Origin of the sequence: Pseudomonas sp. WS 5410 (assembly GCF_012985645.1) — a bacterium.
GTDB lineage: Bacteria > Pseudomonadota > Gammaproteobacteria > Pseudomonadales > Pseudomonadaceae > Aquipseudomonas > Aquipseudomonas shahriarae.
This window is the reverse complement of the sequence record NZ_JAAQWS010000001.1, coordinates 516,712-573,593: the sequence shown is the minus strand read 5'-3', so window position 1 is coordinate 573,593 and position 56,882 is coordinate 516,712. Positions and strand designations below refer to the sequence as shown.

Annotated in this window: 52 protein-coding genes (2 of these 52 only partly in view); 33 read left to right on the top strand and 19 right to left on the bottom strand. The window is 62.3% G+C overall.

Annotated elements, in window-relative coordinates; genetic code table 11:
• The 9 genes from tssH to HBO24_RS02370 form a co-directional block, all read left to right on the top strand.
• On the top strand, nucleotides 1–1,176 hold the end of the coding sequence (gene tssH / locus HBO24_RS02405; RefSeq protein WP_170059310.1) for a type VI secretion system ATPase TssH. The gene continues 1,398 nt to the left of window position 1, outside the view; only the last 1,176 of its 2,574 coding nucleotides appear in the window; its start codon lies off the left edge, out of view; its stop codon occupies nucleotides 1,174–1,176.
• Nucleotides 1,176–2,702: a sigma 54-interacting transcriptional regulator gene (locus HBO24_RS02400; RefSeq protein WP_170059243.1), complete on the top strand. Its 1,527-nt coding sequence runs from the start codon at nucleotides 1,176–1,178 to the stop codon at nucleotides 2,700–2,702. The genes tssH and HBO24_RS02400 overlap by 1 nt, the downstream gene beginning before the upstream one ends.
• A gap of 67 nt (nucleotides 2,703–2,769) precedes the next feature.
• Nucleotides 2,770–2,907, top strand: coding sequence for a type VI secretion protein TagU (locus HBO24_RS29460; protein ID WP_115128353.1), 138 nt, complete (start codon nucleotides 2,770–2,772; stop codon nucleotides 2,905–2,907).
• Nucleotides 2,908–2,922: 15 nt separating this feature from the next.
• Nucleotides 2,923–3,990, top strand: a complete 1,068-nt coding sequence (gene tagH / locus HBO24_RS02395; protein ID WP_170059242.1) for a type VI secretion system-associated FHA domain protein TagH — start codon at nucleotides 2,923–2,925, stop codon at nucleotides 3,988–3,990.
• Nucleotides 3,991–4,046: 56 nt separating this feature from the next.
• Entirely contained in the window at nucleotides 4,047–4,547 is a 501-nt protein-coding gene (gene tssJ, locus HBO24_RS02390) for a type VI secretion system lipoprotein TssJ (RefSeq protein ID WP_057436897.1), read from the top strand.
• Nucleotides 4,534–5,865 carry a type VI secretion system baseplate subunit TssK gene (tssK, locus tag HBO24_RS02385; RefSeq protein ID WP_057436895.1) on the top strand — a complete coding sequence of 444 codons (1,332 nt, stop codon included), beginning with the start codon at nucleotides 4,534–4,536 and terminating at the stop codon, nucleotides 5,863–5,865. Before tssJ ends, tssK begins: the two co-directional genes overlap by 14 nt.
• 4 nt (nucleotides 5,866–5,869) lie before the next feature.
• On the top strand, nucleotides 5,870–6,736 hold the full coding sequence (gene icmH / locus HBO24_RS02380) for a type IVB secretion system protein IcmH/DotU (RefSeq protein ID WP_057436893.1): 867 nt from the start codon (nucleotides 5,870–5,872) through the stop codon (nucleotides 6,734–6,736).
• A 15-nt stretch (nucleotides 6,737–6,751) separates the two neighbouring features.
• Entirely contained in the window at nucleotides 6,752–10,138 is a 3,387-nt protein-coding gene (gene tssM / locus HBO24_RS02375) for a type VI secretion system membrane subunit TssM (RefSeq protein WP_170059241.1), read from the top strand.
• 141 nt (nucleotides 10,139–10,279) lie between these two features.
• A complete protein-coding gene (locus HBO24_RS02370) occupies nucleotides 10,280–11,161 on the top strand; it encodes a serine/threonine-protein kinase (protein ID WP_262152841.1) in 882 nt (293 codons plus the stop codon).
• Here the strand turns inward: HBO24_RS02370 and HBO24_RS02365 are convergent.
• Nucleotides 11,158–11,496: a DUF6388 family protein gene (locus tag HBO24_RS02365; protein WP_057959356.1), complete on the bottom strand. Its 339-nt coding sequence runs from the start codon at nucleotides 11,494–11,496 to the stop codon at nucleotides 11,158–11,160. The two genes, HBO24_RS02370 and HBO24_RS02365, sit on opposite strands and share 4 nt — an antisense overlap.
• Before the next feature lie 32 nt (nucleotides 11,497–11,528).
• A complete protein-coding gene (locus HBO24_RS02360; RefSeq protein ID WP_232544788.1) occupies nucleotides 11,529–11,708 on the bottom strand; it encodes a hypothetical protein in 180 nt (59 codons plus the stop codon).
• A 447-nt stretch (nucleotides 11,709–12,155) separates the two neighbouring features.
• On the opposite strand from HBO24_RS02360, the gene HBO24_RS02355 reads away from it, so the two are divergent.
• The 3 genes from HBO24_RS02355 to HBO24_RS02345 all read left to right on the top strand — a co-directional run bounded on the left by HBO24_RS02355 (nucleotide 12,156) and on the right by HBO24_RS02345 (nucleotide 17,129).
• Nucleotides 12,156–14,258 (top strand): EAL domain-containing protein, encoded by a 2,103-nt coding sequence (locus HBO24_RS02355; protein ID WP_170059239.1) that lies wholly within the window; start codon nucleotides 12,156–12,158, stop codon nucleotides 14,256–14,258.
• Nucleotides 14,259–15,076: 818 nt separating this feature from the next.
• Nucleotides 15,077–15,586: an alkane oxidation protein activator PraB gene (gene praB / locus HBO24_RS02350; protein ID WP_057436883.1), complete on the top strand. Its 510-nt coding sequence runs from the start codon at nucleotides 15,077–15,079 to the stop codon at nucleotides 15,584–15,586.
• A gap of 100 nt (nucleotides 15,587–15,686) precedes the next feature.
• A complete protein-coding gene (locus HBO24_RS02345) occupies nucleotides 15,687–17,129 on the top strand; it encodes an outer membrane protein transport protein (protein WP_115128346.1) in 1,443 nt (480 codons plus the stop codon).
• 100 nt (nucleotides 17,130–17,229) lie between these two features.
• Here HBO24_RS02345 and HBO24_RS02340 read toward each other — a convergent pair whose 3' ends face one another.
• The 11 genes from HBO24_RS02340 to nirS all read right to left on the bottom strand — a co-directional run bounded on the left by HBO24_RS02340 (nucleotide 17,230) and on the right by nirS (nucleotide 26,156).
• Nucleotides 17,230–18,690: a cytochrome D1 domain-containing protein gene (locus HBO24_RS02340; RefSeq protein WP_057436878.1), complete on the bottom strand. Its 1,461-nt coding sequence runs from the start codon at nucleotides 18,688–18,690 to the stop codon at nucleotides 17,230–17,232.
• Entirely contained in the window at nucleotides 18,687–19,520 is an 834-nt protein-coding gene (gene cobA, locus HBO24_RS02335) for a uroporphyrinogen-III C-methyltransferase (protein WP_170059238.1), read from the bottom strand. The genes HBO24_RS02340 and cobA overlap by 4 nt, the downstream gene beginning before the upstream one ends.
• 67 nt (nucleotides 19,521–19,587) lie before the next feature.
• Nucleotides 19,588–20,766 carry a heme d1 biosynthesis radical SAM protein NirJ gene (gene nirJ, locus HBO24_RS02330; protein ID WP_170059237.1) on the bottom strand — a complete coding sequence of 393 codons (1,179 nt, stop codon included), beginning with the start codon at nucleotides 20,764–20,766 and terminating at the stop codon, nucleotides 19,588–19,590.
• 57 nt (nucleotides 20,767–20,823) lie between these two features.
• Nucleotides 20,824–21,354 carry an Lrp/AsnC family transcriptional regulator gene (locus HBO24_RS02325; RefSeq protein ID WP_169960662.1) on the bottom strand — a complete coding sequence of 177 codons (531 nt, stop codon included), beginning with the start codon at nucleotides 21,352–21,354 and terminating at the stop codon, nucleotides 20,824–20,826.
• Entirely contained in the window at nucleotides 21,329–21,772 is a 444-nt protein-coding gene (locus HBO24_RS02320) for an AsnC family transcriptional regulator (protein WP_170059236.1), read from the bottom strand. The genes HBO24_RS02325 and HBO24_RS02320 overlap by 26 nt, the downstream gene beginning before the upstream one ends.
• Entirely contained in the window at nucleotides 21,765–22,280 is a 516-nt protein-coding gene (locus HBO24_RS02315; protein WP_057436868.1) for an Lrp/AsnC family transcriptional regulator, read from the bottom strand. Before HBO24_RS02315 ends, HBO24_RS02320 begins: the two co-directional genes overlap by 8 nt.
• Entirely contained in the window at nucleotides 22,277–22,735 is a 459-nt protein-coding gene (locus HBO24_RS02310) for an Lrp/AsnC family transcriptional regulator (protein WP_057959364.1), read from the bottom strand. The genes HBO24_RS02315 and HBO24_RS02310 overlap by 4 nt, the downstream gene beginning before the upstream one ends.
• A 1-nt stretch (nucleotide 22,736) precedes the next feature.
• Nucleotides 22,737–23,909: a cytochrome D1 domain-containing protein gene (locus HBO24_RS02305; RefSeq protein WP_170059235.1), complete on the bottom strand. Its 1,173-nt coding sequence runs from the start codon at nucleotides 23,907–23,909 to the stop codon at nucleotides 22,737–22,739.
• On the bottom strand, nucleotides 23,906–24,232 hold the full coding sequence (locus tag HBO24_RS02300; protein ID WP_170059234.1) for a cytochrome c: 327 nt from the start codon (nucleotides 24,230–24,232) through the stop codon (nucleotides 23,906–23,908). Before HBO24_RS02300 ends, HBO24_RS02305 begins: the two co-directional genes overlap by 4 nt.
• 16 nt (nucleotides 24,233–24,248) lie before the next feature.
• Nucleotides 24,249–24,563, bottom strand: coding sequence for a c-type cytochrome (locus tag HBO24_RS02295; RefSeq protein WP_057436867.1), 315 nt, complete (start codon nucleotides 24,561–24,563; stop codon nucleotides 24,249–24,251).
• A gap of 24 nt (nucleotides 24,564–24,587) precedes the next feature.
• Nucleotides 24,588–26,156, bottom strand: a complete 1,569-nt coding sequence (nirS, locus tag HBO24_RS02290; RefSeq protein WP_232544800.1) for a nitrite reductase — start codon at nucleotides 26,154–26,156, stop codon at nucleotides 24,588–24,590.
• Between the two features lie 302 nt (nucleotides 26,157–26,458).
• Here nirS and HBO24_RS02285 point away from each other — a divergent pair, with 302 nt between their 5' ends.
• The 7 genes from HBO24_RS02285 (at nucleotide 26,459) to HBO24_RS02255 (ending at nucleotide 32,477) form a co-directional block, all read left to right on the top strand.
• Entirely contained in the window at nucleotides 26,459–27,235 is a 777-nt protein-coding gene (locus tag HBO24_RS02285) for a CbbQ/NirQ/NorQ/GpvN family protein (protein WP_057436862.1), read from the top strand.
• Entirely contained in the window at nucleotides 27,219–27,785 is a 567-nt protein-coding gene (locus HBO24_RS02280; RefSeq protein WP_170059232.1) for a cytochrome c oxidase subunit 3, read from the top strand. Before HBO24_RS02285 ends, HBO24_RS02280 begins: the two co-directional genes overlap by 17 nt.
• Complete coding sequence (locus HBO24_RS02275; protein WP_057959367.1) at nucleotides 27,782–28,003, top strand: cytochrome C oxidase subunit IV family protein; 222 nt, start codon at nucleotides 27,782–27,784, stop codon at nucleotides 28,001–28,003. Before HBO24_RS02280 ends, HBO24_RS02275 begins: the two co-directional genes overlap by 4 nt.
• Nucleotides 28,004–28,141: 138 nt before the next feature.
• Nucleotides 28,142–28,660: a sigma-70 family RNA polymerase sigma factor gene (locus HBO24_RS02270; protein WP_057436856.1), complete on the top strand. Its 519-nt coding sequence runs from the start codon at nucleotides 28,142–28,144 to the stop codon at nucleotides 28,658–28,660.
• The gene (locus tag HBO24_RS02265) at nucleotides 28,657–29,592 is read left to right on the top strand and encodes a FecR domain-containing protein (protein ID WP_170059231.1); all 936 of its coding nucleotides are present in this window, start codon (nucleotides 28,657–28,659) and stop codon (nucleotides 29,590–29,592) included. The genes HBO24_RS02270 and HBO24_RS02265 overlap by 4 nt, the downstream gene beginning before the upstream one ends.
• A 161-nt stretch (nucleotides 29,593–29,753) precedes the next feature.
• A complete protein-coding gene (locus HBO24_RS02260; RefSeq protein ID WP_120733269.1) occupies nucleotides 29,754–32,144 on the top strand; it encodes a TonB-dependent receptor in 2,391 nt (796 codons plus the stop codon).
• Between the two features lie 117 nt (nucleotides 32,145–32,261).
• Nucleotides 32,262–32,477 (top strand): TOBE domain-containing protein, encoded by a 216-nt coding sequence (locus HBO24_RS02255; protein ID WP_003173733.1) that lies wholly within the window; start codon nucleotides 32,262–32,264, stop codon nucleotides 32,475–32,477.
• Between the two features lie 33 nt (nucleotides 32,478–32,510).
• On the opposite strand, the gene HBO24_RS02250 is transcribed toward HBO24_RS02255, so the two are convergent.
• From HBO24_RS02250 to HBO24_RS02240, 3 genes are read right to left on the bottom strand one after another with little or no spacing between them, the layout of a single operon-like run.
• Nucleotides 32,511–33,659 carry a PatB family C-S lyase gene (locus HBO24_RS02250; protein WP_057445048.1) on the bottom strand — a complete coding sequence of 383 codons (1,149 nt, stop codon included), beginning with the start codon at nucleotides 33,657–33,659 and terminating at the stop codon, nucleotides 32,511–32,513.
• Nucleotides 33,660–33,708: 49 nt separating this feature from the next.
• Entirely contained in the window at nucleotides 33,709–34,389 is a 681-nt protein-coding gene (locus HBO24_RS02245; RefSeq protein ID WP_169960672.1) for a Crp/Fnr family transcriptional regulator, read from the bottom strand.
• A gap of 47 nt (nucleotides 34,390–34,436) precedes the next feature.
• Nucleotides 34,437–35,324 carry a LysR family transcriptional regulator gene (locus HBO24_RS02240; RefSeq protein ID WP_120733264.1) on the bottom strand — a complete coding sequence of 296 codons (888 nt, stop codon included), beginning with the start codon at nucleotides 35,322–35,324 and terminating at the stop codon, nucleotides 34,437–34,439.
• Nucleotides 35,325–35,437: 113 nt separating this feature from the next.
• Between HBO24_RS02240 and HBO24_RS02235 the strand changes: the two genes are divergently transcribed.
• On the top strand, nucleotides 35,438–36,298 hold the full coding sequence (locus HBO24_RS02235) for a DMT family transporter (protein ID WP_057445050.1): 861 nt from the start codon (nucleotides 35,438–35,440) through the stop codon (nucleotides 36,296–36,298).
• A gap of 89 nt (nucleotides 36,299–36,387) precedes the next feature.
• Here the strand turns inward: HBO24_RS02235 and narL are convergent, their stop codons facing one another.
• Together narL and HBO24_RS02225 are read right to left on the bottom strand one after the other, a co-directional pair.
• A complete protein-coding gene (gene narL / locus HBO24_RS02230; RefSeq protein ID WP_081044232.1) occupies nucleotides 36,388–37,035 on the bottom strand; it encodes a two-component system response regulator NarL in 648 nt (215 codons plus the stop codon).
• A gap of 11 nt (nucleotides 37,036–37,046) precedes the next feature.
• The gene (locus HBO24_RS02225; protein ID WP_115128332.1) at nucleotides 37,047–38,852 is read right to left on the bottom strand and encodes an ATP-binding protein; all 1,806 of its coding nucleotides are present in this window, start codon (nucleotides 38,850–38,852) and stop codon (nucleotides 37,047–37,049) included.
• A gap of 310 nt (nucleotides 38,853–39,162) precedes the next feature.
• On the opposite strand from HBO24_RS02225, the gene HBO24_RS02220 reads away from it, so the two are divergent.
• The 13 genes from HBO24_RS02220 to HBO24_RS02160 all read left to right on the top strand — a co-directional run bounded on the left by HBO24_RS02220 (nucleotide 39,163) and on the right by HBO24_RS02160 (nucleotide 56,444).
• The gene (locus tag HBO24_RS02220) at nucleotides 39,163–40,428 is read left to right on the top strand and encodes a nitrate/nitrite transporter (protein WP_081044233.1); all 1,266 of its coding nucleotides are present in this window, start codon (nucleotides 39,163–39,165) and stop codon (nucleotides 40,426–40,428) included.
• Nucleotides 40,425–41,822, top strand: coding sequence for a NarK family nitrate/nitrite MFS transporter (locus HBO24_RS02215; RefSeq protein WP_057959377.1), 1,398 nt, complete (start codon nucleotides 40,425–40,427; stop codon nucleotides 41,820–41,822). Before HBO24_RS02220 ends, HBO24_RS02215 begins: the two co-directional genes overlap by 4 nt.
• A 70-nt stretch (nucleotides 41,823–41,892) precedes the next feature.
• A complete protein-coding gene (locus HBO24_RS02210; RefSeq protein WP_057959378.1) occupies nucleotides 41,893–45,666 on the top strand; it encodes a nitrate reductase subunit alpha in 3,774 nt (1,257 codons plus the stop codon).
• A 1-nt stretch (nucleotide 45,667) separates the two neighbouring features.
• Nucleotides 45,668–47,206 carry a nitrate reductase subunit beta gene (gene narH / locus HBO24_RS02205; protein ID WP_029291316.1) on the top strand — a complete coding sequence of 513 codons (1,539 nt, stop codon included), beginning with the start codon at nucleotides 45,668–45,670 and terminating at the stop codon, nucleotides 47,204–47,206.
• Nucleotides 47,207–47,209: 3 nt separating this feature from the next.
• A complete protein-coding gene (gene narJ, locus HBO24_RS02200) occupies nucleotides 47,210–47,965 on the top strand; it encodes a nitrate reductase molybdenum cofactor assembly chaperone (RefSeq protein WP_057436843.1) in 756 nt (251 codons plus the stop codon).
• Nucleotides 47,958–48,635: a respiratory nitrate reductase subunit gamma gene (gene narI / locus HBO24_RS02195; RefSeq protein ID WP_057436841.1), complete on the top strand. Its 678-nt coding sequence runs from the start codon at nucleotides 47,958–47,960 to the stop codon at nucleotides 48,633–48,635. The genes narJ and narI overlap by 8 nt, the downstream gene beginning before the upstream one ends.
• 10 nt (nucleotides 48,636–48,645) lie before the next feature.
• The gene (locus HBO24_RS02190) at nucleotides 48,646–49,560 is read left to right on the top strand and encodes a peptidylprolyl isomerase (protein ID WP_057436839.1); all 915 of its coding nucleotides are present in this window, start codon (nucleotides 48,646–48,648) and stop codon (nucleotides 49,558–49,560) included.
• Between the two features lies 1 nt (nucleotide 49,561).
• The gene (moaA, locus tag HBO24_RS02185) at nucleotides 49,562–50,548 is read left to right on the top strand and encodes a GTP 3',8-cyclase MoaA (RefSeq protein WP_057445054.1); all 987 of its coding nucleotides are present in this window, start codon (nucleotides 49,562–49,564) and stop codon (nucleotides 50,546–50,548) included.
• Between the two features lie 120 nt (nucleotides 50,549–50,668).
• Nucleotides 50,669–51,721, top strand: a complete 1,053-nt coding sequence (locus HBO24_RS02180; RefSeq protein ID WP_057436837.1) for a PDDEXK nuclease domain-containing protein — start codon at nucleotides 50,669–50,671, stop codon at nucleotides 51,719–51,721.
• A gap of 96 nt (nucleotides 51,722–51,817) precedes the next feature.
• Complete coding sequence (locus HBO24_RS02175) at nucleotides 51,818–53,812, top strand: ribonucleoside triphosphate reductase (RefSeq protein WP_057436835.1); 1,995 nt, start codon at nucleotides 51,818–51,820, stop codon at nucleotides 53,810–53,812.
• Nucleotides 53,813–53,876: 64 nt separating this feature from the next.
• Nucleotides 53,877–54,032: an anaerobic ribonucleoside-triphosphate reductase gene (gene nrdD / locus HBO24_RS02170; RefSeq protein ID WP_038441552.1), complete on the top strand. Its 156-nt coding sequence runs from the start codon at nucleotides 53,877–53,879 to the stop codon at nucleotides 54,030–54,032.
• On the top strand, nucleotides 54,029–54,724 hold the full coding sequence (locus tag HBO24_RS02165; RefSeq protein ID WP_057436833.1) for an anaerobic ribonucleoside-triphosphate reductase activating protein: 696 nt from the start codon (nucleotides 54,029–54,031) through the stop codon (nucleotides 54,722–54,724). The genes nrdD and HBO24_RS02165 overlap by 4 nt, the downstream gene beginning before the upstream one ends.
• 100 nt (nucleotides 54,725–54,824) lie before the next feature.
• Nucleotides 54,825–56,444, top strand: coding sequence for a methyl-accepting chemotaxis protein (locus HBO24_RS02160; protein ID WP_169960676.1), 1,620 nt, complete (start codon nucleotides 54,825–54,827; stop codon nucleotides 56,442–56,444).
• Between the two features lie 194 nt (nucleotides 56,445–56,638).
• On the opposite strand, the gene HBO24_RS02155 is transcribed toward HBO24_RS02160, so the two are convergent.
• Nucleotides 56,639–56,882: the 3' portion of a 4Fe-4S binding protein gene (locus tag HBO24_RS02155; RefSeq protein ID WP_170044293.1), read on the bottom strand. The gene runs 1,082 nt beyond the window's last position; the window shows 244 of its 1,326 coding nt (coding positions 1,083–1,326); its start codon lies beyond the right edge, outside the window — the gene reads right to left on this strand; the stop codon is at nucleotides 56,639–56,641.

Below are 56,882 nucleotides of genomic sequence, written 5' to 3'. Positions count from 1 at the left end.
AAGCAGTGCTGGACGCGCCAGCGCGAGAGGGCCGAAGCGATACTGGCCCTGCGCATACAGGTGAGCCAGGCCCGTCAGTCGGGGCAGGCAATCGAGGTGCTTGAGCAGCAATTGTGCGAGGCCCACGGCAGTCTGCTGGCCGAGCAATCTCACCAGCGCCTGGTCAGCTTCGAAGTGTGCCCACGGCTGGTGGCGGAAGTAGTCAGCGCGTGGACGGGAATTCCGCTGAGCCAGGTGGCCTGCGAGCACAGCACCCAGGTCCGCGATTTCGCCACCGATCTGCGGGCGCGCATTCTTGGCCAGGCGCACGCCGTACAGGCGCTGGATCGCTCGATGCGTGCGGTTGCGGCAGGCCTGAACCGCCCCGATGCGCCCGTGGGCGTTTTTCTGCTGGTCGGCCCCAGTGGCGTCGGCAAGACAGAAACGGCACTGGCCCTGGCCGAGCTGTTGTATGGCGGTGAGCGGTTCCTGACCACTATCAACATGTCCGAGTACCAGGAGCCACACTCACTGTCGCGCCTGATAGGTGCTCCGCCCGGGTATGTCGGCTATGGCGAAGGCGGCGTCCTCACCGAAGCGGTCAGGCAAAAGCCCTATTCGGTGCTGCTGCTCGATGAAGTCGAGAAGGCGCACCCCGGTGTGATGAACCTGTTCTATCAGGTCTTCGACAAAGGGCGGGCCAATGACGGTGAGGGACGTGAGATCGATTTTCGCAACACCCTGATCCTGATGACCTCCAACCTGGGCAGCGAATGCACCATCGACCTGTGCCGGGCTACATCGCGTCCCACCCCACAAGCGTTGCAGGAAGCACTTGCGCCGCTGCTCAAGCAGCACTTCAAGCCGGCGCTGCTGGCCCGTATGCGCGTAGTGCCGTACTACCCGATCGACGGAGCGGTGCTGCGGGAATTGGTAGAAAGCAAATTACAGCGCCTGGCTCAGCGTTTGTTGCAGCGCCAGTTGGCGTTCAGCTATTGCCCGCGGCTGGTCGATTACCTGGCAGAGCGCTGTACCCACAGCGACAGCGGGGCGCGGTATGTCGATCAATGGATCGACGCCAATCTATTGCCCCTGGTCGTCGATCGCCTGCTTGAGGCAATGGCCAGAGACGAGCATCTGCAGCGTGCCCACGGGACGCTGGATGGCGACGGTCACGTAATCTGTGAGTTTGCGTGATGAGGGAGAACCCGTTGTCACAGGCGCTTGATCCTGCCGAACAGCTGGTGCAGTGGCTCTTGCACATGGGCATCGACAGCGATCGGGCAAGTATGCCTGGCCAACTTGCCCATGCCGCCGTGCAGTTGAGCCAGTGCTCGCTCAGCCAGGTGTACCTGGCAGATGAGGGCGACCGTGGTCTGGTGCTGGCTGCCGAATACCGGCGAGATGCAGGGCCTGGGGATATCGGCGCACGTGCAGCAGCTGATCAGCAGCACCAGCAATTGCTGCAGTTCGCCCTGGAGCACAAGCGCCCCCTGAGCATCCGCGGCCTGCAAGACAGCATTTATGACACGACTTTTATTCCGTCGGGCCCGGCGCCCTGGCAATCGTTGCTGTGCGTCCCCATCACCCATCGCCACCTTGCTGTGAAGGGCGTGTTGATATGCGTAACCGAGCGCAGCATCGACCTGCAGGGGTATGCCATGACACTGGGGCAGTTGGCGGTGTTTGCGCTGCGCCAGCGGTCGCTGTTACCGGAGCCTTGCCCGCCGCCGACCCATTCGGTACTCGAAAACGTGCTGCATCCCGTAAGTCTCGGCCTGATCGGCAACAGTACGGCGATGGATGAGACCTGCCGCCTGATCGGCAAGGTGCTGGACAGTACCTATACCGTGCTTTTGCGCGGCGAGACCGGCACGGGCAAGGAGGTGGTCGCGCGGGCGATCCATGCCATGGGCCCGCGCCGGTCCAGGGCCTTTGTCGTACAGAACTGCGCGGCATTCCCGGAAGGGTTGCTGGAAAGCGAACTGTTTGGCTATCGCAAAGGCGCGTTTACAGGCGCCGACCGGGACCGACCGGGGCTGTTCGATACCGCCGACGGCGGCACGTTGCTGCTCGATGAAATCGGCGACATGCCGATGTCACTGCAAGCCAAGTTGTTACGGGTATTGCAGGAGGGCGAAGTACGCCCGCTGGGCGCCCGCGTCGCCCATAAAGTGAATGTACGGATCATTGCCGCCACCCACCGCGACCTGCCTGCAATGGTGGCCCAGGGCAGCTTTCGCGAGGACCTCTACTACCGGCTGGCGCAGTTTCCAATCGAGCTGCCGACCCTACGCCATCGCGAAGGCGATGCACGGCAATTGGCTCGCCATTTTGCGGGCCAGGCCTGCGCGACCCAGGGGCGAGCACCGGTGTCCTGGTCGGACCAGGCCCTGGATCAACTGTCCAGCCACAGCTTCCCCGGCAACGTGCGCGAACTCAAGTGCCTGGTGGAGCGCGCGGTGTTGTTGTGCGACGACGGGGTGATCCTGCCGCAACATTTGTCGTTGCCATTGGCGTCCTCCACACAGGCCAGCGACGCAACGCTGCGCCAACGCCTGGAGCGCGTCGAACGTGGCTTGCTGATTGATTGCCTGCACAAGAATCGCGGCAATCGCACCCGCACCGCCCGCGAGCTGGGAGTCGCCAGGCGCACCCTGTTGTACCGCCTGGCGCGGCTGAATATCCCTTTCGGTGAAGCATCAAGGGGGAGCGCTGAATGACACCAGCCCTGACTGACAGGCGCCGGCTGTTGCGCTCGGACGGATTTATTTCAATGGGAGAGGCGTGATGATTGTTTCTCGGTGGCAGGTATTAGTCCTTGTTCTGCTGATGTTGGTGCTGAGTGGTTGTACGGCAAATTACGTGTTTGACGACGATGAATATCGGCCGCTGGGAGATCCGCGGCCCGACCAGTACCCGCAATAAGCCCGGAGGCCCCGTATGCAGTTGATATTTGAGATCTGTGGCAATTGGCAAGGCATGCCCGGCTCGACCCGCAACAAAGTGTTTGACGGCGCCGGCGGGGTGATTGGCCGTGGTGCCGATTGTGATTGGGTCATTCCCGATCCCAGCCGTCAGTTGTCCAATCATCATGCCTTGATCAGCTTTCGTGACGATCAGTACTTTCTGACGGACATCAGCAGCAATGGCATTTGCCTGGGGGACAGCGCCGTGCGCTTGCGCAAGGGCCAGGCCCGGCCTATTGGTCAAGGCATGGTGTTTCGGATGGGCCCGTTTGATATTCGCACGCAGTTGGTGGCGGTGGCTGGCGCCGCGAGTCACAGCGACAACCTGATTCCGGATGACGCGTTCCTGCAGCTGGATCCGCTGTATGCCATGCCCGGCCAGGCCCAGCAGTCAGAGGAAACGCGCTGGACGGACACCTGCACGGTCGAGCGCCAGCATGTGACTGTGCCGACCCTGGTAGAGCCTGCCCCGCAGATTGCACCAGCGGCAGAAAGCCCCTCGGCAGGCAACGACCACGCGCAGTTCTGGGGGGCGTTTTCCAAGGCGCTGGGCGTGTGCCTGGACCCGCTCGACGAACCAGAGCGGCAAGCGCTGGCAATCAAGGTCGCGGGCTTGCTCAGGCAGGCCGTCGAAGGGTTGCAGCAGAACCAGCACACCCACGAAGAGTTGAAAAGTGAGTTGAGCGCTTCGCTCGGGCGTCCGAGCGACCGGTCTCCCTTGATGGGCGGTGCCGATTCCCTGGAAGCCATGTTGGGCGGTGAGCGGCAGGGGCTGCCAGCCGAACTGGCGGTTATCCAGGCTTACCGCGATTTGCAGGTGCATCAGGTCGCGGTGCTCGCGGGTTGTCGTGCCGCCGTGCGCGGCGCACTGGCGGCGTTTGCCCCGGGCCAGTTGCTGGTGCGTTTCGAACAGCAGGGCAACACGCCGCGGCTCCCCACCAGCGGCGCCTATTGGCGCGCCTACCTGCGCCATTATCAGCGCCTGGTCGAGGACGAAGGCTGGAGTGAGCGCTTACTGAGCGAGGACTTTGCCAACGCCTAACGGGAGCAGGTGCGCCTGGTTTCCACCCTTCACAGTACTTGTTCTGGATGATCCCCATGTCACGCTTCACCTTTGTTCTGTTACTCGCTGTGATGGGCCTGTTGCCCGGTTGCAGCAACCTGTCCCCCTATTCGAAGCTGACCAAGCTGGACCTGACGCTGACTGCCAGCGATCAGGTCAACCCGGATCTGAATGGTCGGCCGTCGCCTATCGTGGTGCGTTTGCTGGAGCTCAGCAATCCGGTGGCCTTCGAGAACGCGGATTTTTTCAGCCTGTATGGACGTGCCGAAAGCACTTTGCCCAAGGACCTGATAAGCAGCGAAGAATGGGAGTTGCGCCCTGGTGAGCAGGTCCCGCTGAAGCTCAGGGCAACGTCGGGCGGCCGCTACATCGGGGTGTTGGCGGCCTACCGGGATTTGCCCCAGGCACGTTGGCGCTATGTCGTGCCGTTGGCCGTTGGCTCGCGGACCCGTATCGAACTGTTGTTCGATGAAGCGGGCGTGCGCGCAGCCGATTGGCAGCCGGCCCAGGCAGGTGACTCACATGCTGCTCGATAAAGTCACCTGGCAGGAGGGCATGTTGTTGCGCCCTCAGCATCTGCAGCACAACGACCGTTACTACCACCAGCAACTGGCCCGCCGCAGCCAGTTGTCACAGGGCTATGCCTGGGGCTTCCTGACCCTGGAAATCGACCCGCAGTATCTCGAGATGGGCAAGGTGGTGGTCAGCCAGGCCAGTGGCGTGCTGCCTGATGGGACGTTGTTCGATATGCGTGACCTGAGCGCGCCGCTGGTGCTGGAAATTCCTCCAAACAGCGGCAGCCAGGCGGTGTACCTGGCGTTGCCGATGGTTGCCGGCAATGCCGTCGAGGTTCGCCGCCCGGCGCAAGCTGATGTAGTGGCGCGCTACACCGCGTACGAAGTGGAAGTGGGAGACGCCAATGCCGGCGAAGACACACGCTGCGCCATAACCTGCGCCCGCCCGGATTTTCGCCTGCTGCTTGGCGACGACCATGACGTCCAGACCTACGTCAGGCTCAAAGTCGCACAGGTCCTAGACTGTAACGGCCAGGGCGTTGTAGCCCTCGACAGCCTGTTCTCGCCGACGTTCATGCACCTTCATGGGTCGCCCTTTTTACTGTCCTGCCTCAAGGAGGTGGTCAGCCTGTTGGCGTTCCGCGGGGACGCGATTGCCGAGCGTTTGCAGGACGCTGGCCAGGCGGCCGGGGCCGAGATGGGGGACTTCCTGATGTTGCAGTTGATCAACCGTACGGAGTTGATCCTGCGCCACTATCTGGACCAGACCCGCCTGGGCCCCGACGTGTTGTACCAGGCTCTACTGGCGTTGCTGGGGGAGCTTTCGACGTTTTCCAGCGCTACCAAACGCGCCGGTTTTGATGGGCGCTACCAACATAGCGAGCAGGGACCGAGCTTCCGTGAGCTGATGGCGGCAATTCGTGCGGTGTTGTCGATGGTACTCGAGCAGCACGCCATTGAGCTGGTGCTGCAGCCCCGTCAATACGGGGTGTTGGTGTGTCCGGTCAACGACCTGAATCTGCTGGGCGCTGCGACCTTCATTGTGGCCGCCAGTGCCCGCAGCGATTCGGAGGTGTTGCGCCAGCGGTTGCCGGCGCACCTGAAAATCGGGCCGGTGGAGCGGATCCGCGAGTTGGTCAACCTGCACCTGGCTGGCATTAGCGTCAAGCCGTTGCCCGTGGCGCCCCGGCAGATTCCTTTCCATGCCGAAAAAACCTATTTCATGCTCGAACTCAGCCCCCGCGACCTGGAGCAGTTGGCACATTCAGGTGGATTCGCCTTCCATGTCAGCGGCGAGTTTGCCGATCTTGAATTGAAATTCTGGGCTATCAGGAACTGAACCGATGACGATGGAAAGGACATACCCGCAGGATGACAAGACGGTCCTGCTGGATCGTCATGGATTTGGCCCGGCGCAGGGCGCCATCACGGATTTCGAGGCACCACCGCGCTTTGAACAGCTTGAGGACCGGATGATGTACGCCGCCCATTTGCAGGGCGCAGAACACTTCAGGCTGGGGCTCAACCCGCTGGTGACAGCGGCCTGGGACCTGTTGTCGGAGGTGGTCCGGCTCAAGGGCGGCACGGCCCGTGAAGGCCTGCACGCGCTCAATGATCGGTTGTCATCGGGCATTACGCTGTTTGAAACCCGCGCCCGCCACGACGCAATCCTCGACAGCCAGATCACGGCGGCGCGTTACGTGCTGTGTAGCGTAATAGACGAAGCGGTGGTGACCACGGCCTGGGGCAGTCAGAGCGACTGGTCGCAGATGAGCCTGTTGAGCCGCTTTCATAACGAAACCTTTGGCGGTGAAAAATTCTTCGAGCTGCTTGAGCGATTGTCCAGGGATCCGATCAAGCATCTGGCGCTGCTGGAGTTGATGTACGTCTGCCTGGCGCTGGGCTTTGAAGGCAAATATCGGGTGATGGAGCGTGGCCTGCTGCAATTGGACGGCATTCGCGACGCTTTATACCGGCAGATCATCCATGTGCGCGGCCACGCGCCTCTGGCCAGTGAGCCCCGGCCACCGTCCAGCCGCAAACCCCGGCAGGCGATGCGCATTGTTTCTGCAACCTGGGTCTGGGTCTTCGTCGTAATGGGCCTGGCCCTCATGTATTCAGGGTTCGCCTGGGTGCTTGGAGAACAGCGCGAGAGCGTGCTCAAAGCCTATCTGCCGACCACCACCGACATCATCCGGACACCGCAGTAGCGCAGGGAGCGATCCATGAAAAATCTATTCAAAATGCTGGCCTCTGCCTTGGGTCTGACCTGGGTCTGGAGCTTGCTGCTGGTACTGTTGCTGGCGTGGACCGTGTGGCGGTTCGGGCCGCTCCTGGCGGTCGATGACAAGCGCTTCTGGCTCGGTGCGACATCGCGCTTATTGACCGTCAGCGGCTTGTTCCTGGCCTGGGGGTTGGCAATGGTCTTTGCCCAGCGGCGCACCCCCGCACAATCCCCCGCACAGGCTTGCGGCCCGGACCAGGCGCCGACTAAGTCCCGCAAGGGCCTTGTGGAGCACGAACAGCACAACGTGCGTGGCCGCTTCAAGGAAGCGCTGCACACCCTCAAGGCAGCGCGGCGCTATGGCAAACGCAGCGAACGTTGGCGCAACGAATTACCCTGGCACCTGGTGATGGGCGCCAGCGCCAGTGGCAAGACCTGCCTGTTGCAGGCGGGTGGCATGCAACTGCCATTGGACCGGACTGATTGCGGCGCCCCCCACACTGCCGGCGCAATACCCCATTGCGAGTGGTATTTTGCCGATGAGGGGGTCCTGATCGACACCCCGGCGCGCTACCTGACCCATGCCGACAGTGAGGTCGATGGTGGCGGCTGGGCGACTTTGTTGACGCTGTTGAAAGCCCGGCGCCGTGCGCGCCCGCTCAGCGGCGTGCTGCTGACATTGTCGGTGGATACCCTGCTCAATGGCAGCGAGCAGGACCTGAGCGTTGCCGCGCGCCAGTTCAACAGCCGTCTTCACGATCTGCAGCAGACCTTGCATGTGGAGTTACCGGTCTATCTGGTGCTGACTCAGGCGGACCATTTGCCCGGTTTTGTCGAGTTCTTCGAGCGAACGGAGGGGCAGGGCAGCGACGGTCTGTTGGGCGAGCCCATCGTACCCGGCACGGCGGGAACCGATATTGCCCAGGTGCGCCAGGCATTTGAAGCCGTGCTGCAGCGTTTGAGCGGGGAACTGATACAGCGCCTGCATCTGGAGCGCAGCGGCGAGCGCCGCGGGCGTATGGTGGATTTTCCTCGGCAGGTGGCGCAGATCGGCGAGCGTCTGTGTCTGTTTACCGAACTGGCGTTTTCTGCCCATCGTTACCAGCGCGTCAACGCATTGCGCGGTTTCTACTTGACCAGCGCCGGTGAGCGTCCACGGTTTATCCAGGGCCTGTTCAGCCGGGTGGTGTTCGGCGAGGTCGACCTGGCCGGCCTGGACCACCGGGAGCGCGCGCAGATCCGCCGGCGCCAGCGAGGCCTGGCCCTGGCTGCCTTGCTGGTGCTCGGCGGCGCAGGTTCGCTGTGGATGTACAGCTATTCGCAGAATCATCAACGCCTGGAACAACTGCGGGAGTTGGCGCGGTCTCCGGCTCCTCGGCAGGCGGCAGAAGACCCGAGCGTGGCGATAGTTCCACTATTGGACCGTCGATGGGCGGCCACGCAGGTTTTTCCGGCACCGCAAGGCGCGGGATGGTTGCAGTTTTCAGGTTTGTACCAAGGTGACAGGAGCCGCCCGGTGCTGGACACCGCCTACCGCCAGGCATTGCTCCAGCACCTGATGGCACGGGTCAGCGAGATGCTGGAGGAGCAGGTGCGCAGCAACTTGCACGACCGTCAGCAGTTGCTTCTCAGCCTGCGGGCCTATCTGATGCTCAATCTGCCTGAGCGGCGGGACACACAATGGTTGATGGATCGCGTCGCCGAGCTATGGTCGCTGCGCTACCCTGGCGACACTGCCCTGCAGAAGCGTTTGAATGCACATTTTGCACAATTGCTTGCGCAACCCTTTGTGGCACCCCTCAACGAAACCCTGGTGGCCCAGGCTCGCCAGGTCTTGAAAGCGCAACCTTTGGCTGGCGTGATCTACCGTCTGCTGCGTGAACAGGGCTGCGAGCTTGAACCCTATCGTTTCGCGCAACACCTGGACCCCCAGGAGCAAGTGTTCGCCGGCATTGACCAACCCATTCCTGGCTTCTTCACCCAGCAGGGCTACCGTCAGTTCTTTGCCGTGCAGGGCACTCGGATGGTCGCGGCCATCGTGCGTGATAACTGGGTACTGGGGGAGGGCACAGAACTGAGTGCCATGGGCCTGCGCCAACTGATGATCGAGCTGGAGCAACAGTATTTCAGCGACTATGCCCAGGCCTGGGGGGCGGCGCTGGCCCAGGTGCGCTTGCAGGAAAACGATAGCCCCCGCGAAATTGCCGAGCAGCTGGCGGGCCTGACATCAGCCCGTTCACCGTTGTTGCAGTTGCTGCAGCAGGTCCGGGAAAACACCCGTTTTTCAAGCCCTGTCGAACGCCTGGAGGCGCTTCAGTCGGGTTCGCCGGTGGTCCAGGCGGTCGTGGACAGTGTCACGCAACGGCTGCCCGACACCCCGCAGCGCGCAGTGCAGCGGCGCTTTGAATCACTGCATCAGTTGCTCGATGAGCAGGACAACCCTGGGCCAGAATTGTCCCAGGTGCTGCAAACCCTCAACCAGGTGCATCTGCAGTTGGCCGCCCTTGGGCGGGAGAACCGGCCTGAACGAGCCGCCTTTGAGCTGGTCAAGCGGCGCATGCAGGGACAACAGGACGCCCTGGGCAACCTGCGCAATGCTACGGCGCGCCTGCCGGCTCCCCTCAACGGCTGGCTCGCGGGTGTCACTGATGACACCTGGCGCCTGGTGCTTGACGAGGCCTACCGCCACCTGAACCGGCGCTATCAGAGTGAGGTGTATGGGTTCTATGCTTCGGCGATCAAGCAACGCTACCCGTTCAGCGCCCATGCCAGCAGCGACGTGGCCCTGAATGATTTTCGCGAGTTCTTCAAGCCCCAAGGGGTGATGGCGCGGTTTCTTGACGACGACCTGCGGCCTTTTGTGATGGGGGACGGCGACCGCTATCGGTTGCGCAGCCTGGATGGCCGCAGCCTGCCGATGTCGCGGGCGTTGCTGGACCAACTGGCAAAGGCGCGCACCATACGCCAGGCGTTCTTCGCCGATGACCCGAGTGAGCCGGGGGTGCGCTTTACCCTGGCGCCATACAGCCTGGACCCCACGGTCAGTCGAGCGATCCTGCGGTTCGGCGACCAACAGATGGAATACCGCCACGGGCCGATTGTCCCGATGCTGTTCCAGTGGCCCACCGATACCGAGGACGGGCGCAGCAGCCTGGTGCTGGAAGGTATGGCGCAACGGCCAATGGGCATCGAGAAAAACAGCGGGCCATGGTCGCTGTTCCGCCTGTTTGACTTGCTGCAAGGCGAACCCTCGAATGGCCGCGATGCGCGCCTGCTCAAGGCGGACATCGGCGGCCTGCGTGCCCATTATCTGTTGACCAGCCAGCGCACGCCGAACCCGTTCGAGATGTCGACGTGGCGGACCTTCCGCATACCGGAGCAACTATGAGCCCATGGCAAGACACCTGCCGCAACGCAATGGGCGAGGCGTTGAACCCGGAACCCCCGAATTGATGCTGGATCGCGGGTTCGACGGGGTGTTGCGTGGTCAGGCCAGGGATAATCTGACGGCCCTGGTGATGCAAGCATGATGGAAAACCAGCCCCAGCCTGGCGCCTGTGCCCCGCTCATATCGAGCCCGCTGCCGATGTTGCTGGGCGGCCGCTATCGCCTTGAACGGGTGCTCGGGGAAGGGGGCATGGGTATTGTCTATCGCGCCCGTGATTTGCTTCACGAGCAATTCGGCGAGCCAAGGCCCCTGGTGGCACTCAAGGTTCTCGGTGAAAGCCTTGCCCAGTCACAGGATGCGCACCTGCTGCTCTACAAGGAGTTTTCCCTGACCCGCAGCCTGGGGCACGCGCGCGTGGTACGGGTGTTTTCGTTTGATGTGGATACGGCGAGCGAAGTGGCGTTCTTCACCATGGAGCTGATGAGTGGCGCGACCCTGGACCAGTTGTTGCTCGACTGCCCGCGCGGGGTGCCTTGGCAAGAACTGCGGCGTATTGCAACGGGGCTGCTGGACGCGCTGGGTTACATCCATCGACAAGGTGTGTTGCACGGCGATGTGAAGCCCAGCAATGTCATGTTGGACGATGACGGGGTGCGCCTGTTTGACTTTGGCCTTGCCCAGGCGCTTGCGCCGCCGCTGTCCGGGCTGCCGGCCTTGAACCCACAGCGCTTCACTGCCTGGACACCGGCCTATGCCGCCCCGGAACTGCTGGACGGCGCACCCCTGTCAGCCAGTAGCGAAGTCTATGGTGCAGCGTGTCTGGTGTATGACCTGGCGCTGGGCAGGCGTAGTACACAAGGCGCGCGACTGGCGCCTCCGCGACAACTGCCCCGGCGTTGCTGGCCGGCACTGAAAATAGCGCTCAATGGCGACCCGCAGCGGCGAACTATCACCCTCGACGAGTTGCAGGTGGCGATGCAGTGTGAACATTCGGTGGTGGGCCGCTGGTTCGCTGCCCGTTAAGGTGAACTGTCTGCCAGACCATGCAGCTGACAATACTCAGCCCACTCCAGGCCCGCCATCTGGGCCACTTCCTTGTGAACCTCCAGGCGCTTGGCCTCGAACTCCTGTGGCGACTGGCTGATCAGTTGCAGTGTCAGTTCCCAGGCAAACAGGTTGCGGGCTTCTGCCTCGGCCTCAAAGGCCTCATGCAGGCGCTCGGCCCGGTATTGCGCCATGGTTTCCCGCTTGGCCTGGGCCGCCAAGGGGTTCAGCGTGTCCAGTTCGGTGCGCAGATCGGGGTGCTGGCTCAGGAATATATCCAGGGCAAGCTGAAGGTTTTCGCCAGGTTCAGACAAGGGGGGACTCCGCAAATACAGGTTGCGCGACCTCAGGACGAGGCTTGTTCGTAACGGCTTTTGCGTCGGGCACGTTTACGCAGCCGATTGGCTGTCCACTGTTGCAGTGGATCCAACAAGAAAAAAAACAGGTAGGCGGTCAGCACCAGGGTCAAGTCGATCCAGGTTTTGCTGATAGGCCCTTCGACGGCTTCAACGGCGGCCTTGATCAAAAACAGTACAGCGACCCCACACAACCAAAGCCCTACGGTGAAAACCAGAGGTCGCGCACGATTTGTAAGCCTGCGTTGCATGTTCAATACATCTCCCTGAGAACGCTGGGTCAGTCGGCGTACCGATGCCTGCGGGTGTAAACGTGGCCTGCGGATCGAGTCATTCGATGCCGGCCTGCGGGTCGACAGACCCGTACAGCTCATGACATGAGCGGGTGGCAGTTGGTTCCGAAAACCTGCGGTACCCGCGTGGGCAGCAAGGCCCTCAAGCACGGTATTGTTTCAAAAAGCGTAGGAAATTACACCCTTGTCTGCACGTCTGCTGGTATCCCAGGACGACGCATCGATGCCAAACGCGGCAAAATCCTTTCATTTTCGGGGCCCGGCCGTGTAGCGTTAAGCCCTCGTTGAAGACCGGTGTGATGGCCCGAGGGCAGGGAGATAGTCATGGCGCAGACGCTGTTCAAGCTGTTCTTCACCCAACGCCTGGCAGCCCTGGCAAGCACGGAGTCGCTGCGAGCCATCCGGGAAGGCCTGTTATGGATCTTGCCATGCTTGCTGGTCTCGGCGGGTTTTCTGCTGTTGTCCGAATGCGCCCGCATTCTCGACTTCCCATCGCCGGTCGTGGCATTCCTGGCCGGCCTGCATGCCAAGATCAGTTCCGTGATCCCGCTGCTGGTGGCCGCTTCCATCGGCTATATGCTGGCAATCCAGCACCGCTTAGCGCAGTTGCCAGTAGCGTTTTTGTGCCTGGCACACGTGGTCATTGCCTCCTTTGTCCTGCGAGACTATCCACGTGCGTCGGCAACCTTTGTCCTGTTTATTGCCATCGCCTCGCCGTTGATCAATGTCCCGGTGATTGCCTGGCTGCATCGCTACCGCTGGACCCGTTTGGTCAACGCAGACCTGGTGGGACACAACCTCAGGGGTACGATCAACATGGTGGTACCGGGAGCAATCACCGCATTGCTACTGGTGGTGACGTTGTCGTTGCTGTTGCAGGTTGCTCATGTGGCGCAGTTCCAGGGCCCGGTGATGCTCGATACGCTGCAGTCCCCTTATGGCACCGGTGTGTTTGTCACGGCGATCAATTCGCTGCTGTGGTTTTTTGGCATCCATGGCGTGTACGCGATCCAGCCGCTGTTTGATGCCCTGGACCAGGCAGTGATACTCAATGGCGCGGCATTGGCGGCGGGGGAGCCCGTCCTGTATGCGTTGAATGGCGGTCTGCTGGGGTGCTTTGCCTTTATTGGCGGGGCTGGCGGTTCCCTGTGCCTGTTGCTGGCGATTCTGCTGTTTTCCAAGAGCCAGTCCATGCGGTTGCTGGCGGTGGCCAGCCTGCCGCTGTCGTTGTTCAACGTCAGCGAAGTGCTGCTGTTTGGCTTGCCGATCATTCTCAACCCGCGCCTGTTTATCCCTTTTTTAGCCGTGCCGGTGATCAATACGGTGCTGGCATTGCTGGTGGTGCAGGCCGGCTGGGTCTCGCCAGCGTTGGCCAGCGTGCCGTTCACCGCGCCGGTGCTGCTCAACGCCTACCTGAGTACCCAGGGCGATCTGGCTGCGGTGGCGCTGCAACTGGTGCTGCTGGGAGTCGGGATACTGGTCTATGCGCCTTATGTCCGCGCGATTCATCGGCAGGCGGTGGAGGGCGGTACGGTTTACCTCAAGTCTTTCGACATGACCTTTCGCGGGCTCGAAGAAAAAGGGCGTCTGCTGGAACTGGACCCAGTGCTGACCGCGCACCGGGCGCTGGCACGCCAGGCCAGTGCATTGAGCAGGATCCAGCAGATCAGCGACTACGAGTTTTACCTGGAGTACCAGCCCCAGGTGTCCTCCCTGACGGGTTTGTGCACCGGCTGTGAAGCGCTGATGCGCGCGCGCGATAGCCAGGGCAAGGTGCATTCGCCGTGGGAGTTCCTCCAGTGGCTGGCCCATGCCCGGTTGATGCCGGACGTGGACGTGTGGGTCGCCTCCCAGGCCGTGCGTCAGTACCAGAAGTGGCAGAAAATCGGCTTTGCCCTACCGATCACCATTAATGTCTCCAGCGCCACCCTGACGAACCCCGCCTATGGCAGGCAACTGGTGGACATCCTCTCCCTGGCCCACGGCCATGTGTCGGTGGAGATCACTGAGGATGCGCTGGTGGGCGATATCCAGGCGACCCGGCAGATGATCCAGAAGCTGCAGGCCATTGGTGCCAAGGTCTATATCGACGACTTTGGCACGGGGTTTTCGGCGCTGAGTTACCTGCACCAGTTCCCGGTGGACTTCATCAAGATCGACCGCAGTTTTGTGGTGGCCCAGCAGGACCCCAAGGGCGCGCAGGTCTTGACCGGCATGCTGCGCTTTTGTGAGGCGCTGAACCTGGGGGTGGTGGTGGAAGGGGTGGAAACCGCTGAGCAGTTGGCCTTCCTCCAGTCGGGCAGGGGGCACGCCGGGGCGGAGTTGATTATCCAGGGCTGGTATTTCAGCAAAGCGTTGCCCGGCGACGCGGTGCAACGATTTGTTCGCGAGCGGGCAGTCAAGATGAATGATGAGGCCGGTGCATAGCCACGTCTTGCATTGATCCTACAAATAAGTCCTGCAAATAATTCCACTCTATATTGAGCCTTGACTTCCCGTGCGCCGGCGCTTGCGCCGAAGTTGGCCGGTGGTTCGAGTTATTCGACTTTCCTACGAGTATAAAGCTGTTGCGTAGGACTTCTCGTAAATGGAGGGTGCCCCTCTGGCGTAAGTAATTTTTTCAGGTAGATTATTTGATACGAGTTTTAAAAAGAAATTTCTAAATATAGGCTCTTGTGGAGGCGATTGACTTGTCTGCAATGTTTTTAGGCGCAATTTTCTAGTTTAAGTTTCCGTACTTGCTTGGGGCCTTGTTTGATGTCGGCACTGCTCTGTATCTATGTTCTTTATGGAAGGTGTTGGCAAAGGGCTAATCAAGTCGTGCAGTATCGACCTGTCGCCAATGCCCACCCGGCAGGGCCCCTGGAGTGGGTGTAGCAGTACCCGCATCGTCTTGCTTGATCTGAATGTCGTGGGTTTTTTCGGAGTCGATGGGGCTCACAAACGCTTATTGCCAGAAATTTGTCTGCCTTGGGGTTAGGGACGTTACTGAGTGTATGTGGCGTTAAATAAAGATGCAGCGTGCCCTATGTAAGTGTCCGGCAAGCCAGAAACTATCGAGTGCTAATAAAACAGAGCTGCTCGGGGTTTTGTAAGTTCAAAAAGGTTCCTGGATTGATAAGCGATTTAATACCGTTATTTGAATTGAGATTTGGTCGGAGAGGGGGTGTCACAGCTTCAATGTGAACTCTTGCTCATGGCCATTACCCCGGCGAAATAGTTCGCCATCCATGTGAGGAAAAATAATGAAAAGTTTGAAAGCCCTCGTTCGTGTAAGTTCGTTTGCTCTGTTGTTCGGGGCGGCTTCCATGGCCAGCGCCGTGTCGATTATTCCGGAAGGTCCATTTACCACTGAGGCAGGCACGATTGTTGTAACGTCGCCATCTTCCTTCGGGGCTCCCATTACCTGCGGCGTCACTTTCGGCGGCAATGTATCCGCAGGCGTAGCCACCATCACTTCGGCAACGCTCACTGGCGGTGGCCTGTGCAATCTGCCGAAGATGAAAAACGTTCCGTCTCCGGGTTGGGTATTGACCGCGACCAGCTATAACGCGAGCACCGGCATCGGTAGCGGCACCGTCTCAAACGTGGGTTGGACCGTGGCGTTCCCTTCCTCCAACTGCGGCCCGGGTACCCTCAATGGCGAGTGGAACCAGGCGACTCGCACGTTGACCGGTAAAAACCAGCCGCTTTCCGGCAACTGCGCCGTCCAGTCCCTGACCGTCAAGGTCCCGAGCCTTAGCGTGGCGCCTTGAGCCATCGCGCTTGCTAGTGCAAAGGGCTGATCACCCGTGAAAGGCAGGTGCCTTATTCGAGGCACCTGCTGGGGTGGGTAACGATACGACGGAGTGGTGCATGAAACACAACAAACAGCAGGTCCTGGCATTCTTTGCCCTGGCAGTGTTGGGTGGGCTGACGGTTGCGGCGTGCCCGGTCCAGGCCGGCGGGTTCATGACGCCGACTGCCAACACCGCAGGCTGGGGCCGGGCGTTCGGTGGCGGTTCGCTGTTCAGGAACGATCCATCAGCGGCCTTCAACAACCCGGCGGCGATGGCCTTTATCGACCGGCCCGTTTCGCAGTTCACCCTCAACTACGCCAATATCGATATCAAGTACAAAGGCTCGGCGTATGACTACGCGGGCAATCCCGCATCCATTACGGTCCTTGATCCTGATACCGGCCTGCCGACCTCGACGCCGCGCACCGGAGACGGTGGCCAGGGTGGGTTTGAAGCCTGGGCACCGACGGGCTTTACGGTTGTCCCGATCAACGAACGTTTTGCCTTTGGCCTGAGCCAGGTGGTGCCCATGGGGGCCCGCACGACGTGGGACGAGGACTGGAAGGGCCGGGACTTTGCGGTAGATACCAAAATCGAAACCGTGGGCCTGACCGGTTCGCTGTCGTTCAAGGTCAATGATCAGTTCTCCATCGGTGGCGGGGGGATTTTGCAGCACACCACAGGCTTTGTAAGCCAGAACGTTGACCTCTACGCCGCCGCTGCGCAGTCGCCGGACCTGGGCTACACGCCGTTTCCCGCCGGCCAGGGCCTGGCATTGATGCGGGTCAAAGTCGACAACACTTCCCTGGGCTGGTTTGCCGGTATGGCTTGGAAGCCGACCTCCCGGGATACCTTGGGCCTGAACTACCACGCCAAGATCAAGAACAAGCTGGAGGGCAAATACAATATCTACGCCGATGCACTCTCCAGAGATGTCATGACCACCCCTGTGCTGGATGGCAAGACCCTGGTCGAACTGGCCTATCCAGGCCTGCATCTGTATCCCGGTGGCGCCAATGCCTCGGCCCAACTGGACATCCCGGCCAATGCCTCCCTGGATTGGGTACACCAGTTCTCCGACCGCCTGACCCTGGGCGTGAGTGCCACCTGGACCCAATGGTCATCGTTCAAGGCCCTGACCTTGAAGTCGGATGGCAGCACCCTGGTGTCGATTCCCTACAACTACAAGAACACCTGGATGTACGCCCTCGGCGGCGACTACAAACTCACCGATGACTTCACCCTGCGCAGCGGCGTGGCCTTTGACCAGACCCCGACCCCCAACTCCACCCGTGACCCGCGGATTCCTGATGGCGATCGGATATTTGCGTCCCTGGGGTTTGGCTACAACATCCGGGCGGTTCCGGGCTTGAGTATCGACGGTGCCTATTCACGGCAGTTTGTAGAAACCGTCAAGCTCAAGACCAAGAACGTTGATCGCCTTGGCGCGGCGTCGCTGGACGGCAAGGCCCAGCTCAAGGGCGAAGTGCTCAGCCTGGGGGCTACCTACGCCTTCTGATCCAGATCCCGTGTGGCAGCGGGCCTGCCCGCGATGGCGGCCCTTCAGTCACCGCCGTTATTGGCTGGCACGGCACTGTCGCCAGCCATCCAGCCCCCCATCAATGCGAAGTCCCCTCCGCAAACTCAATCTTGTTCCCCACGTTGTACTTGCCCGAAGGCTTGTTCATGGGGATCCGCTTGACCTCCTGCAACGTCTGGCTGTCATACACGATCAACGCGCCCTCGCGATCCCAGATGCTCAACAGCAAGTAGCGCCCATCCTTGGTGAACTCCACATGTGCTGCGGTCTTGCCCGGCATGGGCCGCAGGGTATGGGCGATTTCCAGGGTCTGCTTGTCGATCAAGTGGATCGCATCGTTGCCGGGTGCGAAAAACACATCACTCCACACGTAGCGCGAGTTGCTGTGGCTGCGCATAAAGAACCCCGGCCCGAGGGTGGGAATTTCCTTGATCAGTTTCCAGGTCTTGAGGTCCAGCACCGAGATCTGCCCCTTGCTGATATTCGGCGTGGCAAACACCCACTGCCCATTGCGTTGCCAGTAGGTCCCCGAGCCCAGGTGCGGCATACCCGACAGCGCGATGTCGGTGACCACCTTCCCGGAGTCGAGGTCGATCACTTGCCCGCCACCGGCCTTGCGCGAAGTGGCGAGCAGTTGCCGGTAGTCAGGGGAAAAGGAAAAGTCATCGAGCACATCCTGGGCCTGGATGCGCCGGGGCTCGAAGCTCGGGGTCGCGGCCGCGTAGGACAACTCCCAGACCTCATTCACATCCTTGAGGGCGACGATAAAACTGTTGCGCGGCGGTGCGGTGTACACCGCGCTGACCCGCGAATTCGTCGGCAGGGTCTTGACCAGCGACAGGTCGCGCGCATCCAGCACCACCAGATTGCCCGGCAGGTAATTGCCCACAAGCACCCAGCGCCCGTCCTTGCTCACCGCCAGGTTGCGGGTATTGAGGCCGGCGCGAACCTCGGCGATCAGCTTGAGGTTATGCAGGTCATACAGGCTGATCCAGCCGTCGCGCGAAGCAAAGTACACAAAGCGCCCGTCCGGGGAAAACTTCGGCCCGCCGTGCACGGCAAAGTGCGAGGCAAAACGGTCGAGCACCTCAAAACGGTCACCGTCGAGAATGTCGATGTGATGGTCACCGGATTCCACCACCACAAACAGGTTCAGCGGGTCGGCGTGATGCTGCGGGGTGCTGGGCAGTTGGCTGAGGTCGGCCAGTTGGCGGTGGCTGCTGCGGATACTCTGCTCGTTCCAGGTCGCGGGCGTGGCGGGCGGCTGTTGCAGGAACGTCACCAGGCCGTCGATCTGTTGCGCGCTGAGTTGACCGGCGAATGCCGCCATCTGGCTGGCCGGGCGCCCGTGTTCGATGACCTGGCGAATCTCGGCCGGCTTGATCCGTCCCAGGCTCTCCGGCAACAACGCCGGGCCGGTGCTGCCGACCCGGTTGAGGCCATGGCAGCTCTGGCAATGCTGCTGGTAATCGGCGGCGGCATCCGGCGCACCGTGGGCGGCGCTGGCCCAGAGCAGCGGCACCAGCCACAGGCGCTTCATACTGCCACCCTGGGCCGCGCGAGGTGAGCGGGCGCGAGGCTGGCGGGGTAGTGCAGGGGCGCATCGGCAAACAGATCCACCACATGCCCGATCACCGTCAAGGTCGGCACGCCGGGCTCGCACATCAGGGCCAGGGCCGGCAGTTGGCGCAGGGTGCCGCGATGCACTTGCTGGTCGACGCGGGCCCCATTGCAGATCAGCGCCGCCGGCGTCTCGGCGGACAGCCCGGCGCCGATCAGGCGTTCGGCGATCATCGCCAGGTTCGACAGGCCCATGTAGAACACTAGGGTCTGGCTGCCGTCGGCAAGGCTGTCCCAGGGCAATTTCAACTCACCGTCGCGCTGCAAATGCCCGGTGACGAAGCGACACGAGTTGACCAGATCACGGTGCGTCAACGGGATGCCCGCATAGGCGCTGCAGCCGGATGCTGCGGTGATGCCTGGCACTACCTGGCACGACACCCCTTGCGCCAACAGGTATTCCAGCTCTTCGGCACCGCGGCCAAACACGAACGGGTCGCCGCCCTTGAGCCGCACCACGCGCTGTCCTTGCTGAGCCAGTTCGGCCAGCAATTCATTGATCTGCTCCTGGGGCAGGCTGTGATATCCGCTGGCCTTGCCCACGTAATGGCGGGCGCAGGTCAGCGGGATCAGGGTCAGCAACTCGGCACTGATCAGGCGATCGAACACCACTGCATCCGCCTGCATCAGCAGGCTCCAGGCGTGCAGGGTCAACAGGCGCGGGTCGCCGGGACCGGCGCCGACCAGGGCGACTTCGCCGGGGTGGAAGGGGCTGTGCAGCGCGTAGGGTAAGGCGTAGGTTGAGTGCATGAGACTTCCTTGGTTCATCATCAGGTTGGCGCTCCCCGGTTGTTTCACCAGGTGAGCGGCCGGTGGTTCAGCGTGCCGAGCAAGGAATCAAGGTGGGCGGGGTGCGGGCGATTTCTGCGTTGCTGAGGTAGCAACCGGGGTCCGGGCCCCAGAGATCGCCGTCGGCCCAGGCGCGGGTGCGCGTGTTGCCGTTGCAGATGTTCAGCCAGCGGCAGTCGGTGCAACGGCCACCGACCTCCCGCGGGTATTGGCGCAGGCGCAGCAGTAACGGGTCGGGGCGTTCCAGCCAGATTTCGCGAAACGAGGTGCGGCGCACATTGCCCACCGAGTGTTGCCACCAGTAAGTGTCCGGGTGCACTTCGCCGGTGTTGTCGATATTGGCGATACCGCTGCCCGAGGCATTGCCGCCCCAGGCATGCAGCAGGTGTTCGAGTTGCGGGTAGTGTTCCGGCAAATGCTGATGCACCCATTGCAGCAACAGCACGGCGTCGGCGTCGTTGTTGCCGCTCACAAAATCGCTGGCCACGCCGTTCTGGACGTCGTCCCAGGCCTGCTGGAAGATCATCAGCATGGCGTCGCGGCTCATCTGCTGATGGGCGTCCAGTTGCCGGCTGCGCTTGCCGCGCCCGCTGTAGTTGAGGTGCGAGAGGTAGAACTTCTGCACATCGTATTCGCGCATCAGCCCCAGCAGTTGCGGCAACTGCGCGTGGTTTTCCTGGGTCAGGGTGGTGCGCAGGCCCACACGAATGTCAGCCTGGCGGCACAGGCTGATGGCATGCATCGAGCGCTCGAAACTGCCCTCGCACTGGCGGAATGCATCGTGGGTGGCCTTCAAGCCATCAATGCTGATGCCCACATAGTCAAAGCGCGCGTCGGCGATCTGCTGGATATTACCTTCGTCAATCAACGTGCCATTGCTCGACAGCGCCACGAAAAAGCCCTTGGCGCGGGCATAGGCGCTGAGCTGGAACAGGTCATCGCGCAGCAAGGGCTCGCCGCCCGAGAGGATCAACACCTTGACCCCTGCGTCGTGCAGGTCGTCGATCACCTTCAGCGCGGCCTCGGTATCCAGCTCATCGCGGAACACACTGTCGGCGCTGGTGGCGTAGCAGTGCTTGCAGGTCAGGTTGCAGCGGCGCAGCAGGTTCCAGATCACCACCGGCGCGCGCTCGCTGCCCGGTTTGGCGCTGCGCGGTGGTGGGCATTGGCCGGCCAGGGTGCGCAGGTAATGACTGATCCTAAGCATGGGGTGGTCCTTGTGTGGGAGAGCTGTCTCGCCCTGCGAGGCTGCGTTAGCGGTGGGTCATCCAGCATCTGTGTGGGCAGCTTCCACCGTGGATCGTTGGGTCAGGCGCAGGCCGGTTTTTTTCAGGATGCGACTGCTCACCAACATCTCGTCCGCCCGGCTGGCATCGCCCAGCAAGAAGCGCAGGTGTTCACGGTAACTGTCGATTTCTTCGCGGCTGCGGCCATGGACCATGGCGAACAGGTTGTAGGGCCAGTCCGCGCGCCGGGGCCGGCGATAGCAGTGGCTGACAAAGGGTTGGGCGCCGATCAGTTCGCCCAGGCGCGGCATCTGTTCATCGCACACATCCCACACGGTCATGCCGTTGTGGCGATAGCCCAGGCGATAGTGATTGGGCACGGCGGCGATCCGGCGGATCGCGCCTTCACCCTGCAAGCGCTTGAGCAGGTCCAGGGTGGATTCGACGCTGATCCCCAATTGCTCGGCGAGCCAGGTCCAGGGGTCTTCCAACAGGGGCAGGCCGGCGTCGGTCAAATGGATCAAGCGCTGGGCCAGGCTCTCGTCAAACCGGGAAGTACAGACCGACATGGTAGGTTTGCTCCTTGGGCAGGTTAAGCACCTCAAGCCCGGTGATGGTGTGGATGTGCGAGAGGGTCTGCTCGAGCTCTTCGGTGGTGCCGCAGGCCAGCACAAACCACATGTTCCAGTGATGCTCGCGCCGGTAGTTATGGGCCACTTGCGGGAGTTCGTTGAGCTGCGTCGCGACCTGTTCAAAGCGTGCTTCAGGTACCGCCAGGGCGGCCAGGGTGAATGCGCCGCCCAGGCGCTCAATATCAAACATCGGCCCGAAGCGCGTCAGCACGCCGTCTTCGAGCAGCAGGTGCAGGCGGTCGAGCAGTTCGTCGGGCGTGCTGTGCAGCTCTGCAGCCAGTAACTGCCACGGGTGACGAACCAGGGGCAGGCCCCGTTGCAGGCGGTTGATCAACTGACGGTCAAGTTCATCCATGGGCCCATACCTGGGATGGCGGTGGCGCAAAACGCCCGCCGCACTGCTTGAACATGCGTGTACTGAATAACAGGTGGTGGGGCAGGTCGCTGAGCAGGTGCTGTTGCAACAGTGCCTCGATCTGCGCCTGCACCGCTGCGCGCTCACGCCCGTGGACCATGCAGAACAGGTTGTAGCGCCAGTGCGGCAAGCGCCGTGGCCGCTGATAGCACAGGGTGATGCCCGGCGCGCAACCCAGGCGCTGGCCGACTTCGTCGATCAGCGCATCGGGCACATCCAGCACCAGCATCGCGTTGGCCACAAAGCCCAGGGCGCGGTGGTTGAGCACCAGGCCGACGCGGCGGAACAGGCCCTGCTCCTGCCATTGCTGCATCTGCCGCAACACTTGCTGGTGATGGGCGCCGATCTGCTCGGCCAGGTCTTCATAGGGCCGCGACACCCTCGGCAGGCCGCGCTCCAGGCATTGGCGCAGGTCGAGCAGTTGCTCGTGGTTCAGCGGCGCGATCACAGGTGGCCTCCCAGGGCAAAGCCCAGGTCGATGCGGTAGGAGGTGAGCATCGGCAGGTCCAGAGGGATCAGGCCGGTGTCTTTTTCCAGTTCGTCGAGAATCTGTTCCAGGTGCCGGCGATTGGGCCCGGTCAGCACAAACCATAGGTTGTAGTGATGCTCGCGGGCGTAGTTGTGATTGACCTCGGGATAGCGACTGATGCGCGCGGCCACCTGCTCCAGGCGTTCGGCGGGCACCGCCAGGGCGGCCAGGGTACTGGCCCCGGCGCGGCTGTGATCGAACACCGGCCCGACCCGTGACAGTGCGCCTGCCAGTTCCAGGCGTTGCAGGCAGGCCATCAACTGTTTCTCGCTGCAGCCGAGGGTGTTGGCCATTTCCATGTAAGGCTCGGCGCACAGCGGCATGCCATGTTGATAGCGGTCGATCAGGCGCGTGGTGAGCTCGTCAAGTTCCATCTCAATACCCCATTTTTTGCGCGCGGCTGCTGAAGAAGATTCCGCTGGGGCTTTCGGCCGGCAGGGTCTTGATCAAGGTCAAGCGATAAGGATCCCAGACCTGCACCTGTTGGCCGTCGCGAACCGACAGCCACAGCTGCTCACCGCGCCCGGTGAATTCCATATGCAGCACACCAGGGCCGGGACGCAGGTCCGCGACCACCTGGTGGGTTTCAGTGTCGAGCACCTGTACCCGGTCGTTGTCCGGGTAGGCGAAGTTGACCCACAACTGGCGCCCGTCGGGCCGTGCGGTGACAAAAATCGGTTGGCCGGCCACGGCAATGGTGGCGGTCTGTTGCCAGGTGCGCGCATCCATCACCAGCACCTGATGGCGGCCTACGGCGGGCACGAAGGCCTGGTTATCGGCCACGGCCCAGCCTTCCAGATGCGGCATCTTGTACACCGGCAGTTTTTGCTGGCCGCGACCGTAGTCGGCGAGCACACGCTTGACCCCATGTTCGGGGTGCCACAGGTCGAGCTGGGCCATGCCGTCCTCGCCAAACAACCCGGCCATGTAGTAACGGCCATCGGCGGTGATCAGCGCGTCATAGGGCTGGCGACCAATGCCAGTGAAGCGGGTGATGGCCGGGGTGTTGCCCTGGCTGAAATCGGCGCTCCAGATCTCGTCGGTATCGAACAGGCTGAACACAAAGCGTTGCCCCGGCGCATCCACCAGGCCCACCACCCGCGAGCGTTTGCCGTCGGCCAGGGGCGTGGCCGGGATATCGGCCACCTGTTGCAGGGTCACGGCGTCGAACACCTTGACGCCACCTGGCTGGTAGTTGGAGACGGCAATCAAACGCCCGTCCTGGCTGATCGCGCCACCGATGCTGTTGCCCCCCTGGATCAGGCGTTTGTCGATGCGCTGGGTCAGCAGGTCGACCTTGGTCAGCCCGCCGTCACGGCCAAACAGGTAGGCGTAGCGCTGGTCCCGGGAAAACACTGCCGAGGCGTGGGACAGGTCGCCCAGCCCCTCGACCCGTGCCAGGCGGGCCTGGTGGCTGCTGTCGATAATCAGCAGGCTGCCGCTGGCGCGCTCCACCACCAGGCCCAGGTCGCCGCTGCCGCGCAACGGTGGCTGGGAGCAGGCGGTGAGCAACAGGCCGGCAATGCAGGCAAGCAGGGGACGGATCATGGCGCGGGGGTTCCTTGCAGGAGGCGATCCACCAGCCAGGCAATATCGCCGGCATTGAGCAACGGCGCCCAGCCGGGCATCGCCAGGGCAGGGCGGCCATAGGTCACGGTGGCAATCAGGCTGTCGCGGGTTTGCCCGGACAGGGCTTGCGGGGTCAGGGCCGGGCCCAGGCCACCGGTCAGGTGCAGGCCGTGGCAGGCGCCACAGTCCTGGGTCAACAGGTGTTCCAGTTGGACCTGGCGCGCAGGCGCCGGTGCTCCGTGCACCGGCGCAGGAATGAGGAAGAGCAGCGCCATGGCCGAACCGATTATCGAGATTTGCATGGCGCGCTCCTTGTGCTTATTTCAGACTCAACACCCATTGGGCGAGGGTCAGGGCTTCGGCATCCGTGACGGGGTTGGCCGGCATCGGAATCGGTCCCCAGTTACCCTGGGTGCCGTTCTTGATGTGGCTGGCCAAGGTTTTGTCAGCGTCCTTGACGCCGGCATTTTTTGCCGCCACTTCCTTGAGCGCCGGGCCCACCATCTTGCTGTCGATGGTGTGGCAGGCGGCACAGGGTTTGCTCTTGAACAGCGCCGCGCCGTCATCGGCCATTGCGGTGGACAGGCTCAGGGCCGCGCCCAGGGTCGCCAGTGCAAGCAGGATATTTTTCATTGGTTTGCCTCTTGTTGATGAAGCTCAATAAATGTCGAATTGGGTGTTGTAGACGTTGAACTTGCCGGTCGGGGTAATCAGGCGCTTGTCCCGGATCACGTTCTTGAGCTTGAGGGTCTTGTCATCGACCACCACCAGCGCCGACTCCTCTTCCTGGCCGTTCCACACCGAGAACCACACTTCATCGCCTGCCTTGTTGTATTCCGGCTGCACCACGCGCAGGGCGCCTTGCTTGATGCCCGACCATTCGGCAATCGGCAGTACGGTGTAGCCAGCGTCGAGCTTGTCGATGTTGAACACCGCGACCGACTGGCTGAGCTTGGTGTCGGGGTTGAGCGTGGTGTCGACATACAGGTGCCGCGAGTTGGGGTGGGTCTTGATAAACAGCGAGCCACCGCCCTGGCCGTTGAGCGAGGTCACTTGCTTCCAGGCGTACTGCGGGTGCTTGACCGGGTCGGTGCCGATCACCGAAACCCCACCGTCACCCAAGTGACTGGTGGCCCACACCGGACCGTATTGCGGGTGTACAAAGTTGGCGCCACGGCCGGGGTGCGGGGTCTTGCCGACATCCACCAGAGCGGTGAGCTTGCGCTCCTTGGAGTCAATCACTGCAACCTTGTTGGAGTTGTTCGCCGCCGTCATGAAGTAGCGATGGGTGCTGTCCCAGCCGCCGTCGTGCAGGAAGGGCGCGGCGTCGATGGTGGTGATGGTGAGGTTTTTGATGTCTTGGTAATTGACCAGCATGACCTTGCCGGTTTCTTTGACGTTGACGATGAACTCGGGCCATTCGTGGGACGCGATGATCGCCGCCACCCGTGGTTCGGGGTGGTATTCCTGCTTGTCCACGGTCATGCCGCGGGTCGAAACGATCTGCTTGGGCTCCAGGGTCTCGCCGTCCATGATGGTGAACTGCGGCGGCCAGTAGGAACCGGCAATCGCGTACTTGTCTTCATAGCCTTTGAACTTGGAGGTCTCCACCGAACGGGCCTCGATGCCCACCTTGATCTCGGCGACTTTGGTCGGCTCGGCAGGCCACAGGTCGATCATGTCGATCTTGGCGTCACGGCCGATCACCAGCAGGTAGCGGCCCGAAGCGGAAATCCGCGAGATGTGCACGGCGTAGCCGGTGTCGATGAGCTTGACGATTTTCTTGCTGTCGCCGTCGATCAGGGCGATTTTGCCGTCGTCACGCAGGGTCACGGAGAACAGGTTTTCCAGGTTCAGCTGGTTGAGCTGCTTCTTGGGACGGTCTTCGGGTTTGACCAGCAGCTTCCAGGTCTTGAGCGTCTCGGCCATGCCCCATTCCGGTGGGGTGGGCGCGGTGTGCTGGATGAAGGTCGCCATGCTGGTGATCTGCGCCTTGGTCAGCGCATTGGAGGTACCCCAGTTCGGCATGCCGGCGGGGGAGCCGTAGGTGATCAGGGCTTCCAGATACGCCTGGCCCCGGGCCTGGGTGATGTCCGGGGTCAGCGGCTTGCCGGTGGCGCCTTTGCGCAACACACCATGGCAACCGGCGCAGCGCTCGAAGTAAATCTGCTTCGAGGCATCGAACTCGGCTTGGCTCAAGTCCGGTGCGCCGGGGCTCTTGACCATGGCTGCAGCCGGCGCGGGAGCCGCCGCGAAGGCCTGTGTTGAGAGGGCCAGGGCCAGCGCGCAGCTGAGCCTGGCCAGCGTCAGTACGTAGGGTGTTTTGTTGCGAGTCAGCATTCCATATCTCCTCAGGCAAGACCTTTGCGATCTGGGTAGAGCGCAGGTTCTTAGTGCCAGCAGAGACTATGTCGCGGCGGGTGAATGACCGCTTGACGGCGATCAAGTTTGCCCTGAGTACGGCTTGCCAGGTTGTCGCAGGCCCCCGTAGCGTGGCTGCCAAACCCGCTGTCCATGCAAGGTGCGCTATGACCGAACCCTTCTACCAAGCCGTCAACAACGAACATGAGTTGTTCGAGCACGCCTGGCGCCACCGCATGCCGGTGCTGATCAAGGGCCCCACCGGCTGCGGCAAGACCCGCTTCGTCCAGCACATGGCCCACCGTCTGCAATTGCCGCTGTATACCGTGGCCTGTCACGACGACCTCAGCGCCGCCGACCTGATCGGCCGCCACCTGATCGGCGCCCAGGGCACCTGGTGGCAGGACGGCCCGTTGACCCGCGCAGTGCGTGAAGGGGGCATTTGCTACCTGGACGAAGTGGTCGAGGCACGGCAAGACACCGCCGTGGTCCTGCACCCGGTGGCCGATGACCGTCGCGAGCTGTTCCTGGAACGCACGGGCGAAGTCCTCAAGGCGCCGCCGTCGTTCATGTTGGTGGTGTCCTACAACCCCGGTTACCAGAACCTGCTCAAAGGAATGAAACCCAGCACCCGCCAGCGGTTTGTGGCGATGCGCTTTGGTTATCCCGCGACAGCCGAAGAAGAGCGCATCGTCGCCCGCGAAGCCCAGGTGGATGGCGCCTTGGCGGCCCAGGTGGTGCGCCTGGGGCAGGCCTTGCGCCGGCTGGACCAGCATGACCTGGAAGAAGTGGCGTCCACCCGCTTGCTGATTTTCACCGCCCGCCTGATTGCCGCTGGCATGCACCCGCGCGAAGCCTGCATGGCCTGCCTGGCGGAAGCGCTGAGCGACGACCCGCAAACCGTCGCGGCCCTGATGGACGTGGTTGATGTTCACTTCAGTTGAGCGGCGGCTGCCGGGTGATTTGGCGATGTGGTTCTTTATCCTCGCCGAACTCTCGGTGTTTGCGATTCTGATCCTCGCCTTTGCCGTGACCCCGACGCTGCGGCCCGAGGTCTTTGCCGAGGGCCGCGCACAGTTGGATACCTCCACCGGCCTGGCGATGACCCTCAGCCTGCTGACGGCCGGCCTACTCGCCGCGTTGGCACAGCAACAGGTCATTGCAGGTCGCCCACGGCGGGCAGGTGGGTTATTGGCGTTGGGACTGGCGGTGGCGGCGGTTTATGTGTGGATCAAACTTGGCGAGTACGGGCACCTGGCTGCGGCCGGCCTGGGCCTGGAGCGCAGCACGTTCTTTACCCTGTACTGGATTTTGACCGGGTTTCATTTTCTGCATGTGCTGTTGGGCATGCTGATCCTGGCGTGGTTGGCGTTGCGCTGCTGGCGCCGGGCCTATGGTCCGGGGCGTCAGTCGGGGTTCGAGTCCGGGGTGTTGTATTGGCATATGGTGGATCTGGTGTGGGTGGTGCTGTTTCCGTTGGTGTACGTGTTGTGAAGTTGCTGGCGTGCTGGGCCGGGCTGGTGCTGCTCAGCGTGGGCACCGTCATGTCCGGTGCGGCGGGCTGGTGGTGGCTGGTGGTGTTGGCAGCGGTGGCCAAGGCCTGGGTGATTGCCGATGGGTTTATGGAACTGCGGCATGCGCCTTGGGGATGGCGGGCGGCGATGTTGGCGTGGCCGGTGGTGCTGGTGGCAGGGATGGTCGTGATGCGTTGATGGACCTCCTGGGAGGGGGCAAAGACTTCAAGGAGAGCCGGCGGTCTGCCCGGTAAAAAGATCATGGTGTGGCGCAGGGATATTAAATAGAATGAATCTCATTTGAGACTCACTCGCGCCGCCCAGGGTTCGCTTGCCATGAATGATGCCGTATTGCCAACGACCGCCGCAGAACCCAGCCTGAGCACCTTGTACCGCGACCATCGCAGCTGGCTGGAAAGCTGGTTGCGCCGGCGCCTGGGCAACGCCTGGGATGCCGCCGACCTGAGCCAGGATACCTTCCTGCGGGTGCTGGCCAGCGCCCAGCCAGTGGCGCAATTGCAGGAACCACGGGCCTATCTGGTGACGGTGGGCAAGCGCCTGCTGGTCAATTTCCACCAGCGCCGCAGCCTGGAGCAGGCGTATCTGAATGCCTTGGCACGCCTGCCTGAAGAGTGCGTGCCGTCGCCGGAGCAACGCTGGTTGCTACTGGAAACCCTGCAGGCCCTGGATGAATTGCTTGACGGTCTGGCGCCGGTGGTGCGCCGGGCGTTTCTCTGGAGCCAGCTCGAAGGCCTGGGCTACCGGGAGATTGCCGAGCGCCTCAAGGTCTCGGAGCGCACGGTCAAGCGCTATATGGCCCAGGCCTACGAACATTGCCTGCTGGTGGAACTGTGAGCCGTACCCCAGCGGATGTGGCCCGGGCCGCGGCGCACTGGCTGGCGCTGTTGGAGTCCGGCACCGCTGGCGAGCGCGACCATGCCGGCTTGCAACAATGGCGCGACAGCCATCCCCAGCACGAACAGGCCTGGCAAAAAGCCCAACTGCTGCGCCAGCGCTTTGCCGACTTGCCATCCTCCCTGGCCATGGCCAGCCTCGACCGCCCGCAACCGGGCCGGCGCGCCGTGCTCAAGCGTGCCCTGGGCGTGGCTGCGCTGGTGCCGGCGGCCTGGTTGCTCAGTCGCCAGTTACCCCTCGACGTATGGCGTGCCGACCTGCATACCGCCACTGGCGAGCGCAAGCGCGTGCCGCTGGTCGATGGCAGCACCCTGCAACTGAACACCGCCAGCGCGGTGGATGTGGACCTCGCTGCGCGGCGCCTGACCCTGGTCGAAGGGGAGATGGCGCTGACTGTACCCGGTACGGCGGCGCTGAACGTACACAACCGTTATGGCCAGGTTATCGCCAGCCAGGCCGAGGTCTGCGTGCGCCAGTTGGCGGATGCTTGCCTGGTGTCGGTGATCAAGGGCCGGGTACAAGTACTCGACGGGCACGGGCGTGCTGCCTGGGTGCAGGGTGGGCAACAAATACGGCTGCAACCTGTGGGGCTGGGGGCGCCGATGCCGTTCGACGTGCAGCAACTGGGGTGGCGCGACGGTGTACTGACGGCGCAGAACCAGGCGCTGGGTGACTTCCTGCGCGAACTGGATCGCTACCGCCCGGGCGTCCTGCGCTGGGACCCGAGCCTGGAAACCTTGCGCGTCACCGGCAGTTTCCGCCTGGACGACACCGACTCCATCCTCAGCCTGTTGGCCACCACTCATGGGCTGCAGGTGCAGTTCCGCACACGCTATTGGGTCACGCTGCAGCCGCGCAAAACCCTGGGCTGATCGCGATCTTATTGTCCAGGCAGATCCCATGGGAGAGCTGGCTTGCCCACTCCCACACAAGCCCTTTCCCACCTTTTTATCGGCCAGTTCGCAAGACCGTGGCCCTTTTTTTCGGCTCGCCTGTCATCCAAGGCAAGTGAACGAAAACAGAGAGCCTTTTAATGCCCGTCGTCCCGCCATCATTGTTGCGCCTGAGTTTGGTGCTGAGCCTGAGTGCCAGTCCGTTGTTTGTTCCTGTGAGCTGGGCCGAGGACGCGGCCCGACGCAGTTATCAGGTGCCGGCCGGCACCCTGGGCAGTGCGTTGACCCGCTTTGCCGGGCTGGCCGGGGTCAATCTGTCGGTCGATCCGGCCCTGGTCGGCGGCCGCCAAAGCGCCGGGATCTCCGGTGAGTTTGCCGTCGAGGAAGGCTTCGCGCGTCTGCTGCAGGGCTCGGGCCTGCAATTGCAGGCGGTGGGTGAGCGTGCCTACACCTTGATCCCCGCGCCGCAGGGCGGTACCTACCAGTTGCCAGCCACCTCGATTCTCGGGGCCGCGAACACACCCGTCGCCGAAACCTACGCCGGTGACCAGGTCACGCGCAAAGGTGCGCAGGGCATGCTCGGCGACGGCGATTTTATGGATACGCCGTTCAACCTCACGTCCTATACCGCCAAGGCAGTGAAAAACCTGCAGGCGCGGACCCTCGGCGAGATGGTTGCCAGCGATCCTTCGGTGCGCATCACCAACCCGGCCGGCGGGCGTTTCGAGCAGTTCTCGGTGCGCGGTTTTAGCCTGTTCAACAGTGATGTGTCCTACGGCGGCCTGTATGGCGTGCTGCCGACCTACGCCATCGACATGGAAATGGTCGAGCGCGTCGATATCCTCAAGGGTCCCGGCGCCTTGCTCGGTGGCATCGCGCCTCGGGGCAGCATCGGTGGCGGGATCAATATCGAGCCCAAGCGCGCCGGCGACACACCGCTCACCGAGTTCACCGGCAGCTATGCCTCGGCCGGGCAGTTCGGGGGGGCGGTGGATATCGGTCGGCGGTTTGGCGATGAGCAGCAGTTTGGCGTGCGCTTCAATGGCGTGAAGCAGTCCGGCGATACCGAATGGGATCACCAGGAGGTGGACCGTGAAATGACAGTGATCGGCCTCGACTACCGCAAGGAGCGGGTGCGCCTGTCCCTCGACCTCGGGCGCCAGGAACGCACCGGCGACGCACCTCAGGAGCGCGTGGAAATCGCCAAGGGTAGCGTGATGCCCAAGGCCAAGGACATCCGTGACAACTTCGCCCAGTCCTGGACCTATTCCCATACCAAAGACACCTTTGGCGCGGTGCGTGGCGAGTTTGATGTCAGCGATTCATTGATGGTCTATGCCGCAGCCGGGGCGCGCAAAGGCAACTACGACTTCCTGCGCCACGGCGTGCAGGCAACCCAGAGCAATGGCGACTTCACCGTGGTGCCGCGCAGCTTCCGTCGCGACGAAGACGTCAAGACCGTCACCGTCGGCGCGCGCAGTTGGTTCGACACCGGCCCGGTAGGGCACACCCTCAATGTCAGCCTCAATCAGTTCAATATGGATTTCGACAATGCCGGCGAGCGCTACACCCCCGGCAAGAGCAACCTCTACAACCCGGTGGTTTTGCCCCGCCCAGGCAAGGCCGTGCGCTGGGACACCAGCACCCACACCGAAAACCGTTTCACCAGCCTGGCCCTGGCCGACACCCTGGCGTTTTTTGATGAGCGGGTGCTGCTGACCCTCGGCGCACGCCTGCAAAAGGTCCAGGTCACCTCCTGGAGCAATGGCATCAAGGACCAGCCGGAGTACGACGAACAAGCTACCTCGCCGGCCCTGGGCCTGGTGGTGAAAGTCACCGATCAGTTGTCCCTGTACACCAACTACATGGAAGGCTTGAGCCAGGGCGAGACCGCGCCATCGAGCGGGGTGCGCAATGAAAACGCGATCTTCCCACCGACCAAGAGCAAGCAGGTGGAAGTCGGCGCCAAGTACGACATGGGCAGCTTCGGCATGAGCGCCAGCGTGTTCCGGATCAAGCAGCCGGCCTATGGCATCGACAGCCAGGGTTTCTTCAAGCCCAACGGCGAATTGCGCAACCAGGGTGTGGAACTGAACGTGTTTGGCGAGCCCCTGACGGGCGTGCGCCTGCTCGGTGGGGTGATGCTGCTCGACAGCGAACAGACCAAGACCGCCCAGGGCCTGACCGACGGCAAGCGCGGCACCGGTGCGCCGATTGCCAACGTCAACCTGGGCGCCGAATGGGATATCCCACGCCTGCAAGGCGTGACCCTGACCGCTCGTGCGATCCATACCGGCGCGCAGTACCTGGATGCGGCCAACCAGCAGAAAATCGACAATTGGGAACGCTATGACCTGGGCGCGCGCTACACCTTCAAGGTCAAGGAAAACCCTGTGACCCTGCGCGCGACCGTGGAGAATGTGTTGGACACCACTTACTGGGCGTCGGCCGCGACCTCCAGCGACAGTGCGCCGGGCCTGACACTGTCGACGCCGCGGACGTGGCTGGTGTCGGCAACAGTGGGTTTTTGATATTCAAAAAAGGAATAAATAAATAGTTATTTATTCTTTTTATTGTTGGTGCGGAGGGCGCATTTTAAAGGCCTGCGCATTCGTGCGGATTGACCCAACAGTGAAAGGAAAACCCACATGACCATCAAAGCGATCAACGTGCGCAACCAGTTCAAGGGCGTGATCAAGGAGATCCTGCTCGGCGAAGTGGTGTCCGAAATCGACGTGCAGACGGCGTCCGGAATCGTCACTTCGGTGATCACCACCCGCTCGGTGCGCGACCTGGAGTTGAAGGTGGGCAGCGAAGTGATTGCCTTCGTCAAATCCACCGAAGTGTCCATCGCCAAGCTCTGAGTCCAGCCCTTGCAGGCGTCGGCAAGCCGGCGCCTACAGGGTTTTCAGCGCACGTTCCAGGCGTGAAATACCTTCTTCGAGCAACGCCCGCGGGCAGCCGAAGTTCAAGCGCACGAACTGCTGGCTGTCATCGCCAAATTCCACACCTGCACTCAAACCCACCTTGGCCTGTTCCAGGAAGAACCGCTGTGGGTCGTCCAGGCCCAGGGCGCTGCAATCCAGCCAGGCCAGGTAGGTGCCTTGCGGGGCATGCATGACCACGCCGGGCAGGCGTTTTTGTACGGCATCCAGCAGGTAGTCGCGGTTGTCTTGCAGGTACGCCACCAACGCTTTCAACCATTCATCACATTGGCTATAGGCCGCCCAGGTGGCTTCCAGGCCCAGGGGGCTGACGCTGTCGACCATGCCGCAGCGCGCCTTGTTGAAGCGTTCGCGGATAAGCGGGTCCTGGACAATGGCAAAGCAGGTCTTCAGGCCGGCGACGTTGTAGGCCTTGCTGGCTGACATCAGGGTAATGGTGCGGCGGGCGATTTCTGCGCTCAGCGACGCGGTGGGGATATGCCGGCGCCCGTCAAAGCACAGCTCGGCATGGATTTCGTCAGAGATAATCAGCGTGCCCTGATCCAGGCAGGCGTTGGCCACGGCCAGCAGCTCCTCGCGGGGGAACACCTTGCCCAGTGGGTTGTGGGGGTTGCTCAACAGCAACGCACCGGCGCCTTTCAAGGCCTGGCGCAAAGCGGGCAGGGGGGTGAGGTATTCGCCCTGGTCGTTCAGTTCGAAGGGCACTTCGATCTTGGGCAGGTTCCAGTTGCCCGCGGCATGGCGCAGCGGCGCATAGTTGGGGGTTTGCAACACCACCGACTGGCCTGGCTGGACAAAGGCGTGCAGAGCCATGTTGAAACCGGGCTCGACGCCCGGCAGGAACAACAGTTCATCGGGCTGCACGCGCCAGGCGTACTTGTCCCACAGGTCGTGGATGATCGCTTCGCGCACTTCTGGCCGGGCGACGCTGTAGCCGAGCATCTGCTGGTCCAGGCGTGCGTGCAGGGCCTTGAGGATCGCCGGTGGCGCGGCGATATCCATGTCGGCAATCCACATCGGCAAGACATCTTCTGGGTAACGGCTCCACTTGGTACTGCCGGTGCCGAGGCGAGGGTGGATCGTGTCGAAATCAAAGCTCATGGGGGCGCTCGTGTCAGGAAGGCGGGCGAAGAATGCCGTCGATTCTAAGTCAGCCGGCCTGATAGGTCATCAACTGCTCCTCGCACATAATGCGGATGGTGCGCCGTTGCACTTCAATCAGCCCGGCGTCCACCAGCCGATGCAGAATCCGCGAAAACGTTTCTGGCTGAATCCCCAGTTTGGAGGCCACCAGGCGCTTGGGCACTTGCAGCACTACATCGCCACTGGCCAGATCGCGCTCCTGGATCAGGAAGTTGATGACCCGGCGACTGGCGTTGGCCAGGCTCAGGGTGTCGATGTCCTTCAGGCGTTGATGCAGGTGGATGCTCATCGTGCCGAGGATCGCCAGGCAGATCTGCGGCTGGTCCTCCAGGGCCTTGCGGTAATGATGGCCCTCGATGCTCACCAGCACGCTGTCCTTGAGCGCCGTGGCACTTACCGGATACGCCTTGGCGTGGCTGAACAACAGGGCTTCGGCAAAGGTCTGGCCGGGGCGGATAACCTCCACCAAGTGCTCCTGGCCTTCGCCGGTGACCCGGTGCAACTTGACCTGGCCGCTGACCAGCAGGAAAAACCGATCGGCAGGGTCGCCCTGGTGCATCAGGGTCACATGCCCGGGCAGACGTTTGAGGTTGGCCAGGGTGCAGACGTCCTGGAAGATCTTCTCCGGCAACGGACTGAACAGATGATGCCGGCGCAGGGTTAAGACGATGGATGGGTGGGTCAACATGGCGTACCTCCGCTCCCGCCCATGGTAGGGCGTGCGGCCGGCGGGGCCTATGCCTCGTTGGAGGTAGCCCCGTAGAGGGAGTGTTCGCGCAGCAGTGCCGAAAATGCATCCCGGGCCGGGTGACAACCTGCATGGGCGTGCCAGTAAAACCGGTTGTCGATGTGCGTCAGTTCCGCGAACTCATGGCCTTGCCAGTTGGCACCCTGGCGGTATTGCTCGTAGATCCCCCGAGGCACCAGCGCGGCGCCGCTGCCAGCACTGACACAACCGACAATCGTGCCGTAGCTGGCGATGCTGACGATGGGGCAGACCTGGTCGTGGCGAGACAACCACTGCTCCAGCGCCAGGCGATAGGGGCAACCTGAGGGCCACATAAACAGGGTCAGGCCCTGCAGGTCCGCGACGCTGCGCACCGGGCCCAGCGACGTGGGGGCAATCAGTATCAGGTCTTCGCTGTACAGCACCGCGCTTTCCAGCCCCGGGCGTTGCACATCCACGGCGACAATCGCCGCGTCCAGCCGATGGTGCTGGATATCATCGAGCAACTGCGACCAGGTGCCGGTGCTCAACTCCAGCGACACTTGGGGGTACAACGCGTGATAACGCGCCAGCAGCTGTGGCAAGCGCCCGGTTGCGCTGGACTCGATAGCACCGATGCGCAGTCGCCCATGGGGCGCGCCACCGGGGGCGACGGCACGCCGGGAGGCTTCGGTCAGGTCGAGGATTTTCGTCGCATATTCGATAAACACTTCGCCGGCGGGGCTGACCCGCAGACCCCGGCCCTCGCGCACAAACAGCGCGACGCCGAGTTCCTGCTCGAGGGACTTGAGCCTTGCGGTGATATTGGACGGCACGCAATGCAGCTGCTGCGCCGCACGGGCGATGCTGCCCAGTTCGTAGACCGCCTTGAACATGCGCAGTTGGGACAGTTCCATGGTTCACCTGGAGTGAAGAGTGGGCTCAGTTTAAGTCACTTTTTTCCGGGGCTGGGGTTTCTCATACTTTTGCCAGGCAGTGCCTGTGCGCTGCCACGTCCCTGAGAACGCTCATGCCCCGTGCAAAAATTATCCTGGCAACACTCTTCGTCATTCTCTGCTGGGCGTATTCGCCGATCGGCATCCATATCGCGTTGCAGGCTTATGCGCCCGATAACCTGGCGTTGTTGCGTTTTTTGATCGCCTCCGGGTTCATGGCCGGTGTGGCCTGGATCAAGGGGATTTCCCGGCCCCGACTGCGGGATTTGCCTTTGTTTGCGGTGCTGGGATTGTTTGCCGTGACACTGCACCACATCGCCCTCAACTACGGCCAGCGCGGTGTGAGTGCCGGCGCTGCCAGCGTCCTGGCGCAATCCACGCCCTTGTTCAGCGCGTTACTTGCCAGCACGCTGTTCAGGGAGCGGCTCGGGGCCTGGCAGTGGGGCTGCGTGCTCGGCGGCCTGCTCGGCGCCGGAGTCGTGGCGGTAGGGGATCGCGGCTTGGGCGAGCTGGATGGGCATGGGTTGTTGATCCTGCTGGCGGCGGCGTCCTGGAGCCTGTATTTCGCTCTGCAAAAGCGTTATTCCCAGCATTACGACGGGCTGACCCTGGTGTGTTTCACCCTCTGGTCAGGTACGGCGTTGCTGCTGGTGTATCTGCCAGGGCTGCCGGCGGAGTTGGCCCAGGCTTCGGTGTCGGTGAACCTGGCAGTGCTGGTGCTGGGCATCTTTCCCAGTGCGCTGGCGTACCTGGCCTGGGCTTATGTGCTGACGCATAGCCAGGTCAGTCGGGCAGCGATTGCGCTTTATCTCATACCGCCGGTGGCGATGCTGATGGCGTGGGTGATATTGGCGCAGCGGCCTTCGGTGATGGTGATTGTGGGGACGGTGATTGTCCTGGCGAGTGTGGGGGCGTTGACGGTGAAAGTGCGGTGACGTAACTGACTGTCGCCGTTGGGTGGCTGGCGATGGCCATGTTTGGGTTGGGGTACAGATCCGTTGTTGCGATGGCGGTACATCAGTCCCTAACCAGCCTGACGCAAATGCTCCATCGCCCACACCGCCGCTTCCACCCGCGAGCGCAACCCCAGCTTGTGAAGCAAGTTCTTCACATGCACCTTCACCGTGCCCTCGGTAATCCCCAGTTTGTGCCCGATCACCTTATTGCTATACCCCCCGGCAATGGTCTTCAACACCTGCCGCTCGCGCTCGGTCAGTTCCACCGCCGCATGGGGCTGGGGCGAGCGCAGGGCCTGGGCCAGCACCCGGGTCAGGCCGGGGCTGATCACCAGGGCGCCGTGCAGGGCATCGCGGATGTACTGGATCAGCAACTCCGGCTCCATGTCCTTGAGCAGATACCCATTGGCATCCAGGCGCAGGGCGTCGCGGATGTCGTCTTCGGCATCGGACACGGTAAACAGCAAGACCTTGCCGCCATAGGCCATGGCCCGCAGGCGGCGCAGGGTTTCCAGGCCGTTCATCTGCGGCATGTTGTTGTCCAGCAGCACCAGGTCCGGTTGCAGCGATTCGATCAGGCCCAGGGCTTCTTCGCCATTGCCGGCTTCGCCCACCACGTGCAGGTCATCTTCCAGTTCGAGCATCTGGCGCATGCCGTGGCGCATCATCGGATGGTCGTCGACGAGCAGGATGCGGTGGCGGACTGATGGGTTGATGAGCGCCGTGTTCATGACAAGCTACCTTCTTGTAGGGAGGGCCCGAGAAATTCCGGGCGAAACAGCAAGTGCACCCGGGTGCCCTGGGGCTCGCGGGAGGAAATGTCCAGCTGGCCGTGCAGGCTGCGGGCGCGTTCGTCCATGATGGTCAGGCCGTGGTGTTCACGTTGGTCCACCGGCTCGCTGAAGCCGCGGCCATCGTCTTCAATGCTCAGGCTGACGGTTTCGCCATGCTGGCGCAGTTGCAGCCAGGCATTCTCGGCATGGGCATGGCGCAGGCAGTTGGACAGGGCTTCGCGGGTCACCTGCAACAGGTGGATCTGTTCACTGGCCGACAGTTGGAAGGCCAGGGCATCCACGTGCAGGTGTACCTGGAACTCGCCACGCCGGGAGAATTCCTCGGCGGTGTCTTTTAGCTCCTGGACCAGCCCGGCATCGTGAATTTGCAGGCGGAAGGTGGTGAGCAACTCCCGCAGTTGCCGATAGGCATTGTTCAGGCCTTCGCGCAGTTCGCCGGTGACGGTTTCCAGGGTGGCCTTGGGTTCGTCGCGGCGCAGCAGGGTCTGCATGCGGCTGACTTGCAGCTTCATATAGGACAGGGCCTGGGCCAGGGAATCATGTAGTTCGCGGGCGATGATGGTGCGTTCGTCGAGCAGCAGCAGGCGGTGGTCCTGTTCGCGCTGGCGTTTAAGGGACAGCGAGGTGCCGATCAGGTTGGCCAGGGCCTGGATCAGTTGTTGCTCCCAGGCCTGGGGCGCATGGCCGTCAACAAAGTGTGCCTTGAGTTCGCCCAGTTCCGCGCCCTGGTTGCTGATGCTGAACACCTGGGGCGGGGCCACGTGATGGCGCTCGCAGGTGGCGCAATCGCCAATGGCGCAGACGTTGCGGCTGTTGCCGCCGTGCAGCGCGAGCATCTGTTGCGCCGGGGCGAGGAAGTGCCCTTGCAGGCACAGCGACAGGCGCAGGCCCGGCAGGCGTTTCTGGAAGCGCCGGATCAACTCGTCGAGCCCTTCGGCGTTGGCCAGGCGCGTGGCCAGGCTGCGACTGCTCTCGTAGAGCAATTCCAGGGCGGCGTTGGCCTGTTGCAAGTTGAGGGTTTTTTGCTGCACCTGGCTTTCCAGGGTGCGGTGGGACTGCTCGATGGTTTCGGCCAGGGTGTTGAAGCTCAGGGCCAACTGCCCCAGCTCATCCTGGGAGCGGTGATTGACCCGGGTCTGGTAATCCCCCTCACGAAAGCGCCGGGTGGCGTCCACCAGTTCCTTCAAGGGGGTGACCACGCCGTACTGCAATTCATACAGCCCAAGCAGCAGGATGATCAGCGTGCTGAACAGCGCCAGGCCCTGGATCAACTGTTGCCAGCCTTGTTTGTGCTCGCTCTGTTGCTGCAACAGGCTGACGAACTGGTTCAGTTGCTCGACAAAGGCCGGCGCGCGTTCGCGGAAGAGGGCGCCGTCGTCGCGCTCGATGGCCGGGCGCAGCTCCTGGTTCCAGTGTTGCTGGATCTGCCGGTAGCTCTGTTGCAAGGCGCTGTGGGGGCCGTCTTCCAGTACTGCTTTCAGCGACTGGCTGTCGAGGCGCCGTTGCAGGCTTTGAGTGATGGCCTGGATCTCGTTGGCGGGGGCATGGTCGGCGAGCTTCCAGCTCAGGTGGTAGGTCTCCATGCGCACCGAGCCTGCGGTGTTGATGGCCGCGCCATCGCCCTGGCTGAACCAGGCGATCAGCCCGGCGCTCAGGGAACTGGCCAGGGCCAGGATTGCAATCAGGATGACCGCGACACCGGCGCGTGCGGGCAGGGAGCTGCGCAGCCAGTTAAACATCACGGCGTAATCGAAGGGGTAAGAACAGCAGCATGACGGCACCTGGCACGGGAAACAGCATTGAATTGTGCATTCCCTGGCGCACTACCTCTAAAGAGTTGCCGGCGGACCCTCCCACGGGAAAAAGCCGGCACAAGAGATCAATCCATTGATAAATAAAGACTTTCTCTTGTTATTGGGCCTACCTCCTTAGAGGTAGACGGGCTAAGCATAGGCCAATACCCCCCAGGCGGACGTTGATCTGGGTCAAGTTCCTGGAGGACCTCGCCCCTAACCTGCGCTCATGGAATCACTTCTGGGAGCGCAAACCGTGACTCAACCCCGTGTAAGACAGGGCCTGGTGCTGGGCATGAGTACACTGGCCTTCACCGTGTGCTTTATGGTCTGGATGATGTTCGCCGTCCTCGGCGTGCCGATCAAAGAGCTGCTGCAACTCAACGAAACCCAGTTCGGCCTGCTGGCCGCCACCCCGGTACTGACCGGCTCCCTGGTGCGCCTGCCCCTGGGCCTGCTGACTGACCGCTTCGGCGGGCGCATCGTGTTCTTTGTCTTGATGCTCACCTGCGTGCTGCCGCTGTACTTGATCACCTACGCCACCGCTTTCTGGCAATTCCTTGTGCTGGGGCTGTTTGTCGGCCTGGCCGGCGGCTCGTTCTCGGTGGGTATCGCCTACGTCGCCAAGTGGTTCGACAAAGACAACCAGGGCTTTGCCATGGGCGTGTTCGGCGCCGGCAACGCGGGGGCTGCAGTCACCAAGTTTCTGGCGCCGGCCCTGATTGCCCTGGGGACCTGGCACCTGGTGCCGAAAGTGTTCAGCGCGATCCTGTTTATCACCGCGCTGCTGTTCTGGTTCCTCACCAGCGAGAACAAGGCCCACCGCAGTGCCGGTGGCGCGACCTTGCGCGAGCAACTGCTGTGCCTCAAGGACCCGGCCGTATGGCGCTACTGCCAGTACTACTCGATTGTGTTCGGCGGCTACGTGGCCCTGGCGCTGTGGGCGACCAAGTACTACGTGCAGGAATACGGCTTCAGCCTGCAAAGCGCCGCGCTGTTGGCCGCGTGCTTTTCCCTGCCCGGTGGCGTGCTGCGCGCTGTGGGTGGCTGGATGTCCGACCGCTGGGGCGCACAGAGCGTGACCTGGTGGGTGCTGTGGGTCAGCTGGATCTGCCTGTTCCTGCTCAGCTACCCGCAGACCCAGTTGCAGGTGCAAACCGTCAATGGCCCGCTGGACTTCCATATCGGCCTCAACGCCACCCTGTTCACCGTGCTGCTGTTTGTGATGGGCATCGCCTTCGCCTTCGGCAAGGCCTCGGTGTTCAAGTACATCGCCAATGACTATCCGCAAAACATGGGCGCGGTGTCCGGCATCGTCGGCCTGGCGGGCGGCCTTGGCGGCTTTGTCCTGCCGATCATGTTCGGCGCCCTGGTGGACCTCACCGGCGTGCGCTCCTCCTGCTTCATGTTGATGTACGGCGTGGTCTGGGTATCCCTGACCTGGATGTACTTCAGCGAAATCCGCAAGCAACCGCTGCTTGGTAAAGCGGCGGCCCAGCCTCTCCAAGGAGAATCCGCATGACTATCGCGCAAAAGCCCAACTCGGGCCCGGTGATCCACGACTGGCGCCCTGAAGACCCGGCGTTCTGGGGCGCCAGCGGCAAGCAGACCGCGACCCGCAACCTGTGGATCTCGATCCCGGCGCTGCTGTTGGCCTTCGCCGTGTGGATGGTGTGGAGCACGGTGATCGTGCGCCTGAACGCCATCGGCTTCAGCTTCACCACAGACCAGTTGTTCTGGCTGGCGGCGTTGCCCGGCCTGTCTGGCGCCACCTTGCGCGTGTTCTATTCGTTCATGGTGCCGATCTTCGGTGGCCGCCGCTGGACGGCCCTGAGCACCGCGTCGCTGCTGATTCCGTCACTGTGGATGGGCTTCGCGGTACAAGACCCGAGCACCTCCTACAGCGTGTTTGTATTGATCGCGCTGCTGTGCGGCTTCGGCGGCGGCAACTTCGCCTCGAGCATGTCCAACATCAGCTTCTTCTATCCCAAGTCCCAGCAAGGCACGGCCCTGGGCCTGAACGCCGGCCTGGGTAACCTGGGGGTGTCGGTGATGCAGTTCTGCGTGCCGCTGGTGATTACCTTCGGTGTGTTCGGCCTGATTGGCGGCCAGCCCCAGACCCTGGAAGACGGCAGCCAGTTGTGGCTGCAGAACGCCGGGTTTATCTGGGTACCGTTCATCATCACCGTGACCCTGTTTGCCTGGTTCGGCATGAATGACCTGTCCAGCGCCCGCGCTTCGTTCAGCGAGCAGGCGGTGATCTTCAAGCGCAAGCACAACTGGCTGATGTGCTGGTTGTACCTGGCCACCTTCGGCTCGTTCATTGGCTTCTCGGCCGCCTTCCCGATGCTGATCAAGACCTCGTTTCCAGACGTCAACGCCTTGAAATTCGCCTTCCTCGGCCCGCTGGTAGGTGCCCTGGTACGCCCATTGGGTGGCTGGCTGGCCGACAAACTGGGCGGTGCGCGGGTGACCTTGTGGAACTTCGTGCTGATGATCGTGATGGTGTTCGGCGTCCTGCACTTTTTGCCCCTGAACGGCGAGGGCGGCAGCTTCTACGGCTTCCTCGGCATGTTCATGCTGCTGTTCATCACCACCGGCATCGGCAATGGCTCCACCTTCCGCATGATCCCGGTGATCTTCCGCACCCAGCATGAAAAGGCCAGCGCCGGCAAACCTGCCGCCGTGCGTGAGCAAGCCCTCAAGGATGCCAGCAAGGAGTCGGCAGCAGTGCTGGGCTTCAGCTCGGCAATGGGCGCCTTCGGTGCGTTCTTCATCCCCAAGACCTTTGGCTCGTCCATGGCCTACACCGGCAGCCCGGCCATGGCGTTCTACATGTTTGTCGGCTTCTACCTGACCTGCATCGTCGTGACCTGGTGGTGGTATGCGCGCAAAGGCGCCGAGACCCCCTGCTGAGTCGACCCCGAATTCAAACCTTGCGTGGGCGGGGCACAGAACCCCGCAGCAAGCCTGAGAGGAAAGCACCATGAGTCATTTACTGGATCAACTGCGGTTCTTCAATCGCAAGCAAGACGAGTTCTCCGAAGGTCACGGCGAGACCCGCAAGGAGTCCCGCGACTGGGAAAACGTCTACCGTTCGCGCTGGCAGTACGACAAGATCGTGCGCTCCACCCACGGGGTGAACTGCACCGGCTCGTGCTCGTGGAAGATCTACGTGAAGAACGGCCTGATCACCTGGGAAACCCAGCAGACCGACTACCCGCGCACCCGTAACGACCTGCCCAACCACGAGCCGCGCGGCTGCCCCCGTGGTGCGAGCTACAGCTGGTACATCTACAGCGCCAACCGCCTGAAATACCCGAAGATCCGCAAACCATTGCTCAAACTGTGGCGCGAGGCGCGCCTGACCCTGTCGCCGGTCGAGGCCTGGGCGAGCATTGTCGAGGACAAGGTCAAGGCCGACTCCTATAAAAGCAAGCGTGGCATGGGGGGCTTCATCCGTTCCAACTGGGATGAAGTCAACGAGATCATCGCCGCGTCCAACGTCTACACCATCAAGCAATATGGCCCGGACCGTATCGTCGGCTTCTCGCCGATCCCGGCCATGTCCATGGTCAGCTATGCCGCAGGTTCGCGTTACCTGTCGCTGATCGGCGGCGTGTGCCTGAGCTTCTATGACTGGTACTGCGACCTGCCGCCAGCCTCGCCGATGGTCTGGGGCGAACAGACCGACGTGCCGGAATCGGCCGACTGGTACAACTCCAACTACATCATTGCCTGGGGTTCCAACGTCCCGCAGACCCGTACCCCGGACGCGCACTTCTTCACCGAGGTGCGCTACAAGGGCACCAAGACCGTGGCGATCACGCCTGACTATTCGGAAGTGGCCAAGCTCACCGACCTGTGGCTCAACCCCAAGCAGGGCACCGACGCGGCACTGGCCCAGGCCTTTAACCATGTGATCTTCAAGGAATTTCACCTGGATAAACCGAGTGCCTACTTCACCGAATACGCCAAGCGCTATACCGACTTGCCGGTGCTGGTAATGCTCAAGCCGATGACCGGTTTTGCGCCGGGTGCAGGCTTCCAGCCGGACCGCTTCCTGCGCGCCTCGGACCTGGTCGACAACCTGGGCCAGGACAACAACCCGGAATGGAAAACCATCGCCCTCGACGAAAGCGGCGAGCTGGTTTCGCCACAAGGTTCCATCGGCTATCGCTGGGGCGAGAAGGGCAAGTGGAACATTCTGGCCAAAGAAGGCGGTGAAGGTCGCGAGATCGACCTGAAACTGAGCCTGATCGGCGATGACGTCGCCGAAGTGGCGTTCCCGTATTTTGCCGGTGAAGCCCACGACTACTTCCAGCACGTGGCTGGCGATGCCGTGCAATTTCGTCGGGTACCGGTACACAGCGTGACCCTGGCCGATGGCACGGTGGCCAAAGTGGCGACGGTGTTCGACCTGTCGGCGGCCAACCTGGCCATCGACCGTGGCCTGGGCGGCAACAACGTGGCCAAGGACTACAACGACGCCAGCGTACCGGGCACGCCAGCCTGGCAGGAGGCAATCACCGGGGTCAGCCGCGAGAAGGCCATCCAGATCGCCCGTGAGTTTGCCGACAACGCCGACAAGACCCGTGGCCGCTCGATGATCATCGTCGGCGCGGCGATGAACCACTGGTACCACATGGACATGAACTACCGCGGGCTGATCAATATGCTCATGCTCTGCGGTTGTGTCGGCCAGACCGGCGGCGGTTGGGCGCACTACGTGGGCCAGGAAAAACTGCGTCCGCAATGCGGCTGGCTGCCCCTGGCATTCGGCCTGGACTGGAACCGTCCGCCACGCCAGATGAACGGCACCAGCTTCTTCTACGGCCACAGCTCGCAATGGCGCCACGAGAAGATGAGCATGCACGACATCCTCTCGCCGCTGGCCGACAAGTCGCAGTTCCCGGAACACGCCCTGGACTACAACATCCGTGCCGAACGCGCCGGTTGGTTGCCCAGCGCGCCACAACTCAATACCAACCCGCTGCATATCTGCCGTGATGCGGCGGCTGCCGGTATGGACCCCAAAGACTACGTGGTCAAATCCTGGCAGGACGGCACCCTGCGCTTTGCCTGCGAGCAGCCGGACAGCCCGGTGAACTTCCCGCGCAACATGTTTATCTGGCGCTCCAACCTGCTCGGCTCGTCGGGCAAGGGCCACGAGTACATGCTCAAGTACCTGCTCGGCACCAAGAACGGGGTGATGAACGAAGACATCGGCCACAGCACCGAATGCAAGCCAACCGAGGCCGAATGGGTCGAAGACGGCGCCATCGGCAAGCTGGACCTGGTGACCACCCTGGACTTCCGCATGTCCTCGACTTGCGTGTATTCCGACATCGTCTTGCCGACCGCCACCTGGTACGAAAAAGACGACATGAACACCTCGGACATGCACCCGTTCATTCACCCGCTGTCGGCGGCGATTGATCCGGCGTGGGAGTCGCGTTCGGACTGGGAAATCTACAAAGGCATCGCCAAGGCGTTCTCGGCCATGTCGGTCGGCCACCTGGGTGTGGAACAAGACCTGGTCACCGTGCCGTTGATGCATGACAGCGTGGGTGAACTGGCCCAGCCGTTTGGCGGCACTGACTGGAAAAGCGCCGGTGTGGCGCCGGTACCGGGCAAGAATGCGCCGAACATGGCGGTGGTGGAACGGGACTACCCGAACATCTACAAGCAGTTCTCGTCCCTCGGCCCGATGCTGGAAAAACTCGGCAACGGCGGCAAGGGCATCAACTGGAACACCGATGAAGAGGTGCAGTTCCTCGGTGAACTCAACCACCACGAAGGCGACGCGGGCATCAGCCACGGCCGGCCAAAAATCGACACGGCGATTGATGCGGCCGAGGTGATTCTGTCCCTGGCTCCGGAAACCAACGGCAAGGTCGCCTTGAAAGCCTGGGCGGCGCTGTCGGAATTCACCGGTATCGACCACAGCCACCTGGCGATTTCCAAGGCCCACGAAGCAATCCGCTTCCGCGATATCCAGGCACAGCCGCGCAAGATCATCTCCAGCCCCACCTGGTCGGGCCTCGAAGACGAACACGTGAGCTACAACGCCGGCTACACCAACGTCCATGAAAACATCCCATGGCGCACCATCACCGGCCGCCAGCAGTTCTACCAGGATCACCCGTGGATGCAGGCGTTCGGCGAGCAGTTGATGAGCTACCGGCCACCGGTCAACACCCGCACCATCGAAGGCGTGAAGGGCAAGCGCAGCAATGGCGAGACCGAGATCGTCCTGAACTGGATCACGCCGCACCAGAAATGGGGGATTCACAGCACCTACAGCGACAACCTGCTGATGCTCACCTTAAGCCGTGGCGGCCCGATTGTGTGGCTCTCGGAAATCGACGCCAAGCGCGCCGGGATCGAGGACAACGACTGGATCGAATGCTTCAACGTCAACGGCGCGCTGACCGCCCGTGCGGTGGTCAGCCAGCGGGTCAAGGAAGGCATGGTGATGATGTACCACGCCCAGGAACGCATCGTGAACGTACCGGGTTCGGAAACCACCAAGACCCGCGGCGGCCACCACAACTCGGTCACCCGCGTGGTGCTCAAGCCGACCCATATGATCGGCGGCTATGCCCAGCAGGCCTACGGTTTCAACTATTACGGCACGGTCGGCTGCAACCGCGATGAATTCGTGGTGGTGCGCAAGATGGTCAAGGTCGATTGGCTCGATGGCTCCAGCGGTGATGATCTGCCGCGTCCATTGCCGACCGATATCGAGGAGAACTGAGATGAAGATCCGCTCACAAATCGGCATGGTCCTGAACCTGGACAAATGCATCGGCTGCCACACCTGCTCGATCACCTGCAAAAACGTGTGGACCAGCCGTGAAGGCATGGAATACGCCTGGTTCAACAACGTCGAATCCAAGCCCGGGATCGGCTACCCGAAAGAATGGGAAAACCAGGACAAGTGGAAGGGCGGCTGGATCCGCAACGCCAACGGCTCGATCAACCCGCGCATCGGCGGCAAGTTCCGCGTGTTGGCGAACATCTTCGCCAACCCCGACCTGCCGAGCCTGGACGACTACTACGAACCGTTCGACTTCGACTACCAGCACCTGCACACCGCGCCTTTGGGCGAGCACCAACCGACCGCGCGGCCGCGCTCGGTGGTGTCCGGCAAGCGCATGGAAAAAATCGAGTGGGGCCCCAACTGGGAGGAAATCCTCGGCACCGAGTTCGCCAAGCGCCGCAAGGACAAGAACTTCGACCAGATCCAGGCCGACATTTATGGCGAGTACGAAAACACCTTCATGATGTACCTGCCGCGCCTGTGCGAGCACTGCCTGAACCCGGCGTGCGCGGCGTCGTGCCCCAGCGGCGCGATCTACAAGCGTGAAGAAGACGGCATCGTGCTGATCGACCAGGAAAAATGCCGTGGCTGGCGCATGTGCATCAGCGGCTGCCCGTACAAGAAAATCTACTTCAACTGGAAGAGCGGCAAGTCCGAGAAGTGCATCTTCTGCTACCCACGGATCGAAGCCGGCATGCCTACCGTTTGCGCAGAAACCTGCGTCGGGCGTATCCGCTACCTCGGCGTGCTGCTGTATGACGCCGATCGCATCAGCGAAGTGGCCAGCACCGCCAACGAGCACGACCTGTACGAGAAGCAGCTGGAAATCTTCCTCGACCCGAATGACCCGGCGGTGATCCGCCAGGCCCTGGCCGATGGTGTACCGCAGTCGGTGATCGACTCGGCCCAGCGTTCGCCGGTGTACAAAATGGCCGTGGACTGGAAGCTCGCGCTGCCGCTGCACCCGGAATACCGCACCTTGCCGATGGTCTGGTACGTGCCGCCACTCTCGCCGATCCAGAACGCGGCCGCCGCTGGCACCGTGGGCATGAACGGGGTGATCCCGGATGTCGACAGCCTGCGCATCCCCCTACGTTACCTGGCCAATATGCTCACCGCCGGTGACGAAAAACCGGTCAAACGTGCCCTGAAACGCCTGCTGGCCATGCGCGCTTTCAAGCGTTCGCAGCAAGTGGATGGGGTTGAAGACCTGCAAGTGCTGGCCGACGTGGACCTGAGCGTGGCCCAGGTGGAAGAGATGTACCGCTACCTGGCGATTGCCAACTACGAAGACCGTTTTGTGGTGCCCAGCGCCCACCGTGAAGACGCGATGAGCGATGCGTTTGCCGAGCGTTCCGGCTGTGGTTTCAGCTTCGGCAGCGGCTGCAGTGGCAGCTCCGACACCAATATGTTCGGCGCCAAAAAGGCTAACCGCCGCGACGTGTTGAAAACCGTCCAGATCTGGGAGGACTGAGCCATGCGCATTCTTAAAGTGATCTCGTTGCTGCTGGACTATCCCACCCAAATCCTGGTCGACGGCCATGATGAGCTGGAAAAAGCGATTATCGAATCGCGGGAAATCAGCCCCAAGCAGCGCGGTGCGCTGTTTGAGCTGCTCGAACTGATCTGCAGCAATGACCTGATGGACGGCCAGGAGCACTACGGCGCGCTGTTTGGCCGTGGCCGCTCGCTGTCGCTGCTGTTGTTCGAACACGTGCATGGCGAGTCGCGGGACCGTGGCCAGGCCATGGTCGACATGATGGCCCAGTACCAGGAAGCCGGGTTTGCCATCGGCGTCAAGGAGCTGCCGGACTACATCCCGCTGTACCTGGAGTTCTTGTCCACCCGCGAAGACATTGAGGCCCGCGAGGGCCTGGCGGATGTGGCGCACTTGCTGGCCCTGCTGGCAGCGCGCCTGGACGAGCGTGAAAGCGCTTACGCCAGTTGCTTCCGTGCGCTGTTGCAGATCAGCGGCGCCGAGCCGCACCAGGCCATCGCCGAGTTGCGTGCCCAGGTCGCCGCTGAAGTCCGCGACGACTCCCTCGAAGCCCTGGACAAGGTCTGGGAAGAGGAGGCCGTGGACTTTATGCAGGCCGAGCAGCAGGACCGTTGCAGCTCGATGCCCAGCGCACCGGGCAAGGCCCGCGAAGAAAGTGCGGTGCCCTTGCACTGGGTGGATTTTCAGCACGAAGGGCTGGCCGCTGTGCCAGCCAAGGAGGTGGGTAATGTCTAAGTGGAATTTGTTGGTATTTGGCGTGTATCCGTATGTCGCCCTGGCCATTTGCCTGTTGGGCAGTTGGGCGCGGTTTGACCTGTCCCAGTACACCTGGAAGGCCGGCTCCAGCCAGATGCTCAGTAACCGTGGCATGCGCGTGGCGAGCAACTTCTTCCATATCGGTGTGCTGTTCGTGCTGGCCGGGCATTTTGTCGGCCTGCTGACCCCGGCGTCGATCTACCACCATGTGATCAGCACTGAGCACAAGCAACTGCTGGCGATGGTTTCCGGTGGTTTCTTCGGCCTGCTGTGCCTGGTGGGCCTGCTGATGCTGGTCAAGCGCCGCCTCACCGATCCACGGGTACGGGCCACGTCGAGCCCGTCGGACATCTTGATCCTGCTGGTGTTGCTGGCGCAGTTGGTGCTGGGCTTGCTGACCATCGTCGCCTCCACCGGGCATATGGACGGCTCGGTGATGGTGATGCTCGCGGACTGGGCGCAGAACGTCGTGCTGCTGCGACCTGTGGAAGCGGCCGCCGCGATTGCCCCGGTGAGCCTGATCTACAAGTTGCACGTGGCGCTGGGTCTGACCCTGTTTGTGCTGTTCCCGTTTACCCGTCTGGTGCATATGGTCAGCGCACCGATCTGGTACCTGGGGCGTCGTTATCAAATCGTGCGGCAGAAGTGAGGAGAACGTCATGACTACAGGATGCGGATGTGGTGGCGGCGGTGCGGGCGGTGGCGGTTGCAGTTCTTCGGCCAAGGCTGTGGACGTTGTGGTACCCGAAGTCGAGGTGGCGGTTGAGCCGCAACTGATCGCCAGTAGCGAGCAGGAATGGCCGATTGTCAGCGTCAACGGGGTGGTGATCACCCCGGAAAACATGGCCCAGGAGTTGCAATATCACCCGGCTGAAAGCCGCGAGGAGGCGGTCTTCCTCGCTGCCCGCGCGCTGGTGATCCGTGAGCTGTTGCAGCAGCGGATTCGCGAGTTGGGTGTGCAACTGGAAGTCGGCGCCGGCGAGAACGAAGAGGAGGCGGCGACCCGCCTGTTGCTGGAGCGCGAAGTCCAGGTGCCGGACTGCGACGAGGCCACTTGTGTGCGCTACTTCGAGAGCAATCGCGGGCGCTTTCACAGCGCGCCGTTGCTGGCGGTGCGCCACATCCTGCTGGAGTGCGCGCCGGATGATGCTGAGGCGCGTCATCAGGCCCATGCCCAGGCCGAGGTGCTGTTGCAGAGCCTGGAAGAGTCGCCCGGCAGCTTTGCCGAGCTGGCGCTGCAGTATTCGGCGTGCCCCTCCAAGGCCCAGGGCGGCTCCCTGGGGCAGGTCAGCAAAGGCCAGACCGTGCCGGAGCTGGAGCGCCAGTTGTTCACCCTGGCCCCGGGCCTGGCCGGCAAACCCCTGGAAAGCCGCTACGGCTGGCATGTGATCTGCGTCGATCAACGCATCGAAGGCCAGGCGCTGCCATACGAGGCGGTGGCTACGGCGATCCGCACCCAGTTGCAGCAAGGGGTATGGCAGAAGGCACTGGTGCAATACCTGCAAACCCTGATTGGCGCGGCCGATGTGCGTGGCATCGCGCTGCAGGGCGCCGACTCGCCGTTGGTGCAGTGACATGAGCCTGGTGGATGGTGTGGGCCGTTCCATTGACTACCTGCGGTTGTCGGTGACCGATCGTTGTGATTTGCGCTGTGTGTATTGCATGGCGAAAAACATGACGTTCCTGCCGCGCCAGCAGGTCCTGACCCTGGAGGAGCTGCAACGGCTGGCGACGGTGTTCGTCAGCCAGGGTGTGCGCAAGATCCGCCTGACGGGGGGCGAACCGCTGATCCGTCCAGGCATTGTCGAACTGTGCCGCCATATCGCCGCGTTGCCCGGCCTGCGTGAGCTGGTGATGACCAGCAACGGCACGCAACTGGGGCGCCTGGCCCGGCCGCTGGTAGAGGCTGGGGTCAAGCGTATGAATATCAGCCTCGACAGCCTCGACCCCGAGCGCTTTCGCGCGATTACCCGCAACGGCGACCTGCGCCAGGTGCTGGACGGCATCGAGGCGGCGCGGGACGCGGGGTTCGAGCGGGTCAAGCTCAACTGCGTGGTAATGAAGGGGCGCAATTTCGATGAAGTCCCGGCGCTGGTGCAGTACGCCATCGACCAGGGCATTGATATCAGCTTTATCGAAGAGATGCCGCTGGGCGATGTAGGGCGCTCGCGGGGCGAATCCTTTTGCTCCAGCGAACAGGTGAGGGCGTTGATCGCCAAGCATCATGGCTTGCTCGACAGCACCGAAAACAGCGGCGGCCCGGCGCGCTACGTGCGCCTGGCCCGCCATCCGCGCACGCGCATCGGCTTTATCTCGCCCAACTCCCATAACTTCTGCGCCAGCTGCAACCGGGTGCGGATGACGGTGGAAGGGCAGTTGCTGTTGTGCCTGGGGCAGGACAATGCGGTGGATTTTCGGGCGTTGGTACGCCGTTATCCGCTGGATGACCGGCCGTTGGTGGAAGCGCTGCACAAGGCGTTGCGGGGCAAGCCATTGCGCCATGATTTCACCGGGCAGGGCGAGGTGCAGGTGGTGCGGTTTATGAATATGAGTGGGGGGTGAGGCTGGCCAACGGTAGTTCCCATTGTTTTGTATCAAGGGCATTCCGCTGGCCCGCGTGGCTTTTTTCGGTCGTTACCATTGCCGGTTTCTACAACGAGCACTATCGAAAAGGAGTTAGGTATGAATCGACCCCCTGACGGACTCACCGCACCACCTGAGGGATATGGCGACTGGTTGAAAGAACTGAAAAGCCGCATCCACTCTGCCCAACTGCGTGCATCTCTGGCGGTAAACCGTGAGCTGGTGCTGCTGTACTGGCAGATTGGCCAGGACATATTGACCCGACAGGCGCAGCAGGGATGGGGAGCAAAAGTCATCGAGCGTCTGGCGCGGGATTTGCGTTCAGCTTTTCCTGATATGAAAGGTTTTTCGCCACGCAACCTCAAGTACATGCGCGCATTTGCTGAAGCCTGGCCGGACGCTGAGTTTGTGCAAGGGGTGCTTGCACAATTGCCTTGGTATCACCAATTAGCGTTGCTCGATAAGCTACCCGGCCCCGAAACCCGTCGCTGGTACGCCGCCCAAGCCATTGAACACAACTGGTCACGCAACATTCTGGTCATGCAGATCGAGACCCGTTTGCTCGAGCGCAGTGGCAATGCTGTCAGCAACTTCGAAACCCTGCTGCCCAAGCCCCAGTCGGACTTGGCCCGCGAGTCGCTGAAAGATCCTTACCGTTTCGACTTTCTGGGACTGACCCTGGACGCGCAGGAGCGCGAGATCGAAAGCGCACTGGTCAGGCATGTGACCGACTTTCTACTGGAGCTGGGGGCAGGCTTTGCCTTTGTCGGCAAGCAGGTGCTGCTGGATGTGGGCGGCGAGGAGTTCTTCCTTGACCTGCTGTTTTATCACCTGAAACTGCGCTGTTACGTCGCGATCGAGCTCAAGGCGGGCAAGTTCAAACCAGAACATCTGGGGCAGTTGGGTTTTTACCTCGCAGCGGTGGACGCCCAACTCAAGCACCCACAAGACAGCCCCACCATTGGCCTGCTGCTGTGCAAAAGCAAAAACAAGATAGTGGCTGAATACGCTTTGCGTGACAGCGCTCGCCCCATCGGGGTGGCGGAGTACCAGTTGGTCGACTCCCTCCCGGCAGAACTCCAAATCAGCTTGCCCAGCATTGAACAGATTGAACGTGAACTGGCCTGTGACGATACGTCTTCGCAAACTTGACCCTGGTCAATTGCAACCCGCCATTCACTGCGTACCATCACTGCATCTTGTGTTTATACGAACTATTAAATCTATATGTAGTGTTTGGAGCCCCTAATGCAGATCACCTCAAGCCCGCTGGTCAGTACCCGCCTACACAAGCGCGATGGCACCCAGGTCGCCTTTGACGCCGAAAAAATCCGCCAGGCGATGATCGCCGCCGGTAACGCCACCGGCGAGTATCAGGAGGCCGAGGTCGATCTGTTGTTGGGGGCGGTGCTCGCCAGGTTGCGCGGGATCGCCCGGCTGGATGTGGAGCAGATCCAGGACAGCGTCGAGCGGGTGTTGATGGATGCCGGGTACTTTATGGCGATGCGCGCCTATATCGTCTACCGCGAGCAGCACGGGCGCCTGCGCCGGGATCGCAAGACCCTGGTGGAGGTCGCCACCTCGATGAACGAGTACCTCGACCGCGAGGACTGGCGCGTGCAGGCCAATGCCAACCAAGGCTATTCCCTGGGTGGGCTGGTGCTTAATGTGTCGGGCAAGGTCACGGCCAATTACTGGCTGGACGAGGTCTACAGCCAGGAGATCGGCCAGGCCCACCGTGAGGCGGACTTGCATATCCACGACCTGGACATGCTCGCGGGATACTGCGCCGGCTGGTCCCTGCGCACGCTGCTGCACGAAGGCCTCAATGGCGTGCCTGGCCGTGTCGAAGCCGGGCCACCCAAGCATCTGGGCAGCGCCCTGGGGCAGATGGTCAACTTCCTCGGCACCCTGCAGAACGAGTGGGCCGGCGCCCAGGCATTCAGTTCGTTCGACACCTACCTGGCGCCCTTTGTGCGCAAGGACCAACTGACGTTCCCCGAGATCCGCCAGGCGGTGCAGGAATTCATCTACAACCTCAACGTGCCGTCGCGCTGGGGCACCCAGACACCGTTTACCAACCTCACATTCGACTGGGTCTGCCCGGAAGACCTGCGCGAGCAGATCCCGATTATCGGCGGCGAAGAAATGCCGTTTGCCTACGGCGATCTGCAAGTGGAAATGGAGCTGATCAACCGCGCCTATATCGAAGTGATGCAGGCGGGCGACGCCAAGGGCCGGGTGTTTACCTTCCCGATCCCGACTTACAACATTACCCATGACTTCCCGTGGGACAGCGAAAACGCTGACCGCCTGTTCGAGATGACCGCGCGCTACGGCCTGCCGTACTTCCAGAACTTCCTCAACTCCGATATGCAGCCCAACCAGGTGCGCTCGATGTGCTGCCGCCTGCAACTGGACGTGCGCGAGTTGCTCAAGCGTGGCGGCGGGTTGTTTGGCTCGGCGGAACAGACCGGTTCATTGGGGGTGGTGACGATCAACTGCGCGCGCCTGGGCTACCTGTTCAAGGGCGATACCAGTGGCCTGCTGCAACGCCTGGACCACTTGATGGAACTGGCGATGGAGAGCCTGGAGGTCAAGCGCAAAGTGATCCAGCACCATATGGACGCCGGCTTGTATCCCTATACCAAGCGCTACCTGGGCACCTTGCGCAATCACTTCTCGACCATTGGCCTGAACGGCATGCACGAGATGCTGCGTAATTTCACCGGCGACGAGGAGGGCACCCATACCGCCCGTGGCCGCGAGTTTGCGCTGCAGGTGCTGGACCATGTGCGCGCCACGTTGCTGCGCTTCCAGGAAGACACCGGCCACCTGTACAACCTGGAAGCCACACCGGCCGAAGGCACTACCTACCGGTTTGCCAAGGAAGACCTCAAGCGCTACCCCGACATTCTCCAGGCCGGCAGCCTTGATGCGCCGTACTACACCAACTCCTCACAACTGCCGGTGGGCTTTACCGAAGACCCCTTCGAAGCCCTGGAGCTGCAAGACGAACTGCAATGCAAATACACCGGCGGCACCGTGTTGCACCTGTACATGGCCGAGCAGATTTCCTCGGCCCAGGCCTGCAAGCAACTGGTGCGCAAGGCCCTGGGACGCTTCCGTCTGCCATACCTGACAGTAACCCCCACGTTCTCCATCTGCCCGGTGCACGGCTACCTGGCGGGCGAACACGAGTTCTGCCCCAAGTGCGACGAAGCCCTGGGCCTGCCCCATTAATCAGTGGTTACCACAAGTGCCTGTTGCCGGTTTGGCAATAGGCTTCACCCCAAGGAGATTGACCATGCAAACCTCTCAGCCCCAACGCCAACGCTGTGAAGTCTGGACCCGTGTGATGGGCTACCACCGACCGGTTTCGGCCTTCAATCCCGGCAAGCAATCGGAGCATCGCGAGCGTGCGCACTTTACCGAAAGTGCCGCTGCGGCCGGGCGCCAATGAGCCGAGCGCTACGGGTCGGGGGCCTGGTGCCCCTGACCACCCTCGACTACCCCGGCATGCTCGCCTGCGTGCTGTTTTGCCAGGGCTGCGCCTGGCGTTGTCGGTATTGCCATAACCCGGACCTGATCCCCCCTCGCGGCAGCGATGAGGTGGATTGGCGCCGGGTTTTGCTGTTTCTGCAACGCCGCCAGGACCTGCTGGACGCCGTGGTGTTCAGCGGCGGCGAACCGACCTTGCAGGAAGGCCTGCCGGCAGCCATGGACGAAGTGCGCCATATGGGCTTTCGCATTGGCCTGCACAGTGCCGGGATCAAGCCTGCCGCGTTCGGCCACGCCCTGGTTCATGCCGACTGGGTCGGGTTTGACGTCAAGGCCCTGGCCGAGGATTGCCAGTTGATCACCCAGGTCAAAGGCAGCGGCGCCGCCAATTGGCGCAGCCTCGACCTGCTGCTGCACAGCGGCGTGGACTATGAGTGCCGCACCACCGTGCACTGGCACCTGATTGACCCGCAGCGCCTGCTGCTGCTGGCCCAGCGTTTGCAGGAACGAGGAGTCAAGCGTTTCGCCGTGCAGCTGGTGCGCACCGCGCGCATGCTCGATGAGCAGTTGCCGAGCGTTTCGGCGCAAGCCTTGCTGCCAGAACTGTGGGAAAAAATGCGGGCACTGTTCCCGGCATTTGTTTTACGGGGTTGAGCCTTTCGCACAACCCCTTTCAAGCGTGGCGACTGAACTCCCACCGGATCTACAAAGATGCTGCCCCTTGTGGGCAGGTATTCATCAGGGAGCTTATGACATGACTCGATTAACCACCGCCCGCCGCATCGCCATCGGCTTTGCTATCGCCCCCCTGGCCCTGGCCGGCATGGCGTTGTACGCCTTGCACGACCTGGGCACCCTCAAACAACAGTCGGAGCTGATCGTGCAGCAGGACTGGCCGAAAATCGCCCCGATCATGGTGATTGCCACCGGTGTGCGCGATAACGGCCGCAACACCCGTGACTTGCTGATCGACCAGGATAACCAGGCGGCCCAGCAGGCCATTGGTACTACCCGGCAACGCATCACCGACGCCTTTACCCAGTTAGAGCCGTTGTTCGATACGGCCGCCGGCCAGGCGGCCTATGCCGACCTGAAGAAACACCGCGAAGCCTATGTGGGCGCCTTTACCCAGGTGCAGGCACTGATCCGCCAGGGCGCCCATGCCGAGGGTGTGGCCCAGCTCAAGCAAAACGTACAACCCGCCGAGCAGGCGGTGTTCAAGAGCCTGGAGGCGATGATGGCCCTGCAGGGGCAGATTTTTGCCGAGCGCGAACACGCAGCGCAAACCCTGTACAGCGACGCGCGGCGCAATATGCTCGGGCTGTTCCTGCTGTGCGTGGCCCTGGTGGTGGCGGCAGCGGTGATTGTCACCCGCAGCGTGACCCGGCCCCTGGGCGGCGAGCCCGACGAGGCGGCGCGGGTGTTGAGCCAGATTGCCCAGGGCGACCTGACCACGGTAGTGCCAACGGCAGGCAGCGCTGACGGCAGCGTGATGAAGAACCTGCAGCACATGCAGCACAACCTTAACGAAATGGTGCGCCAGATCGCCGCGTCGGTGGACCGCGTGGCCAGTTCGTCCGAGGAGTTGAGCGCGGTCAGTAGCCAGACCAGCAGCAGCCTGCAGTCGCAAGGTATGGAGATTGAACAGGCGGCCACCGCGGTCAACGAGATGACGGCGGCGGTGGATGAGGTGGCGCGCAATGCCGTCAGCACCAGCGAAGCCTCGCGTCTGTCGGCGCAGACCGCCCAGCTTGGGCGTGATCAGGTGCAGGAAACGGTCGCCTCGATCAGCACCCTGGCAGAGGGTGTGAGCGGCACGTCGGTGCGCATCCAGCAACTGGCCGGGCGGGTGCAGGACATCAGCGGCGTACTGGAGGTGATCCGCAGTATTGCCGACCAGACCAACCTGCTGGCGCTCAACGCGGCCATCGAAGCGGCACGGGCCGGGGATGCCGGGCGTGGTTTTGCGGTGGTGGCTGATGAAGTGCGGGCCCTGGCCCATCGCACCCAGGCCTCGACCCAGGAGATCGAGCAGATGATCGGCAATATCCGCCTGGACACCGAACAGGCCGTGACCGCGATGCAGGGCAGCAGCGACCTGGTGCGAGCCACCTTGAGCGTGGCACAGCGCTCGGGCGAGGCGCTGGAAGCGATTACCCAGTCGATCTCGCAGATCAACGAACGCAACCTGATGATCGCCAGCGCCACCGAAGAACAGGCATTGGTGGCGCGGGAAGTGGATCGCAACCTGGTGGGCATTCGCAACCTGTCCGAGCAGGTGTTGCTGGGGGCCCGGCATACCGATACGGCGGGGCATGAGCTGGCGCAGATGGCCAGCGAGTTGCACCTGACAGTCGCCAGGTTCCGCGTTTAGCGCTGGGCCTGTGTGCGGGCTTGCCCGAATGCCGTTCAGTTAAGCGCAGATCCCCTGTGGGAGCGGGCTTGCCCGCGAAGACGTCGGCCCAGCAACCATTGATGTTGACTGACCCACGGCTTTCGCGAGCAAACCCGCTCCCCCATTTGATCTGCGCCGCTTTGAGTATTGCGTTCGCTTGACCGAACGGCGTCTTACAGGTTCCAGCCCCAGAACTGTAGCCACCAGCCATACGCCACCAGCCCATTACCCAGTAGCAGGCAAGCCGAGGCAGCGCAGCGTCGCGCCAGGGGTAGATCGGCCAGCTGTGTCCACGCCAGCCACACACACCAACCGACAGCCCCGACCAGCAATGCGCCGCGCGCCGGTTGGACCCATTCGAGCAGCAACCCTTCGTAGCGCAACAACTTCACCGTGGTGGCCGACAGCCCGAGGAAC

Bases quoted from the DNA above. Each gene is read 5' to 3' on its own strand.
- HBO24_RS02400 (WP_170059243.1), top strand. From the start codon at position 1,176: ATGAGGGAGAACCCGTTGTCACAGGCGCTTGATCCTGCCGAACAGCTG.
- HBO24_RS29460 (WP_115128353.1), top strand. From the start codon at position 2,770: ATGATTGTTTCTCGGTGGCAGGTATTAGTCCTTGTTCTGCTGATGTTG.
- tagH (WP_170059242.1), top strand. From the start codon at position 2,923: ATGCAGTTGATATTTGAGATCTGTGGCAATTGGCAAGGCATGCCCGGC.
- tssJ (WP_057436897.1), top strand. From the start codon at position 4,047: ATGTCACGCTTCACCTTTGTTCTGTTACTCGCTGTGATGGGCCTGTTG.
- tssK (WP_057436895.1), top strand. From the start codon at position 4,534: ATGCTGCTCGATAAAGTCACCTGGCAGGAGGGCATGTTGTTGCGCCCT.
- icmH (WP_057436893.1), top strand. From the start codon at position 5,870: ATGACGATGGAAAGGACATACCCGCAGGATGACAAGACGGTCCTGCTG.
- tssM (WP_170059241.1), top strand. From the start codon at position 6,752: ATGAAAAATCTATTCAAAATGCTGGCCTCTGCCTTGGGTCTGACCTGG.
- HBO24_RS02370 (WP_262152841.1), top strand. From the start codon at position 10,280: ATGGAAAACCAGCCCCAGCCTGGCGCCTGTGCCCCGCTCATATCGAGC.
- HBO24_RS02355 (WP_170059239.1), top strand. From the start codon at position 12,156: ATGGCGCAGACGCTGTTCAAGCTGTTCTTCACCCAACGCCTGGCAGCC.
- praB (WP_057436883.1), top strand. From the start codon at position 15,077: ATGAAAAGTTTGAAAGCCCTCGTTCGTGTAAGTTCGTTTGCTCTGTTG.
- HBO24_RS02345 (WP_115128346.1), top strand. From the start codon at position 15,687: ATGAAACACAACAAACAGCAGGTCCTGGCATTCTTTGCCCTGGCAGTG.
- HBO24_RS02340 (WP_057436878.1), bottom strand. From the start codon at position 18,690: ATGAAGCGCCTGTGGCTGGTGCCGCTGCTCTGGGCCAGCGCCGCCCAC.
- cobA (WP_170059238.1), bottom strand. From the start codon at position 19,520: ATGCACTCAACCTACGCCTTACCCTACGCGCTGCACAGCCCCTTCCAC.
- nirJ (WP_170059237.1), bottom strand. From the start codon at position 20,766: ATGCTTAGGATCAGTCATTACCTGCGCACCCTGGCCGGCCAATGCCCA.
- HBO24_RS02325 (WP_169960662.1), bottom strand. From the start codon at position 21,354: ATGTCGGTCTGTACTTCCCGGTTTGACGAGAGCCTGGCCCAGCGCTTG.
- HBO24_RS02320 (WP_170059236.1), bottom strand. From the start codon at position 21,772: ATGGATGAACTTGACCGTCAGTTGATCAACCGCCTGCAACGGGGCCTG.
- HBO24_RS02310 (WP_057959364.1), bottom strand. From the start codon at position 22,735: ATGGAACTTGACGAGCTCACCACGCGCCTGATCGACCGCTATCAACAT.
- HBO24_RS02305 (WP_170059235.1), bottom strand. From the start codon at position 23,909: ATGATCCGTCCCCTGCTTGCCTGCATTGCCGGCCTGTTGCTCACCGCC.
- HBO24_RS02300 (WP_170059234.1), bottom strand. From the start codon at position 24,232: ATGCAAATCTCGATAATCGGTTCGGCCATGGCGCTGCTCTTCCTCATT.
- HBO24_RS02295 (WP_057436867.1), bottom strand. From the start codon at position 24,563: ATGAAAAATATCCTGCTTGCACTGGCGACCCTGGGCGCGGCCCTGAGC.
- nirS (WP_232544800.1), bottom strand. From the start codon at position 26,156: ATGGTCAAGAGCCCCGGCGCACCGGACTTGAGCCAAGCCGAGTTCGAT.
- HBO24_RS02285 (WP_057436862.1), top strand. From the start codon at position 26,459: ATGACCGAACCCTTCTACCAAGCCGTCAACAACGAACATGAGTTGTTC.
- HBO24_RS02280 (WP_170059232.1), top strand. From the start codon at position 27,219: ATGTTCACTTCAGTTGAGCGGCGGCTGCCGGGTGATTTGGCGATGTGG.
- HBO24_RS02270 (WP_057436856.1), top strand. From the start codon at position 28,142: ATGAATGATGCCGTATTGCCAACGACCGCCGCAGAACCCAGCCTGAGC.
- HBO24_RS02260 (WP_120733269.1), top strand. From the start codon at position 29,754: ATGCCCGTCGTCCCGCCATCATTGTTGCGCCTGAGTTTGGTGCTGAGC.
- HBO24_RS02255 (WP_003173733.1), top strand. From the start codon at position 32,262: ATGACCATCAAAGCGATCAACGTGCGCAACCAGTTCAAGGGCGTGATC.
- HBO24_RS02250 (WP_057445048.1), bottom strand. From the start codon at position 33,659: ATGAGCTTTGATTTCGACACGATCCACCCTCGCCTCGGCACCGGCAGT.
- HBO24_RS02245 (WP_169960672.1), bottom strand. From the start codon at position 34,389: ATGTTGACCCACCCATCCATCGTCTTAACCCTGCGCCGGCATCATCTG.
- HBO24_RS02240 (WP_120733264.1), bottom strand. From the start codon at position 35,324: ATGGAACTGTCCCAACTGCGCATGTTCAAGGCGGTCTACGAACTGGGC.
- HBO24_RS02235 (WP_057445050.1), top strand. From the start codon at position 35,438: ATGCCCCGTGCAAAAATTATCCTGGCAACACTCTTCGTCATTCTCTGC.
- HBO24_RS02225 (WP_115128332.1), bottom strand. From the start codon at position 38,852: ATGTTTAACTGGCTGCGCAGCTCCCTGCCCGCACGCGCCGGTGTCGCG.
- HBO24_RS02215 (WP_057959377.1), top strand. From the start codon at position 40,425: ATGACTATCGCGCAAAAGCCCAACTCGGGCCCGGTGATCCACGACTGG.
- HBO24_RS02210 (WP_057959378.1), top strand. From the start codon at position 41,893: ATGAGTCATTTACTGGATCAACTGCGGTTCTTCAATCGCAAGCAAGAC.
- narH (WP_029291316.1), top strand. From the start codon at position 45,668: ATGAAGATCCGCTCACAAATCGGCATGGTCCTGAACCTGGACAAATGC.
- narJ (WP_057436843.1), top strand. From the start codon at position 47,210: ATGCGCATTCTTAAAGTGATCTCGTTGCTGCTGGACTATCCCACCCAA.
- narI (WP_057436841.1), top strand. From the start codon at position 47,958: ATGTCTAAGTGGAATTTGTTGGTATTTGGCGTGTATCCGTATGTCGCC.
- HBO24_RS02190 (WP_057436839.1), top strand. From the start codon at position 48,646: ATGACTACAGGATGCGGATGTGGTGGCGGCGGTGCGGGCGGTGGCGGT.
- moaA (WP_057445054.1), top strand. From the start codon at position 49,562: ATGAGCCTGGTGGATGGTGTGGGCCGTTCCATTGACTACCTGCGGTTG.
- HBO24_RS02180 (WP_057436837.1), top strand. From the start codon at position 50,669: ATGAATCGACCCCCTGACGGACTCACCGCACCACCTGAGGGATATGGC.
- HBO24_RS02175 (WP_057436835.1), top strand. From the start codon at position 51,818: ATGCAGATCACCTCAAGCCCGCTGGTCAGTACCCGCCTACACAAGCGC.
- nrdD (WP_038441552.1), top strand. From the start codon at position 53,877: ATGCAAACCTCTCAGCCCCAACGCCAACGCTGTGAAGTCTGGACCCGT.
- HBO24_RS02165 (WP_057436833.1), top strand. From the start codon at position 54,029: ATGAGCCGAGCGCTACGGGTCGGGGGCCTGGTGCCCCTGACCACCCTC.
- HBO24_RS02160 (WP_169960676.1), top strand. From the start codon at position 54,825: ATGACTCGATTAACCACCGCCCGCCGCATCGCCATCGGCTTTGCTATC.